This window comes from Mycobacterium sp. NGS41, from assembly GCF_059812725.1.
This window is the reverse complement of the sequence record NZ_JCALDF010000005.1, coordinates 57,142-112,858: the sequence shown is the minus strand read 5'-3', so window position 1 is coordinate 112,858 and position 55,717 is coordinate 57,142. Positions and strand designations below refer to the sequence as shown.

Here is a 55,717-nt window from a genome sequence, read left to right as displayed (position 1 = left end):
CAGCAGCGATCGCTGGGTGAGCCAGCTGGCGGCCGCCGACCGCGCGGACATCGTCATCGAGGCCGTCGGCCACCAGGTGGCTACGCTGAGCCACGCCATCGCCGCGGCCGCGCCCGGCGGCACCGTCTTCTACTTCGGCGTTGCCGACGACGACTCCTACCCGATTAGTATGCGCACCATGCTGCGCAACAACCTGACGCTGAAATCCGGTGTGACGCTTGACAGGCGGCGGGTGCTGGAGCTCGCCGGGAAATTCGCCGCCGAGCATCCCGCGCTTTTGGGTGCATATCTGACGCACACGTTCGCCGTTGACGACGTGCAGGCCGCATTCGATCTGGCCAGTCGGCCGGACCCCGAGCGCGTCAAGATCGCGATCGCGGACTGAGCATGGCTGACAAGTCCGCGCCTTTCCGGAGCAACCTGCAGCGGGCGCTGAGCCAGAAATCCACACTGTGGGGTGGATGGATCACCGGCCCGACGTTGATCGGTCCCGAGGAATTCGCCCGCGCCGGTTACGACTACGTGGGTTTCGACGCCCAACATGGATACCTCGACGACGCCGACATCGCGCGGATACTCCGGCACATCGAACATCTGCCCATCGGCACCATGGTTCGCCTCCCCGACGCCGCCCCGGCTCCGATCGGGCGCGTACTGGACGCCGGTGCCGACGCCGTCGTCATCGCCATGATTGAATCGGCGGAGCAGGCGGCCGCGGCGGTGGCCGCCACCCGCTATCCGCCGCTGGGCAACCGCAGCTTCGGCCTGTTGCGCGCCAGCCTCGGCCACGACGCCGCTGCTCTGGCGTCCCGGGTGAGCGTCTTCGCAATGATCGAAACGGCGGCGGCGCTGTCCGACCTCGATCGAATCTGCGGCGTCGAGGGCCTGGCCGGAATCTATGTCGGACCCGCCGATCTGGCCATCTCGATGGGATTCGACGCCGTCGGGGCGACCACCAAGCCGGAAGTGCTGGACACGATCGTGCGCATCCATCGCACCGCCACAGCGGCCGGTCTGGTCGCCGGTGTCCACGCGGGAGAGGGCAAGGCGGGTAACGCCATGGGGCAGCTGGGATTTCGCATGGTCACGCTTGCCGCCGAATCGCAAGCGCTGCGGCGCGGCGCGGCGGACTATCTGCGCGAGGCGACGGCGCCATGAACGACGACCAGACTGCGATCCGCGAGCTGATCGCCCGCTACGCCCTCGCCCTTGACGCCGGTGACATCGACCAGTGCGTAGAACTGTTCACTGACGACGCCGAATTTCTGGTCTACGGGCGCGCTTTCGCCGGACACGACGGCATCGGCGACATGTTCCGCGCAGCGCCGCGCGGGCTGCATCTGACCGGAGTCTCGCGGATCGACGTGGACGGCGACACCGCGACGGCCCGATCGCAAGTGTTGTTCGTCAGGGCCGGCGACCTGCACCTGCGACCGGCCCTGTACGACGACGAGTTGATGCGCGACGGTGATCAGTGGTGGTTCCGGCGCAGACGATGCCGGTTCATCACCGGCGACGGCCTGTCGGACAGCCCGGAGGGTCCGTGACGATGACCGGTCGACGTGTGGCACTGGTGACCGGAGCAGCCGGCGGCCAGGGCTGGGCCATCACCGAAAGACTACGTGCACAAGGCTATTGCGTGGCAGCCTGCGACCTACAGTCCGACCGGATCGCCGCCGCGGTCGACGAGCTGGGCGACGACGAGGCGATCGGAATTGGACTTGACGTGACCTCGTCCCAACAGTGGGACGCGGCCGTCGAAACGGTTGCGGACCGATTCGGGTCGCTGACCACGCTGGTCAACAATGCGGGCGTGCTGCACCGCGCCTCATTGGCCGACGAAACAGCCGCGGACTTCGAAAACGCCTGGCGCGTCAACTGTCTGGGCGCATTCCTCGGCATGCATGCGGCCCTTGATCGACTGCGCGAGGTGGAAAACGCTGCCATCGTTAACATTTGCAGCACGGGCGCGATTCGCCCCTTTCCGCAGCACTGCGCCTATGGATCGTCGAAATGGGCGCTGCGCGGCCTGACTCAGACCGCGGCAGCCGAACTGGCTCCGTTCGGTATCCGCGTCAACGCGGTGTTCCCCGGGCCGATCGCGACCCCAATGCTCGACGATGCGACCCAGCAGCGGCTGGTGCAGACCTCGACGTTCGGCCGGCTCGGCCGTCCCACCGAAATTGCCGACGCTGTTGCGTTTCTGGTTTCCGAGCAAGCCTCCTTCATCACCGGCTCAGAACTCGTCGTCGACGGCGGACAATGCCTGCAGATCCGCTGAGTGTGGGCGGCATCGGCGCCGGACCGGAAGCCCCATGACCGAATTGGACGCCGTCGATCGGCTCGCTCCGGTGCTGCGCGCGGTCGCCGTCACCCGGACCGTCTTTACCGCCGAAGCGATCCCGCTGATCCGGGAGTCGATGAATGAGCGCCGCCTCGCCGCCGCCCGACAGGACATCGGGGTGACCATCGAAGAACTGCGGGCCGCAGGTTCGGTGCCGGTGCGAATCTATCGAGGCGGAACTGCGCCGTCACCCGTCGTCGTCTATTGCCACGCAGGCGGATTCGCCTTGGGCGATCTCGAGACCGACCACCGGCAGTGCCTGGAGCTCGCGCACCGGGCCCGCTGCTCGGTGGTGTCGGTCGACTATCGGCTGGCACCGGAGCACCCGTACCCGGGCGCACTTGACGACGCTGTCGCGGTGCTGGAATGGACTGCCGCCACGGCGGCGCAACTGGGTTTCGACGCCGCGCGGCTGGCCGTCGCGGGCAGTAGCGCCGGTGCGACCCTGGCCGCATGCCTGGCGCAGCGGGCAGCTGCAGGCTCGTCGCCGCCGCTAATATTCCAGCTGCTGCACCAACCGGTGCTCGATGACCGCCCGACCGCATCCAGGGCGGAATTTCGGGCGACGCCGGCCTTCGATGGCGAGGCGGCCGATCTGATGTGGCGCCATTATCTGGCTGGACAGCGCCCGTCGCCGACTGCGGTACCTGCCAGGGCAGGTGAATTGCGTGGTTTACCACCGGCTTTGATCACCTGTGCCGAGATCGACCCTTTTCGCGACGAAGCGGTCGAATATGCGCTGCGGCTGCTGCGCTGCGGAGTTTCCACCGAACTCCACGTATTTCCCGGCGTCTGCCACGGATTCGATTCGCTGCTGCCCGACTGGTCGGTCTCCCAACAGCTTTTCGCGCTACAGGGAGACGCGCTTGCCAGAGCGTTCCAGCGCGACCTACCCCCGCGCGAGCAGACATAGAATCGCCCAATTTGCAGTCCAATTGGGCGATTCTGCGTCTGCTCGCCGTTAGAAAGTGATCAGCTGGCGTACCGCGGTGCCGTCGGCCAGGTGATCCATCGCCTCGTTGATGTCGTCCAGCCGAATCGTCGACGACACCAGTGCCTCCACCGGCAGCCGGCCCGCCTGCCACAACGCGACGAATCGGGGGATGTCGCGGCTGGGCACCGCCGAGCCCAGGTAGCTACCTATCAGCGATCGGCCCTCGGCGACAAAGCCCAACGGCGACACGCTGATTCGGGCAGCCGGCGGCGGCAGCCCCACGGTGACGGTGCGACCGCCCGGGGCGGTGAGCCCGATCGCGGACTCCAGCGCGGCGGGATGGCCGACAGCCTCGACTACCACGGTGGCCTTGACGCCCGCGTCGGCGGCCTGCTGGGGCGTGTAGGTCTCGTGTGCTCCTAAACGCCTTGCCGCCGAAAGCTTTTCGGGCAATTGGTCGACGGCGACAACGCGAACGTCGTCGTAGGTCAGGGCGGTGAGGACTGCCGCCATTCCGACACCGCCAAGGCCGACGACGGCCACCGTCTGACCGGGGCGGGGATTGCCGACGTTGAGCACGGCGCCACCGCCGGTCAGCACCGCGCAACCGAGCAGGGCCGCGACCTCGGGCGGCACCTCGGGGGGCACCGCGACCGCACTGGCCCGGTTGACCACCGCGTAGGTCGCAAACGCCGAGACGCCCAGATGGTGGTGCACCTGCTGGCCCGCCCGGGCGAGCCGGATCCCGCCCCCCAGCAGTGTTCCGGCGGTATTGGCGGCGCTGCCCGGTTCGCATGGCGTCAGACCCTCGGTCGCACAGGCCGCACAATGGCCGCAACGCGGTAAGAACACCAGCACGACCCGCTCACCGACCGCGATGTCGGTGACGCCGGGACCGACCGCTTCGACGATTCCGGCCGCTTCATGGCCGAGCAGCATCGGCACCGGCCGCACCCGGTTGCCGTCCACCACCGACAGATCGGAGTGGCAAACGCCCGCGGCCTCGATGCGGACCAGCACCTCATCGCTGCCCGGATCGTCGAGCTCGAGATCGGCGATGCTGATCGGCCGGGATTCGGCGTAGGGCCGGGCCGAGCCCACCCGCTCCAGTACCGCGCCCCGAATGTGAAACATGTTGGAATACAACCATGACTACGCAGCCGGGGGTTCCGTCGGTGTCACCCACTCCGGACAAGCTGACCAGCAAAGACTTCCCGGTGCTGTGGCCGGTCGGAACCCGGTGGGCCGACAATGACATGTTCGGTCACCTCAACAATGCCGTCTACTACCAGCTGTTCGACACCGCGATCAACGCGTGGATCAACACGAGTACCGGGCTTGACCCGCTCAGCACGCCCGCGCTGGGCATCGTCGCCGAATCCGGCTGTCGCTACTTCTCCGAGCAGCATTTCCCGGAAGGCCTCGTAATCGGACTCGCGGTGACCCGGCTAGGACGCAGCAGTGTCACCTATCGGCTCGGTGTCTTCCGCAACGCGCGGGTCGAACAGGTCACCGATGAGGCCCAGCCGATCACCGCGCTCGGCCATTGGGTGCACGTTTACGTCGATCGGGTCACCCGCAAAGCGGTCCCGATTCCCGACGTCATTCGATCCCTGTTGGAGCCGGCCTGCGTACCGCAGTAGCGCAAAACGTCGGTGCGGAAGATAGTGTCGCGCACCACGCTTTATGCTTCGCAAATGCCCGTTCTGAGCAAGACCACCGAGGTCGACGCCGACGCCGAGTCGATCATGGCCATCGTGGCCGACTTCGAGGCATACCCGCAGTGGAACGAAGGGGTCAAAGGCGCTTGGGTGCTCGCCCGCTACGACGACGGGCGTCCCAGTCAACTGCGGCTGGATACTGACATTCAAGGCATTGCCGGTACCTATATCCAGGCCGTCTACTACCCCGCGGTCAACCAGATTCAAACCGTGATGCAGCAGGGCGACCTGTTCAGCAAGCAGGAGCAACTGTTTAGCGTCGTCCAGGTCGGGGACAAGTGCTTGCTGACGGTGGACCTGGACGTCGAGCCCAGCATGCCGGTGCCCGCACAGATGGTGAAGATGCTCCTCAACAACGTGCTCGACGCCCTTGCCGAAAACCTCAGGAAGCGCGCCGAGCAGCTAGCGGCCAGTTAGATCTGATGGTGGCGACCCGCTTCGCCCGGCTGCGCCGCGCTCGCGATCGCCACAGGCGGCTAGCGGAAGATTCCCTCGCGTTCCAGGGTTTCCTTCAGCCGGCGCGCACCATCCGTGAATTGCCAAACGGTGTGCTCGATGACCGCGGCGGTGTCGCGCCGCCGCAGGGCCGCGATCAACTGCCGGTGGTTGTCGACCGCCGCCGCACCCCATTGCGGATCGGACGCATATACCAGTACCGGCATGTAGCGCGCGGCATTCAGCAGAAACCAGGCCAACTTGATTCGGCGGCTGGCGTGGTTGAAGACACGATGAAACGAGAACTCCATCGCCGCGATCGTGTCGGCGTCGCCCGAGTCGACCGCCCCTGCCAGCGCATTGTTCATGCGGTCAAGCTCGTCGATCTCGAGGTCGGTGATGTGGTCGGTGGCCGCCGCGGCCAGTTCCCGGGCGATGGTGGACTGCAACCAGAAGATGTCGTCGAGGTCCTGCGGGGTCAACGGCACGACGACGTGACCGCGGTGCGGCTCCAGCTGCACCATGCCCTCGCCGCGCAGTTTCAGCAGCGCTTCGCGCACCGGCGTGATGCTCACTCCGAGTTCGGCCGCGGTCTCATCGAGTCGGATATATGTGCCCGGACGCAGCTTTCCGGACATGATCGCTGCCCTCAAATGGCCCGCCACCTCGTCGGACAACTGTGCGCGACGCAGCGGCCGCCGGTTACGCGGCCGCGCTGATAGGGGTGCGTTCACGTCGGCTGCCAGGACTTTCAGGGTGTAATCGGGTCTTGTCTTCGGGGTACCAACGCCACTAGTGTGACCCAGACAACACCAAGTTTTATCAAATATCAACCCGGCGCAAGCGGTGCTTGAGTGAAGGGGAGGAATCGGGTGACCGCGCAACTGGCCAGCCACCTGACCGACCACCAGCACGCCCAAGAGCAGCCCTACCTGGCCCGTCGGCAGAACTGGGTCAACCAGCTCGAGCGGCACGCCATGATGCAGCCGAACGCAACGGCGCTGAGGTTCCTGGGCCACACGTTGACGTGGGGGCAATTGCGGCAGCGGGTCGCGGCACTGGCCGATGCGCTGAGCCGGCGCGGGGTCGGCTTCGGCGATCGGGTGATGATCCTGATGCTCAACCGCACCGAATTCATGGAAGGCGTGCTGGCCGCCAACATGCTCGGGGCCATCGCGGTCCCGCTGAACTTCCGACTCACCCCGGCCGAAATCGCCTTCCTGGTCGAGGATTGCGAAGCGCGGGTGATGATCACCGAAGCCGTGCTGGCTCCGGTGGCGACCGCGGTTCGAGACATCCAGCCGCTGCTGAACATGATCGTCGTCGCCGGTGCCTCGCCCGACGACGCAGCGTTGGGCTACGAAGACCTGATCAACGAGAAAGACCTGATCAACGAGACCGGTGACGCACACCAACCGGTCGACATCCCGAACGACTCGCCGGCGCTGATCATGTACACCTCGGGCACCACCGGCCGCCCGAAGGGCGCCGTGCTCACCCACACGAACCTGGCCGGGCAGACCACGACCGTGCTTTACACAAGCGGTGTGGACCTCAACAGCGACGTCGGTTTCATCGGTGTCCCGTTGTTCCACATCGCCGGAGTCGGCAACATGCTGACTGGGATGCTGCTCGGCGTTCCCACGGTGATCTATCCGCTCGGCGCGTTCGAGCCGGGGCCGCTGCTCGACGTGCTGGCGGCAGAAAAGGTCACCGGCATCTTCCTGGTTCCCGCGCAGTGGCAGGCGGTCTGCGCCGAGCAGAAGGCACGGCCCCGGGACCTGAAATTGCGGGTGATGTCGTGGGGGGCCGCTCCGGCGCCGGACGCTTTGCTGCGCGAGATGTCGGCGATCTTCCCCGGCACCCAGATTCTGGCCGCGTTCGGTCAGACCGAGATGTCGCCGGTCACCTGCATGCTGCTGGGCGAAGACGCCATCCGTAAGCGGGGATCGGTCGGGAAGGTGATCCCGACGGTCGCTGCCCGTGTGGTCGACGAGAACATGAACGACGTTCCCGTCGGCGAGGTAGGTGAAATCGTCTACCGGGCACCGACAATGATGAGCGGCTACTGGAACAACCCGGAGGCGACGGCCGAAGCGTTCGCAGGTGGTTGGTTCCATTCCGGAGACCTCGTCCGGATGGACGAGGACGGCTACGTCTGGGTGGTGGACCGCAAGAAGGACATGATCATCTCCGGCGGCGAGAACATCTACTGCGCTGAGGTCGAAAACGTCCTTGCGAGCCATCCCGGCATTGTCGAAGTTGCCGTCATCGGCCGCGCTCACGAGAAGTGGGGTGAGGTGCCGATCGCGGTGGCGGCTGTAACGCAGAAGGGCCTTCGGCTCGAAGACCTTGGTGAGTTCCTGACCGAACGGCTCGCGCGCTACAAGCACCCGAAGGCGCTCGAGATCGTTGACGGGCTGCCTCGCAACCCTGCCGGAAAGGTGCTCAAGACTGAACTACGGGTGCGCTACGGAGCCCGGGAGGAGCCTGAAAGTTCTTCTGCACCAAGAGATTCGACGTAAAGAAAGGGTGGCCGAAACATTCTGTAACGTTTGCCTGCTGTTGACGAAGGGTTAATTGTGCGGATCCCATTCACACGTGAAGTGCCATCGGGTACATTCCTGTGGTCTCCGTTACTACCAGCGGGTAGGGAGCCGATGGTCACACACGGAGTGACGATCGCCAGCGCGGCAAGGCCGGGCGCAGCGGGTCGCCACCATCGACGAGGGGTCGGGCAAGGAGGAGGCGTGCGACAGGATCCGCCGCGGCGCCGCGAAACGCGAGGTGCGCCGGCGTGAGGGGGCACCTGTGACGACGACGTCGGGGCGGCCGAGCGCGATCGGGTGGGCCCGTGACCAGCTAGAGACACCGCTGACCCTGATCGGTGGCTTCTTCCGGATGTGCGTCCTGACCGGAAAAGCGCTGTTCCGCCTGCCGTTTCAGTGGCGAGAGCTGCTCGAGCAGTGCTGGTTCATCATGCGGGTGGCTTTCCTGCCGACCATCATGGTCTCGATCCCGTTGACCGTGCTGCTGATCTTCACGCTCAACGTTCTGCTCGCCCAATTCGGTGCCGCCGACCTCTCCGGCGCGGGCGCAGCGATCGGCGCGGTCACCCAGCTGGGCCCCTTGACGACAGTGCTCGTAGTAGCGGGGGCCGGCTCCACCGCCATCTGCGCCGACTTGGGCGCCCGCACCATCCGTGAAGAGATCGACGCCATGGAGGTGCTTGGCATTGACCCCATCCACCGGCTGGTGGTCCCCCGCGTGATCGCCGCGACCCTGGTCGCCACACTGCTCAACGGTCTGGTGATCACGGTCGGTTTGGTGGGCGGCTACCTCTTCGGGGTTTACCTGCAGAACGTGTCGGGCGGCGCCTACCTCGCCACGCTGACCACCATTACCGGCATGCCGGAGGTGGTCATCGCCACGGTCAAGGCCGCGACGTTCGGACTGATCGCCGGCCTGGTGGGCTGCTACCGCGGCCTGACCGTCCGCGGCGGGTCCAAAGGCCTGGGCACCGCCGTCAACGAGACCGTGGTGCTGTGCGTAGTCGCCCTGTACGCGGTCAATGTCATCCTCACCACGATCGGTGTGCGGTTCGGGACGGGGCACTGACATGTCGACAGGCACGGTGGTACGGTCCCGCTTCCCGCGGGCAGTTGAAAACGTCAAGCGCTACGGCGGCGCCTTCAACCGCGGACTGGACGAGGTCGGCCAGATCGCCTGGTTCACTCTGGTCAGCCTGGGGCAGATTCCGCACGCGCTGCACTTCTACCGCAAGGAGACGCTGCGGCTGATCGCGCAGATCGGTATGGGCACCGGCGCGATGGCCGTCGTCGGCGGCACCGCCGCAATCGTCGGTTTCGTGACGTTGTCCGGTAGCTCGCTGGTCGCCATTCAGGGTTTCGCATCGCTGGGCAACATCGGCGTCGAAGCGTTCACCGGGTTCTTCTCCGCGCTGATCAACGTGCGCATCGCCGGTCCGGTGGTCACCGGCATCGCGCTGGCGGCCACGGTCGGCGCCGGCGCCACGGCCGAGTTGGGGGCCATGCGGATCAGCGAGGAGATCGACGCCCTGGAAGTGATGGGCATCAAGTCGATCTCGTTCTTGGCGTCCACCCGGATCGTGGCCGGGCTGGTGGTGATCATTCCGTTGTACGCGCTGGCGATGATCATGTCGTTCCTGTCGCCGCGGATTGTCACGACGGTCCTGTACGGACAGTCCAACGGAACCTACGACCACTACTTCCGGACCTTCCTGCGTCCCGATGACGTGTTCTGGTCGTTCCTGGAAACCATCATCATCGCGGCGGTCGTGATGGTGACCCACTGCTACTACGGGTACAACGCCGGTGGCGGCCCGGTCGGGGTGGGTGAGGCCGTGGGCCGCTCGATGCGTCTTTCGCTGGTGTCCGTGCAAGTGGTAGTCCTGTCCGCCGCGTTGGCGTTATACGGCGTCAACCCCAACTTCGCTCTAACGGTGTAGCGCCATGACGACACCTGGAAAGATCAACAAGCCGCGCAACCCGCCGTATAAGACGGCGGGCATCGGGTTGCTGGTAATCGGGGCCGTGGCCCTCGTCTTGGTGTTCGGGCAATTCCGGGGGAGTTTCACACCCAAGACGAAGGTGACGATGGAGTCGTCACGGGCCGGCCTGGTGATGGACCCGGGCTCGAAAGTCACCTTCAACGGAGTGGAGATCGGACGGGTCGACAAGATCCAGGCGATCAAGATCGGCGACCAGCCGGCGGCCAAATTCACCCTGGATGTCTACCCGCGCTATATCCAGCTGATGCCGCGCAACGTGGTCGCCGACATCAAGGCCACCACGGTCTTCGGCGGCAAGTACGTGTCGTTGACAACGCCCAAGGACGACAACGGAAATGACATCTCGAAGGGCAAGTTTGATCCCAAGAAAGACACGATCAAAGCCAAGTCGGTGACGACCGAGATCAACACGCTGTTCCAGACCATCACCTCGATTGCGGAAAAGCTGGATCCGGTCAAGCTGAACCTGACGCTGAGCGCGGCCGCGCAAGCGCTGACCGGGTTGGGTGACAAGTTCGGCCAGTCGATCGTCAACGCCAGCGCGATCCTCGACGACGTCAATCCCCAGATGCCGCAGGCCCGCCGCGACATTCAAGGGCTGGCGGCGCTGGGCGACGTCTACGCCAACGCCTCGCCGGATTTGTTCGACTTCCTCAACAATGCGGTGATCACGTCGCGCACCATCAACGCCCAGCAGAAGGACCTGGACCAAGCGCTGTTGTCGGCAGCCGGGTTCGGCAACACCGGCGCCGACGTCATCGGGCGGGGTGGACCGTATCTGGCGCGTGGCGCCGCCGATCTGGTGCCCACCGCGCAGCTGCTGGACACCTACAGCCCGGAGCTGTTCTGCGCGGTGCGTAACTACCACGACATTGAACCCAAGGCCGCCCAGTTCCTCGGCGGCAACGGCTACTCCCTGAACGCCCACAGCCAGCTGTTGTCCGGGTTGGGACTCTTCCTGAACCCCGTCGCTGCGGTGGCGACCATCGCCTCGCTGTTCGGGGGGTTGGCCGGAGTGGTCGGCGGCGCGCCCAATCCCTATAGCTATCCGGAGAATCTGCCGCGCGTCAACGCTCGTGGTGGGCCAGGCGGTGCGCCGGGCTGCTGGCAGCACATCACCCACGATCTGTGGCCCGCGCCCACCCTGGTGATGGACGCAGGTAACAGCCTTGCGCCGTACAACCACTTGGACACCGGTTCGCCCTATGCGATCGAGTACGTGTGGGGCCGTCAGGTAGGGGATAACACGATCAACCCATGAAAATCACCGGTACCGTCGTCCGAATCGGCATCTTCTCAGTGGTGCTGCTGCTCTTCACTGTGATGATTTTCATCGTGTTCGGCCAGATCCGTTTCGACCGCACCACGGGTTACTCCGCGGAGTTCAGCAATATCAGCGGGTTGCGGGCAGGCCAATTCGTCCGCGCCTCAGGGGTGGAGATCGGCAAGGTCAAAGAGGTCTCGTTGGTCGACGGCGGTAAGCGCGTGCGGGTGGATTTCGACGTCGACCGCTCGATCCCGCTGTATCAGTCGACGACCGCCCAGATCCGCTACCTCGACCTGATCGGTAACCGCTACCTGGAGCTCAAGCGCAACGACGGCAGTGAAGGCTCGAACACGCGCATGGCGGCGGGCGGCTTGATTCCGCTGTCGCGGACATCGCCGGCGCTGGACCTCGACGCGCTGATCGGTGGTTTCAAGCCGCTGTTCCGCGCGCTGGACCCGGTCAAGGTCAACGAGCTCGCCAAGACCCTCATCACCGTCTTCCAGGGCCAGGGCGGAACCATCAACGACATTCTCGACAACACCGCGCAGCTGACCTCCAAGCTCGCCGAGCGCGACCAGGCAATCGGCGAAGTGATCAAGAACTTGAACACCGTGCTGGACACCACGGTTCGGCACCGCAAGGAATTCGACCAGACGGTCAACAACCTCGAAGTGCTGGTCACCGGTCTGAAGAACCACGCCGACCCGCTGGCCGCCGGGACCGCAGACATCAGCAATGCCGCTGGAACGGTCGCCGACCTGCTGGCCGAGGACCGCGCCCTGTTGCACAAGGCGATCAACTACCTCGACGCGGTTCAGCAGCCGCTGATCGATCAGCGTCAGCAACTCGACGACTACCTCCACAAGGTACCCAGCGCGCTCAACTTGATCGGACGTGGCATCGGCTCGTATGGCGACTTCGTGAACTTCTACGCCTGCGACATCTCACTCAAGATCAACGGGCTGCAGGCCGGCGGACCGGTCCGCACGGTCCGCCTCTTCCACCAGCCGTCGGGTAGGTGCTCGTCGCAATGAGAACTCTCGAACCTCCCAACCGACTTCACATCGGGCTCATGGGCATCGTGGTGACGATCCTGGTCATCGGCGTGGGCCAAAGCTTCACCAGCGTTCCCATGATTTTCGCCAGGCCCAGCTACTACGGGCAGTTCACCGACACCGGCGGCCTCAACAAAGGCGACAAAGTGCGCATCGCCGGCATGGAAGTCGGCAAAGTCGAGGAACTCAAGATCGACGGTGACCACATCGTGATGAAGTTCTCGATGGGCACCAACACCATCGGCACCGAGAGCCGGCTGGCGATCCGCACCGACACCATCCTGGGCAAGAAAGTCCTCGAGGTCGAGGCGCGGGGAAACAAGACGCTGCAGCCGAACGGGATGCTGCCGCTCGGGCAAAGCACTACTCCCTACCAGATCTACGACGCGTTCTTCGATGTCACCAACGCAGCCACCAAATGGGACATCGACTCGGTCAAGGAGTCGCTGCATGTGTTGTCGCAGACCATTGATCAGACCTACCCGCACCTGAGCGCTGCGCTCGACGGGGTAGCCAAATTTTCCGACACGTTCGGCAAGCGTGACGAGCAGATCAAGCACCTCCTTGCCCAGGCCAACCAGGTGGCCAGCGTCCTCGGCGACCGCAGCCAGCAAGTGGACCGGCTATTGGTGAATGCGGAGACGCTGCTGGCCGCGTTCGACGAGCGCGGACGCGCCATCGACGCGTTGCTGGGCAACATCTCGTCGTTCTCGACACAGCTGTCCGGGCTGATCAACGACAACCCGAACATAAACCACGTACTGGAACAGTTGCGCACGGTCAGCGACATCCTGGTGCAACGAAAAGACGACCTGGCCACGGGGCTTACCGAGGTGGGCAAGTTCCTGCCGTCCTTGAACGAATCCATCGGATCGGGACCGTTCTTCAAAGTCATCATCCACAACCTATTCCCTGGTCAGATCGTGCAGCCCTTCATCGATGCCGCGTTCAAGAAGCGCGGCCTCGACCCCGAGAACTTCTGGCGTAGCGCCGGCCTCCCCGAGTTCCGCTGGCCCGACCCCAACGGCACGCGGTTCCCCAACGGTGCGCCGCCGCCGGCACCGCCGTTCCTGGAGGGCACTCCGGATCACCCGGGACCGGCCGTCCCGCCCGGGTCGCCCTGCTCGTACACCCCGGCGAACCCCGGTGGCAACGTCACCGTCGGGGACGAGGGGTTGCCGCGACCGTGGAATCCGCTGCCGTGCGCGGGAGCCGTGCAAGGCCCGTACGGCCCGGTACCGGGCGGATTCCCGGTTCCGCTCGATGTTCAGGCATCGCCGCCGAACCCTGACGGCCTGCCGCCCACTCCCGGCGTAACGGGCAGCGGACGCCCGGGTCAGGCCCCTCCGAACGTTCCCGGCACACCTGTGCCGATACCTGGCGCACCTCCGCTCTCGCGCACCGACCCGCAGGTGGTCGCACCACCGTCGACGTTCGCTCCGGGCCTGCCGCCCGGTCCGGCCGCGCCGCCGGGCCCCGGGCCATCACTACCGGCGCCGTTCATCAACCCGGGTGGATCGGGTGGTAGCGGCTTGACGGGAGGTAACCAGAATTGAGCACCATCTTCGATATCCGCAACATCAAGTTGCCGCAGATGTCGCGGGCATCGGTGATCATCGGGTCACTGGTGGTGATTCTCGGGCTCGTCGCCGCCTACGCCGGCTGGATCGTTTTCCAGAAGCTGACGACCAACACCGTCACCGCCTACTTCCCTGAGACGAACGCGCTCTACAAGGGGGACAAGGTCCAGATCATGGGCCTGCAGGTCGGCGCCATCGACAGCATCGAGCCGGACCGCGACAAGCACCAGATGAAGGTGGTCTTCCACTACGACAACAAGTACAAGGTCCCGGCGGATGCCGAGGCGGTGATCCTCAACCCCACCCTGGTGGCATCGCGGAGCATTCAGCTCGAGCCGGCCTACAAAGGCGGTCCGGTGCTTGCCGACCACGCGGTGATCAGGCGCACCAAGGTGCCGACGGAGTGGGACGAGCTGCGCAACAGCATCACCAACATCATCTCCAAACTGGGTCCGACAAAAGAGCAGCCGACCGGCCCGTTCGGTGAGGTCATCGAATCCTTTGCCGACGGGCTGTCAGGCAAGGGCAAGCAGTTCAACGCGACGCTGAACAACCTTTCGCAGGCCCTGACCGCGTTGAACGAGGGTCGCGGTGACTTCTTCGCGGTGGTGCGCAGCCTGGCGCTGTTCGTCAACGCACTGCATGCCGACGACCAGCAGTTCGTCGCGTTGAACCAGCACCTGGCGTCCTTCACCAGCCGGCTCACGCACTCCGATCAGGACCTCTCCAACGCGATATCGCAGATAGACAGTCTGCTTTCCACGGTGCGGCCGTTCTTCGACAAGAACCGTGAGGTGCTGACCCACGACGTCAACAACCTGGAAACCGTGACGAACACGCTGCTGCAGCCCGACCCGCTGAACGGGCTGGAGACGGCCCTGCACGTGCTGCCCACGGCCGCAGCCAACATCAACCAGATCTATCACCCTTCGCACGGATCGGTTGTTGCCATCCCGTCGATCACCTTCGCGAACCCCATGCAGTTCATCTGCAGCTCGATCCAGGCCGGCAGCCGGCTGGGATATCAGGAGTCGGCCGAACTCTGTGCGGAATACCTCGCGCCGATCCTCGATGCGATCAAGTTCAACTACTTCCCGTTCGGGTTGAACTTGTTCAGCACCGCCGAGACGCTGCCCAAGCAGGTTGCCTACTCCGAGCCGCGGCTGCAGCCACCGAATGGCTACAAGGACACCACCGTTCCGGGGATCTGGGTGCCGGATACGCCGTTGTCTCACCGCAACACGCAACCGGGCTGGATCGTCGCCCCGGGGATGCAGGGAACGATGGTCGGGCCCATCACGGCCGGTCTGATGACTCCGGAATCGCTGGCCGAACTCATGGGCGGTCCCAACATCGCGCCCGTCCAGTCGACGCTGCAGACCCCACCGGGACCGCCGAACGCCTACGACGAGTACCCCGTGCTGCCGCCCATCGGCTTGAACGCACCGGTGCCGATCCAGCCGCCGCCGCCGGGGCCGGACGTGCGACCGGGTCCTGTTGCTCCGACACCTGCCCCGGGTCCGGCACCGGCTCCGGCACCGGTGGGCGCACCGCTGCCCGCTGAGGCAGGAGCGGGCCAGTGAACATCGTGACGAGCGTGACGAGGGTGGTTCGCCACCGGGTGTGGCAGGTGCTGGTACTGCTGGCAGCCGCCCTGATGCTGAGCTCCTGCGGTTGGCGGGGCATCTCCAACGTCACCATTCCAGGAGGTCCGGGCAGCGGCTCGGGGGCCTACACGCTCTATGTACAGGTACCCGACACGCTGGCGATCAACGGCAACAGCAAGGTGATGGTCGCCGACGTCTTCGTCGGCTCGATCAAGGACATCCAGCTGAAGAACTGGATCGCCACCCTGACGCTGGGCGTCAGCAAATCAGCCAAGCTGCCGAAGAACACGCTTGCGAAGATCGGCCAGACCAGCTTGCTGGGTTCTCAGCACATCGAACTGGTCGCACCGCCGAACCCGTCGTCGGAAATGCTCAAGGACGGCGACACCATCCCGCTGAAGAATTCGTCGGCCTATCCGACAACTGAGCAAACGCTGGCGAGCTTCTCGCTGGTCTTGCGCGGTGGCGGCATACCGAACCTGGAAGTGCTGCAGAACGAGGTCTACAACATCCTGCACGGGCGGGGCGATCAAATCCGCGCGTTCCTGGGCAAACTGGACACCTTCACCCGTCAGCTGAACGAGCAGCGCGATGACATCACGCACGCGATCGACTCCACCAACCGATTGCTGGCTTACGTGGGCGGTCGAAACGACGTCTTGGAGCGAGTACTGACCGACATCCCGCCGCTGATCAAGCACTTCGCCGACACCAAGCAACTGCTGATCAACGCTGTCGATTCGGTCGGACAGCTGAGCAACGTCACCGCCCAGTACCTTGGCGAGGCGCGGGGGCCCCTACATACCGACTTGGAAGCGCTGCAATGCCCGCTGCGAGAACTCGGCAAAGCCTCGCCGTATCTGATCGGCGCGCTGAAGTTGGTCCTCACTCAGCCGTTCGACATCGACACCGTTCCGAAGATTTTCCGCGGCGACTACCTGAACATCAACGCCACGATCGACGTGACGTACAGCTCCATCGACAACGCGTTCCTGACCGGTACCGGGTTGTCCGGAGCCCTGCGTGCGCTCGAGCAGTCGTTCGGGCGTGATCCCGAGACGATGATTCCCGACGTCCGCTACACGCCGAACCCGAACGACGCACCGGGCGGACCGCTGGTGGAAAGGGCGGAGAGAGGGCAATGCTAACTCCCTTCATCAGACGCCAGCTGATCCTGTTCGGGATCATGACGGTGGTCGTACTGCTCGTGTTGGGCATCTACTACTTGCAGGTGCCCAGCCTGATGGGTATCGGCCGCTACAACCTGAAGGCCGAGCTGCCGGCGTCGGGCGGCCTGTACCCAACGGCCAACGTGACCTATCGCGGCATCACGATCGGCAAGGTCACCTCGGTGGAGCCCACCGAGAGTGGCGCCGAAGCGACGATGAGCATCGACAGCAACTACCAGATCCCGCGTGACGCGGTGGCCAACGTGCATTCGGTTTCAGCGGTCGGTGAGCAGTATCTGGACCTGGTGTCGAAAGGCAGTGGCCAGGGCAAGTTTTTCGCTGATGGCGACACCATGCACCGCAAAAACCCCATCTGCGGCACCGGCCCGGAATGCGAGAACAGCGTGCCCAGTGAGATCGGGCCGGCGCTGGACACCGCCAACCGCGGTCTAGCCGTCCTGCCCAAGGACAAGATCGCCTCGCTGCTGGACGAGACGGCGCAGTCGGTCGGTGGGTTGGGTCCCGCCCTGCAACGGCTGGTCGACTCGACTCAGGCGGTTGTCGGTGACTTCAAGACCCAGATCACCGACATCAACGACATCATCCAGCACTCCGGACCGGTTATCGACAGCCAGGTCAAGTCCGGGGACGCGATCGAGCGCTGGGCGCGCAACCTGAACAGCCTGGCCGCGCAGTCCGCCCAACGAGACCAGAACCTCAGGAGCATCCTGAGGCAGGCGGCACCGACCGCGGATCAGGTCAGCGCGGTATTCAGCGACGTCAGGGAATCGCTGCCACAGACGCTGGCGAACCTCGAGGTCGTAATCGAGATGCTCAAGCGCTACCACAACGGTCTCGAGCAGGTGCTGGTGTTCCTGCCGCAGGGTGCGTCGATCGCCCAGACCGTGGCCGCGCCGTTCCCCAGCTTCGCGGCACTCGACCTCGCGTTGTCGATCAACCAACCGCCCCCCTGTCTCACCGGCTTCACCCCTGCTTCGGAATGGCGCTCACCAGCCGACACCAACGTCGTGCCCTTGCCGAGCGGTACTTACTGCAAGATTCCGATGGACACTCCGGCCAACAGTGTGCGCGGCTCCCGCAACATTCCGTGTGTCGACGTCCCCGGAAAGCGGGCCGCCACCCCGCGCGAGTGCCGGGACCCCAAGCCCTACGTCCCGCTGGGCACCAACCCCTGGTACGGCGACCCGAACCAGCTGCTGACCTGCCCCGCCCCCTCGGCCCGCTGCGATCAGTCGGTACGGCCGGGCATGGTCATCCCGGCGCCGTCGATTAATAACGGCATGAACCCGGCGCCGGCTGACCGGCTACCACCCGGCGGTCTGACGCCACCCGCGGTCAGTGACCCGCTACAACGGCCCGGGTCGGGTACCGTGCAATGCAACGGACAACAGCCCAACCCGTGTGTCTACACTCCGAGCGGGCCTCCCTCGGCGGTATACAGTCCTCAGAGCGGCGAACTGGTAGGGCCCGACGGTGTGAAGTACTCCGTCGAAAACTCGACCAAAACAGGAGACGACGGATGGAAGGAGATGCTGGCGCCAGCCGGCTGAACCCCACCGACGCGGACGATTCACCAGAATCCGAGGCTGATCAGATCACCACCGTGATCGAGACTAAGGATTCCCCGGAATCCGAGGCTGACCAGGCCACGGCCGACGAACCGTTGGCGGCTGTCGGGCGGGGACCGTCGCGGCTGAGGCGCGGGTGGCTGGCCGTCATCACTGCGGCGCTTCTGCTGGCCTCCGGCGGCATCGGCTTCGGGGGGTACCTCGCGCTGCGTTCGCACCACCAGAGCCAGGTCGTTGCGCGCAACAGCGCCAAGGCACTCGAGGCCGCGAAGGTATGCATCGCCGCGACGCAGGCTCCGGACACCAACGCGATGACCCAGGCCGAACAGAAGATCATCGATTGCGGCACCGACGAGTACCGCTCCCAGGCCCTGCTCTACACCAGCATGCTCGTGCAGGCCTATCAGGCGGCGAACGTGCACGTTCAGGTGACCGATGAGCGGGCAGCGATCGAGCGCCACAACGACGACGGTTCGGTGGAGATCCTCGTCGCGCTGCGCGTCAAGGTGTCCAACAGTGCGGCGCAGAACCAGGAGACCGGCTACCGCCTGCGAGTGACAATGTCACCGGTCGAGGGCCAGTACAAGATCTCCAGGCTCAACCAGGTGACGAAGTGACATTGCTGGTCGAGGAGACTCAGACCACGGCTGTCATCCAGAAGGCATCAGAGAAGGCCTTGGCGCCCTGGCATATTCGCGCGGGCGCGCTCGCGATCGACGTCCTGCCGGCGATGGCTGTGGTGACCACGATGCTGCTGGTCTTTTTCACAGTGCCGCTGCGGGGGGCGTGGTGGTTTTTGTGTATTTCCGTCGCCGGCATCGTCTTTCTGCTGATGTTGGTCAACCGGCTGTTGCTGCCTGCGGTCACCGGTTGGAGTTTGGGACGTGGTTTCTGCGGCATCGCGGTGCTCCGTCGCGACGGCAGGCCCCCCGGCGCATGGACGCTGCTGCTGCGGGACTTGGCTCATCTGCTGGACACCGCATCATTGCTGGTGGGATGGCTGTGGCCAGTGTGGGATTCAAGCCGGCGGACATTCGCCGACATGCTCGTCGGCACCGAAGTGCGGTACAAGGACCGGGACTACCGGCTGCAGAACATCCGCCGGTGGACCACGAGGACGGTGCTGACCGCCGCGGCGGTGTGTCTGGCAGGCGCCGCCACCAGCTATGGGGTGGTGTACACCGAGCAGCAGGCGACCGACCGTACGCGCGCAGAGATCGCGGTTCAGGGACCCAAGATCGTCGCGCAGATGCTGACCTACGACCCGAAATCGTTACACGACGACTTCGAGCGTGCCCTGTCGCTGGCGACCCCCAAATATCGGCCGCAGCTCGCCGACCAGCAGGACGTGGTGCGAAAGGGTCAGCCGGTCATCAACGAGTACTGGCCGGCCGCCAGCGCGATCCAATCGGCCGGCCCTGATCGGGCGACGATGCTGGTGTTCCTGCATGGTCGGCGAGGCGACGGCAAGGAGCAGCGCTACATCACCGCGGGCGTTCGGGTTGGCTTCGTCAAAAGCGGCGGTTTCCTCGCCCAGCTCGCGCCGATCCGTTCTGCGTTCTCGGAGGGCCGCTGGCGTGTCGACGACCTCACCGTCCTGACCAAACCGAAACCGCCGGGGGAGCGACGATGAGTCCCCGCCGCAAGTTTCGGCCCGACGAGACACCGCTGCTCGTCGCGCAGACTACGACGTCGGAGCCGCGGCGGCTGCGGGAGTTCCCGCTCGTTGCCGCGGTCGCCGCGCTGCTGACCGTCGCGGCGATCACGGTATCCACGCTGATGCTGATCTCTCACGAATCTCATCGGCGCGCCGAGCTGAGGGAACGCGAGGCGCTCGGCTACGTGACATGGTTCATGACAGGCTTCACGAGCATCGATCCCTATCACGCGAACGACTACGTCGATCGGGTATTGGCCCAAGCGACAGGCGATTTCGCCAAGCACTACCAGGAGACGGCCAACGAAACCCTCCTGCAGATCGCCCGAGCCGAACCGTCCACCGGCACCGTTTTGGGTGCCGGCGTGGAACGGTGGAACGACGATGGCAGCGTCAGCGTGTTGGTGGCAACCGACGTCACCTCCAAGTCCGTTGATGAAAAACAGGTATTCCATAACACCAATCGCTGGACGGCGACCGCTAAGCAGGAAGGAAATCAGTGGAAGATCAGCAACCTGCTGCAGGTGATCTGACCGTCGACGCGGCGTTGGGAACTGACGTGACCGAGGATCCCGAAGCGTTCCTCGCCGAATCCGACGGCGGGGATTCTGGGGACTCTGCAGAACCCGACGAAAGCGCCGATGCCACTACAGAATCCGCCGAGGCCGTCACCGAGGAGAGCGAGGCTGACGCAGCAGAACAGGCAGACGGCGAAGAGGAAGCCGACGGCAAGGGCAACAAGACGCCGGCAAAGTCCAAGTACGGGAAGTCCAAGAACCGCAGGCCCAAAAAAGCCAAAGACAAAAAAGCCAAAGACAAAAAAGACAAGCCGAAGAAAGAACGTCGTACCCGAACCAAACCACTGATCGGTAAGCGCGTGGCCATCGCCATCGTCGTTGCGGCCAGTCTGCTGTTCGTCGGTTCCGCCGCGTTCGCGGGCGCGACCCTGGAGCCATACCTGGCCCAACGTGCCGTCGCCGCAACCAAACTCAACGTGGCACGCACCGCGGCCAACGCCATCACGACGTTGTGGTCCTACACGCCGGAAAACATGGACACCCTCGCCGATCGGGCGGCGAACTACCTCAGCGGCGACTTCGCCGCCCAGTACCGCAAATTCGTCGACGCGATCGTGGCGCCCAACAAGCAGGCCAAGATCAGCAACCGCACTCAAGTCACCGGCGCGGCCGTCGAATCGCTCGATGGCCCGAACGCCATCGCAATTGTGTACACCAACACCACTTCCACCAGCCCGCTGACCAAGAACATTCCCACGCTGAAGTACCTCTCCTACCGGCTGATCATGAAGCGTGATGGCAGCCGCTGGCTGGTGACCCGGATGACGACCGTTACCTCACTGGACCTGACGCCTCACCTGTAGCGCAGCCAGGCTCGGCCGGTCAACGCTAGTTCACGATCGCTCAACCCCGCGATGGGCGATCTGGAATACGTTTCCGCACGGGTCGCGCACCATGGCTCGCCTGTCGCCGTAAGGGGTGTCGAGGGGTGGTTCGATGCTCGTGGCGCCCGCTGCGATAGCCCGCTGATAGGCGCGGTCGGCGTCGTCGACGTAAACGTAGAGGAATGCCGGGAATAGCTCGCGCTCGCCGGCCGATGTGACCATGACCAGGGAGTCACCTATGTGTACTTCGGCTGGGCGATCGGCATGGACCTCGGCGGCAGCGTCGAAGACAGTGCGAAGGAACTCCACGGCTGCCGCACTGTCGCGGACGACCATGCGAGGCGTTAGCGTGTGGAACCCCTCGGGCGCATCGATGCTCACCCCGCGTTCTCCTTTAGTTGAATGCGAGCCAGCTGGGCAAGCCCCGCTCATGCGAATCGCAGAGCACCTGCCGGGTGTCGCAAGAGCCCCTCGGCGACCCCGCGCCGGCCCACATGCCCCCGGTGTCGCGGCGCAGCACGATGGCCGATGACCCACCACCGTCGAGCAGGATCGCCGTATCGCTGCCCAGACCGCGGAAGAGGTCCTGGATGTTGTCGGGCGTGTAGTTGCCGCCCTCGAATATGTACATCTCGTCGCGTTGCTTCACGTAGGCGAGCGCCGTCCGCGCCGCGCTGGGACCCCCGTCGTGAAGTTGCCCCGTTTTGCCGGGGGACAGTAGCCCGATCCCGGCGACCGCCACGAACCGCTCGTTCTTGTTGAGCAGGTCCTGGATCACCGGAGTTGCTACGTCATAGTCTTGGGTGCCGTTGGGCCGCAACACATATGGCGCGCCGCCCGCGGGCAGGATCATCGTCGTCAGCGAGGTCCAGCTCTCACCCCCGCCGGAAAGCCCCTGCTTGCCGGGGTAGGCGACGGTTCCGGTCACCGCCTGGTTGGCCCGGCCCTGGCCGTGGGTGTTATCCACGAAGGCGCCCAGCGGTGAGCTGCAGCCGGTCGACCGCCAGGTGCCGCCCTTCTGCGAACGCACGTCGAAGAAGTTTGCGTTGATCGCGATGGTCGGTTGCCCCATCCGCTGCCACGCCTGCAGCGGCGGGTAGATCTCCGATGCCTGCCACAACCCCTCGCCGGTCCGCGCTCCCGGGTTGTTCTCGCAGCGCGCCTGGTCCCCCTGGTGGGTGTCTACCAACAGATGCGGCTGCAGCCGTTGCGACGCGCTCTTGATGACCATCAGATGGCCGCCGTTGTTGCCCTCGTACCAGCCACCACCGCCGTTGAGCATCGGCATGGGGTGACCGGCCCCGAAGTTGTAGACCAGATACGAACCCTTGGTGGTGGCGATGGCGCTCTCGAGCATCTCCCGCCCGTCAGCGGCACGTGCCACGGGGCGGCCGTTGGTGACGGCCAGCGTCGCGCACACAGCCACAGCGGCGCAGCAAGCAGCCAGCCGGCGCAAGCTGGCGGATGGGGTCGGCACGGTAGCCCTTTCGGCCCGAGACGGTCTCGACACCCCAGCATCAGTCACATGCGTCACACTGTCAACTTTAGTAACAGCCCAGTGACGCTTCGGTAGCGCTGCAGCTTCAGCATGATTTCGGTGGGCGTTGACAGCTTTCAGCGTGCAGCCACGGCGTTGAGCGTGAAGCCACGGCGTTGAGCGTGAAGCCACGGCGTTGAGCGTGAAGCCACGGCGTTGAGTGTGAGCACAGGGCGCCGATGTGGCTGATTCTTCCGCCCAGGCTTCACCGCCAAAGCCCTGAGCTCACAGTCAAAGCCCAGGATTCACGCGGGAGCCCGCCGGCACCTGGCAAGAAGCATGTGCGGGAATTACGTTTCGGGGCTTGGGCTTGGGCTTGGGCTTGGGCTTGGGCTTGGGCTTGGGCTTGGGCTTGGGCTTTCGGCGTCGGCTTCGAGCGTGCTCCCGGGCACGGCTTCCGGCTCAGTCTCGGGCAAGCTTTCGCTCTTGCTTTTCCGCGCCTGGTGTTGCGTCTGGTGTGTTTCGGCGATCGCTATTCCGACCGCCCCGGGAATGCGGTGGAAGCCGCTCCGGTCGTATATCCGCGTGACGATGCCACCCAGCAACAGGCCGATCACCAGGCCGATAGACGTCATCAGCAGCGCCTGGGACAGCCCGGCATTGGCGTGGCCGTTGAGGTACAGCAGCGACCGCACCCCCAGGAACACCTGATGCATCGGCTCGAATTCGGCCAGCCATCGGAAGAACGGCGGCACGGCTTCCAGCGGGACGGTGGCGCCCGCCGACGGCAGCCCGAGGATCACGAAGACCAGCATGCTGAAGAGCAACCCCATCGACCCCAGCACCGCGATCAGCGAGCTCGACGTGATGCCCACCGCACTGATCGCGAACACGCCGTAGACCCACAGCTGCCAGCCGCGGTCAATGGGCATGCCGAGCCCGTGGGCAATTGCCATATAGACCGCCGAGGTGATCAACCCCAGCACCACCATCAATCCCCATTTGACCAACAGCGTGCGGAAGCGCGAGATGTTGATCTGCTCGGCGAAGCGATAAACCGGCCCGTATTCGGCTGGCACATAGCCGAGCATCGAGTCCACCAGGGTGCTGACCACGATGCTGCCGGTAAAGCCCGCCAGCAGCAGCAACAGCGCGTAGTAGAACGCCGACAGGCCGTTGCCGGTGCCGTTCGGCAGCGGGTTGTACACCGCGGACTTGATCTCGATCGGATTGGCGAGTCCCAACGCCGACGCGCCGGTCAGCGGGGCGCCTCCGGTCTGCGCCGCGACCTCTCCCGAAAGATACTGGCCCACTTGGCTGTTGGCTTTGGCCATGGCCATGGCCAGCGTCTGCCCGGCGATACTCGAGCCCAGGGTGCCGGCTCGCTGGTTCGTCGAGATCGTGACCGACGGCCGGGCCGGGTGGGTGGGCATTACCGAGCTTTCCCCGAACTCGCGAAGGTTGGTCGAGAAGTTCACCGGAATGAACAGTTCGCCGTACACCTTGGCGGTGTCCATCAGCTGTTTGGCCTCGTCGGGGTGCACCACCCGCAGATCGAAGTTCTTGTCCAACGCGGCGGTCAGGCCCTCGACGATCTTCGCGCCTGTGGGACCCGCGTCCTCGTTCACTACGGCAATGGGGAAATGTCGCAGGTTCGTCGTCGGATTCAAAATGCCGCCGAGGTACAGCGCGCACAGGGCCGACATGAGGGCCAACGTGATGACGATCGGCGCCCCCCAGAACCGCACGGTCCGTATCGCTTTAAGCGGGTTGGGCGCCGCGTGCCGCGGCTGTTGTTGAGGCATGCGGGCTCCTGTCTGTCGAAAGCCCACTCTATGTGGTGTTAACCGCCCAACCGGGCGTGCATCTCCCAGACCAGCAGATCCGCCGGCTCGTTCGCGGTGACCCGACGGCCGTCGTCGTCGGTGAACCGGACCGCATCGCCCTCGGCGATGTCGCCGGCCCCTTCCACGGTGAGCCGACCGCGCGGGACGAACAGGTGCAGGTAGGGGGCCGCGGGCAGGGTGACGGCATCGTCTTGCCGTAGCCGGCCAGCGTGCAGCGCGGCGCCACGGTTGTGCAGGGTGATGCCGGCATCGTGCGTCGGTATGCCCGACGCGATCGTCGCCAAGCCGCCGGCCAGCACGTCCTCGTCGATCTCCTGCTGCTGATAGCCGGGGGAGATGCCCATCTCGTCGGGAATCACCCACATCTGGACGAAATGCACTGGCTCCGTTGTCGAATCGTTCTTCTCCGAGTGCAGGATCCCGCTGCCTGCTGACATGCGTTGCGCCAAGCCGGGGTAGACCACGCCGCGATTGCCGGCCGAATCCTGGTGTGTCAGTTCACCCTGCAACACCCAGGTCACGATCTCCATGTCCCGGTGGGGGTGGGTATCAAATCCGCTTGCGGGCTCGACGATGTCATCGTTGTTCACCAGCAGCAGCCCGTGATGGGTGTTGTCCGGGTCGTAGTGGTCGCCGAAGGAGAACGAATGCCTGGACTTCAGCCAGGACGTCGTGGTGACTGCCCTATCGGCCGCGCGCCGAATCTGGAAGTTGGCAGGCATGGCCTCAGGGTATCCCGATCGATAGCAGCTGCCGTGCCTGTTGTAGCGCGTCGTCAAGGTCGGCGAGCGTGAGGCCCGCTGGGCGGCCCAGGTGGATCTCGATTTGGTACTCCGGCTGGCCGTCGCGCCCGAAGATCGGCAGCACGATGAATTCGGTTGCCGCAAGCTCTGTTTCGAGGACGTCGGTCACGGATTGCAGGGTCACCATCGTCATCAGCGTGGTTAGCCGACGGGTGACCTGTGCGGTCGGCTCGAGCGAGGCCAGCACACTGGCCAGCCGGTGATGCAGCGATTGGTGAGAGTCGTCGAATCGCCACGCGCCATAGCCGCGGACTCTGATATCGGCGAGCACAGCCTGATGCTGGGCGATCTCGGCGGGCGTCAGAATCGGCGTGACCCGGCGCAGCCACGACTGGACGAAATCGCCGTCGCGCCAGGCCATCGCGACCAACCCGAACGGCGGGTCGATGGGGAAGCGTTGACCGACGGCGTGTTCGCCGTCGGTGCCGTGGCCGAACGCGTCGATCGTGATCAGGTGCTTGTCGCCGATTTTCGACATGGAACAGCCCGCGCCGAGGGTCTCGTGCAGGAAGCGCAACGCATCACGCCCGCGGTCCAGCAGCGGGAACTGCATCCGCAGACCGTGCACCAGGCCGAACAAACCGCTGCCCAGCGCGTAACGACGGTCCTCCCGCCGAGTCACCCACGCTGCCCGTTCCAGCTCCGCGAGCACCAGGGCGCAGGTGGAGGTGCTGATCCCGCAGATCTTGGCGAGCTCGGCCGACGTCCGTCCCTGGTGTGACTCGGCGAGTGCGGCAAGCACGTCCATCACCCGAGCAGTGGGCGGTGACTTAGCGGTTGACGGACTCACCGGCGGCTCCCTAGCATTTGGCCAAAATGTAACCACAGCGATCCTATTATTAGGACAGCGAGGAGACTCAATGATCAAGGTCGGAGTGTGGGGTCCCGGGTCCATGGGGCTGATCGCCTTGCGCGGCGTCATCGATCACCCTCAGCTGCAACTCGTCGACCTTGTTGTTCACAGTGACACCAAGGCGGGTCGCGACGCGGGGGAGCTGTGCGGAATTGCGCCGGTGGGTGTGGTGGCGACGCAGAATCCGGCACCGATGCTCGCCGGTGACGCCGACATGGTGGTGTACGCCGCGGGGGCCAACCTGCGTCCGCTCGAAGCCGTCGAGGACATGGTGTCGATTCTGCGAGCCGGCAAGAACGTGGTGTCGTGTTCGGTGGTGCCGCTCGTGTTCCCCGACGCTGTCGACGCGGCGTTCACCGATCCGCTGCGACAGGCGGCGCTGGACGGCGGCGTGTCCTTCTTCACCACCGGCATCGACTCGGGATTTGCCAATGACGTGCTGCCGCTGGTGCTTTCGGGCGTCTCCAGGGTGATCGAATCGGTCCGGGTGACGGAGATGTTCAACTACGCCACCTACCCCGACAAGTCGGCCGTGTATGAGATCCTCGGCTTCGGCAAGCCGCCGGAGTTCACGGCGTTCGCAGCCACACCCGGGGTTTTCACCTTCGGCTGGGGCCCGGTGCTGCACCAGCTCGCCGCCGGACTGGGCTATAAGATCGACCACATCGACGAAAGCGTCGAACGCGTGCCGGCCCCGGAGTCCTTCGACACGCCTACCGGTCGCATCGAGGCCGGAACTATTGCGGCTATGCGCTCGACGCTGACCGGATACGTCGGCGACACAGCCACTTTCGTGCTGGACCACGTCACGCGGATGCGCGACGATATCGCTCCGCACTGGCCGCAGCCGCATATCTCCATCGAGCCGAAGGACCTCGGCTACGGATTGGCCAGTGGCCGGGGCCTCTACCGCGTCGAGATCGAGGGCTCGCCGAGCATGCGGTGCGAATTCGAGATGGCCGACGACCACGACCACGATCTGGGAGCACGCATGGCGGGTGCGTCGCGGATGGTCAACGCCATACCTGCGGTGTGCGAGGCTCCGCCCGGATTGCTGTGCGCACTGGACCTGCCGCTGATCACCGGCGCCGGCCTGGTGCGTCCGATAGCAGGGCCGACGCCGGACAGCCGGCTGTTCCAGTGACTTTGATATGCGTTTGGCGCAATACACTTTGCTGACGATGACCGATCCACTACCGATCCAGCGATTTTCCCATCTGTGCGTGGGTGTCTCCGATATGGACACCTCGCTGGCCTTCTATACGAGGGTGTTGGGCATGGATGTGGTGTTCGATGTCCGACTCGACGGCGCGGCTTTGGACACAGTGACCGGAACGACCGGCGCCGCAGGACGAATGGTCGGCGGGCTCATCAGCGGAACCATGATCGAACTGCTCGACCTGGGAGACGTGCCAGCGGTTCCAGCAGGTCCCCATCGTGGCTACACCAATATGTCGTTCACCGTCGCCGACGCCGATGCCGTCTACGAACAGCTTGTCGGGATCGGCGACGTAACCTGCGCGCCGCCGGTGGATATCGCCGGTGTGCGGATGTTGTTCATCGCCGACCCCGACGGGACCCCGATCGAATTCATCGAGCTGCCCGGCGGCGCCGAGACCACTGAACAACTGTGGAGACCCGTCAGATAGCTGCGGCCGCCGGTGGGGCCCAGCATTTACGACGAGCGTTCCCAGGTCCGCGCCAGGTGCTCTTCACGGGCGCCCCGGCCGCGCGCCGTCGTATCAATGTCGCGCAGAGCCCCAAAGGAACTCTCGATCGCGTGAAGGTCCGAGGCGAGGCTGTCGTCGGAACTCGCCAGAAAACGATTCAAAAGTTGGCGAATTACTTCCGCGCCGACACGCCCTCTTGTGCTGCCAGCCGGTCGAGTGCTTCCGTCTGTTGCTCGTCGAGGTAGATAATCGTCCGCTCCATACACCACATCATCCACCGGCGGACGGGTGAACAGCTGCATGTCCAACGACAGCCGGCCCGCTGGCAATCAGAGCGAACTGGGCAAGCCGAACTTCGCGAACAACCTGTCGTCCAGGAACGCCACCACGTGCGACACCCCGGCGGGGGTCATGTCCAGCACGTGCAACTGGAAAGGCACGTGCCGATCACCCTGACGCATGTACATCGCGGCGGCGGGCTGACCGTTGGCGACCAACGGGAGCATCCGCATGTCGCCCGCAATCTCGGCGGGGCATTGCCGATGAATGAGCGTGATGATGTCCCGCACGCCCCGGTACCAGCCGACAAACGGCGGCATTTCCCAGATCGCCTCGCTGGTGAACAGCTCCACCAGCCGGTCGATGTCGTAGCTCTCGAACGCCGCGATGTAGCGGCCCAGCCGATCCTGCGCCTCCGCGGAATCCGGTGCCACCAGCCGGTCGTCCGTGCTGGGCCCGACGGTCTCCAGTTGAGAGCGGGCCCGCTGCAACAGGCTGTTGACGGCGACCGTGGTGGTGCCGATCGCGTCGGCCACCTCGGCGGACTTCCACTGCAGCACGTCGCGCAGCAGCAGCACCGCGCGCTGGCGGGGTGAAAGATGTTGCAGCGCTGCGACGAACGCCAGCCGCACCGACTCACGCGACCCGACAATCACAGAAGGGTCCGCCGGGTCATCCGCTATGTCCGGCAGCGGCTCCAGCCACGGCACCTCAGCGCGTTCCACCAGCTCCGCCGTCGGCTCTGAGCTGGACGTGCCCAGCCCGGTCGGCAACGGCCGGCGCTGGCGGCCCTCCAGCGCCGTCAGGCAGGTATTGGTGGCGATGCGATGCAGCCACGTCCGTATCGACGACTTGCCTTCGAAACGGTCGTAAGCTCTCCAGGCGCGCAGAAATGTCTCTTGCACCAGGTCCTCTGCGTCGTGCAGCGACCCGGTCATCCGATAGCAGTGCGCGAGCAGTTCACGGCGATACGGCTCGGCGTTGCTGGAGAAGTCCTTCTCAAAGTTTTCTGCGAGCACGCTCACCCGAATGAGCCTACGCAGAGTTTCTGACATACCCGCGCGGGGAGCCACTACGCTGCCCGTAATGACTATCAACCGCACAGAACGCAATTTCGACGGCGTCGGCGGCGTACGCATCGTCTACGACGTCTGGATGCCGGAGACTCCGCCGAAAGCGGTGCTCGTGCTGGCGCACGGTTTCGGCGAGCACGCTCGTCGCTACGACCACGTCGCGCAGCGGTTCGGCGAAGCCGGCCTGGTCACCTATGCGCTGGACCACCGTGGGCACGGGCGCTCCGGCGGCAAGCGGGTGATGGTGCGCGACGTCTCGGAGTACACCGCCGACTTCGACACCCTGGTCGGTATCGCCACCCGGGAACACCCCGGCCTCAAGCGCATCGTGCTCGGGCACAGCATGGGCGGTGCGATCGTCTTCGCCTACGGCGTCGAACGCCCGGACAACTACGACCTGATGGTGCTGTCGGGGCCGGCGGTGGCGGCCCAGGAGATGGTGAGCCCGTTGGTGATTTTCGCGGCCAAGGGGCTCGGGATCCTGGCTCCCGGTTTGCCGGTGCAGCAGCTCGACGTCACCGCGATTTCCCGCGACCCGGAGGTGGTGGAGGCCTACAACACCGATCCGCTGGTTTACCACGGACGGGTTCCCGCCGGTCTCGGGCGTGCCCTATTGCAGGTCGGCGAGACCATGCCGCAGCGGGCTCCGGCGTTGACGGCGCCGTTGCTGGTGGTGCACGGCGCCGACGACCGGCTGATCCCGGTAGAGGGAAGCCGCCGACTGGTGGAATGTGTGGGATCCACCGACGTCGAGTTGAAGGTGTACCCCGGGCTCTTCCACGAGGTTTTCAATGAGCCGGAGCGCAACCAGGTGCTCGACGACGTGGTTACCTGGATCAACAAGCGGCTGTGAATACGCAACACGAGATGTCGTACCGCTCGCGTAGTTTGGCGCCATGGCGGACTACTACACGATGACGACCGACGACAAAATGCTGGCGCGCATCGCCGCACTGCTACGTCAGGCCGAAGGCACCGACAACTCCCATGAGGCCGATGCGTTCATGGGTGCCGCGCAGCGATTGGCGACGGCGGCCTCCATCGACTTGGCGGTGGCCCGATCCCATCAGTCCAACCGGTCGCCCGCGCAAGCGCCCATTCAGCGCACCATCACCATCGGGACCGCGGGGACCCGCGGCCTGCGCACGTATGTGCAGCTTTTCGTGCTGATCGCCGCCGCGAACGACGTGCGCTGCGACATTGCGTCGAACTCGACGTTCGTCTACGCCTACGGGTTCGTCGAGGACATCGATGCCACGCATGCCTTGTATGCCAGCCTGGTCGTGCAGATGGTGCGGGCGTCGGACAACTATCTGGCCACGGGTGCGCACCGGCCTACGCCGACGATCACGGCTCGCCTGAACTTTCAGCTGGCGTTCGGGGTCCGGGTCGGGCAGCGCCTGGCCGAGGCGCGCGAGCAGGCCCGGCGAGAGGTCACCGAGGACCGCGGCCGTTCGCCCGGTACCGCTATCGCGTTGCGGGACAAGGAGCTCGAGCTGCACGAGTACTACCGCAGCGCGTCCAAGGCGCGTGGCACCTGGCAGGCCACCAGGGCCACAGCCGGATACTCGTCGGCGGCGCGGCGCGCCGGTGACCGGGCGGGCAGACGAGCGCGACTGGAGAACAGCTCCGAGCTGCCCGGGGCTCGGACCGCGCTGGGCCGGTGACACGAGCGGACTCGTCCCGAGATTCCCAGCGCTCCAAGGTTTATGCGGCTGAGGAGTTCATCCGGACGTTGTTCGACCGCGCTGCCGAGCACGGCTCGCCCGCGATCGACTTCTTCGGCACCCAGTTGACGCTGCCGCCCGAAGCGCGGTTCGGGTCGGTGGCATCCGTGCAGCGCTACGTCGACGACGTGCTGGCGCTACCCGCGGTGCAGGAGCGCTGGCCGGCGGCATCACCGCTGCGAGTGCGGGCGCGGCGGGCGGCCACCGCGGCGCACTACGAAAACGTGGACGGCGCAGGCGTTATCGCGGTTCCCGACCGTGACACCGCCGACTGGGCGATGCGCGAGCTGGTGGTACTGCATGAACTGGCGCATCACCTGTGCCAAGCGCAGCCGCCGCACGGTGCCGAGTTCGTCGCGACGATCTGCACGCTGACGGAGCTGGTGATGGGACCCGAACTCGGGCATGTGCTGCGTGTCGTCTACGCCAAAGAGGGTGTGCGGTGACGGCGACGATGCCGGCCGCCGCGCGGCCGGAGGAGGAGCCGGACAATTGAGCCGGACAGGTCCAGACCTCCGTGCCGCCGAGATCGAAAGCCAGATGACCGACGACGAGCGATTCTCGCTGCTGGTCGGCGTGATGGGAGCCGGCGACATGTGGCCGCTGCGCGACAAGCGCATCCCGGACGGGGTGCCGATGAGCGCTGCCTATGTCCCCGGGATACCCCGTCTGGGTGTTCCGGCGCTGTCGATGAGTGACGCCGGTCTGGGCGTCACCAATCCCGGCTACCGCCCCGGCGACACCGCCACCGCGCTGCCGGCCGGCCTGTCGCTGGCGGCCAGCTTCAACCCGCAGCTCGCCCGTGCCGCGGGCGAGGTGATCGGCCGCGAGGCGCGCAGCCGCGGATTCAACGTGCAACTGGCCGGGGCAATAAACCTGGCGCGCGACCCGCGGAACGGCCGCAACTTCGAATACCTCTCCGAAGACCCGCTTTTGAGCGCCACCATCGCGGCGGGCTCGGTCAACGGGATACAGCAGCAGGGCGTCATCTCGACGGTCAAGCACTACTCGCTGAACTGCAACGAAACCAACCGGCATTCGCTGGACGCCGTCATTGATCCGGACGCGCACCGCGAGTCGGACCTGCTGGCGTTCCAGATCGCCATTGAGCGGTCGCAGCCTGGCGCCGTCATGACCGCGTACAACAAGGTCAACGGTGACTACGCCGCGGCAAACGAGGTCTTGATCAACCAGGTGCTGAAAGGGTCCTGGGGATACTGCGGCTGGGTCATGTCCGACTGGGGCGCGACACCGAGCTGGGAGTGTGCGCTGTGCGGCCTCGACCAAGAGTGCGGCGCGCAGATCGACGCTGTGTTCTGGCAGTCGGAGGCGTTCACCGAACCCCTGCGCGCCGCCTACGCCGACGGCCGGCTGCCCAAAGAGCGCCTTTCGGACATGGTGCGGCGGATCCTGCGGTCGATGTTCGCGATCGGAATCGACCGGTGGGAAGCGACTGAGCTTGTCGTACCGGATATGTTCGCACACAACGAGATTGCGTTGGAGATCGCACGGCAGGGAATCGTTTTGCTGACCAACCGTGGTGTACTGCCGCTGGCACCTGAGACCTCCGCACGCATAGCCGTCATCGGTGGCTATGCGCAGTCCGGCGTGCCGACGGGCGGTGGATCCAGCGCCGTCGTTCCCCTGGGCGGCTACGCAGCCGTGATTCCGATCGGCGGGCCGGGTCTTGAGGCCGGTTTGCGCAACTTGTATCTGCTGCCGTCGAGTCCCCTTGACGAGCTGAGAAAACAATTCTCCAACGCGCAGATCGAATTCGATCCCGGTATCAGCCCAGCCGAGGCGGTGCTGGCGGCGCAGCGCGCAGATGTGGCGATCGTGTTCGCGGTCCGCGTCGAAACGGAGGGCTTCGACAGCGCCGATTTATCGCTGCCGTGGGGCCAGGACGCGGTGATCGCCGCTGTCTCGGCCGTCAACCCGAACACGGTTGTGGTGCTGGAGACGGGCAATCCGGTGGTCATGCCGTGGCGCGACTCGGTGAACGCCGTTGTGCAGGCGTGGTATCCGGGTCAGGCCGGTGGTCAGGCAATCGCGGAAGTCCTTGCCGGACAGGTGAATCCGTCGGGCCGGCTGCCGATCACCTTTCCCGTCGACCTCGGCCAGACGCCACGGCCCGAGCTGCCGGGGCTCGGCAGTCCGTACGGGACGCCGACCACCATCAACTACTTCGAGGGCGCCGACGTCGGTTACCGCTGGTTCGCCGCACAAGGTCAGACCCCGATGTTCGCGTTCGGTTACGGCTTGTCCTACACCAGGTTTGAATACCGCGACCTGACGGTGGCCGGCGGCAAGACCGTCACGGCCGCCTTTACCGTCCACAACACCGGCGATCGCGGCGGGGCCGACGTCCCACAGCTGTATCTGACCGCCGCGCCCGACGGACAACGGTTGCGGTTGCTCGGATTCGAGCGCCTGACGCTCGAGCCTGGCGAAAGCCGCCGGGTGACCATCGAGGCCGATCCGCGTCTGCTCGCCCGCTATGACGGCAGCAGCTCGAGTTGGCGCATCGCATCGGGCGGCTACGCGGTGGCGGTGGGCGCTTCGGCGGTGACCCTGAAGTTGGCGGCCGAGGTCGAGCTAGCCGGCCGTGCGTTCGGGCAGTGATACGCACGACCGGCTCGCCGGAACTACTCGACCGGGACCAATGCTTCGCCGCAGGTGCAGCGGTAGTCCTGGCCTGAGTTTGAGCAGTGGCACTCGTGTTCAATCCGGACGCGGCACCCGCAGCCCTCGTGGCCGCACGTCAGCAGGGTTCCTGCCTCGTAGTTGGTCATTTCGTCATCCCTTCTCTACGGCTGTACTCCGTGGTCCCAACCCTATACCCCGTAGGGGTATCTAGCAAGTGGTCGGCCTCCCGTGTTGCCCGGTCTGGCCGCACGGTTAGCGTGGGCGCATGGCCGAAAGCCCGACGCCGCAAGATGTGGACGCCTTCTTGGACCGCACCGTGGTCGACGACGATCCGGTGCTGTCTGATGCCCTGACGGCCAGCAACGACGCCGGATTGCCCCCTATCGCCGTGTCGGTGCAGCAGGGCAGGTTTCTGTGCCTGCTGGCCGGGGCGATGCAGGCACGCCGCATCCTCGAACTCGGCACGCTGGGTGGCTTCAGCACCATCTGGCTGGCCCGCGGCGCGGGCCCGCAGGGGCGGGTGGTGACGCTGGAATACGACCCCAAGCACGCCGAGGTCGCACGCGCCAACCTGCAGCGGGCCGGTGTGGCCGAGCGGGTGGAGGTGGTAGTCGGTGCCGCATTGGACACGTTGCCGACGGTGACCGGCGGCCCGTTCGATCTGGTGTTCATCGACGCCGACAAAGAGAACAATCTCGCCTACCTCGACTGGGCGATCCGGCTGGCCCGCCCAGGCTCGGTCATTGTGGTGGACAACGTCATTCGCGACGGCCAGATCCTGGCGGAGTCAGCCGACCCCAGGGTCACGGCGACCCGCCAGACTTTGCAGGTAATGGGTGAGCACCCGCGGCTGGACACCGCGGTGCTGCAGACGGTCGGGGTGAAGGGCTGGGACGGTTTCGCCATCGCGGCGGTGCGCTAGCTGCTCGTCAGGTCAACGTGGGCTCAGGTCGTTGACGGCCTGTTCGGCCGACGTGACCTGGGTGATCCGTAACGCCGTTTCGCCGGCGTACAAGGCGGCGCGGTCGACCCAGGAATCGGGCATCCGGCGAACGGGAGCCACGGGTGAGAACAGTGGGCGGCGCGGCGACTGCAGCCGCAGCACCCCGCCCAGGTCGCGGTAGAGCGGCGCGGACAGTGGCCGGCTGGCCGCATTGAGCCTCGCCGGGATCGTCTTGGCCCACCCGTCGCTGCGGCACCAGCGCCCGGTGGCGGCGTTGGGCACCACGCGATGCCGCAGCGGCCAGGTCAGACCGAATAAGTTGGTTTCGATCGTCTTGTCCGCGTTGATGATCCGTCGCTGGTACTCGCGGTTGGCGTCGGCCTCGTGCGTCAGCAGGAATCGTGTGCCGGCGATGACGCCGCTGGCTCCCGCCGCCAGGGCCGCGCGGGTGTCGGTGCCGTCGGCGATCCCGCCGGCGAGAAACACCGGGCGATCGCCGGCCGCGGCCAGAGCCTGCGGCAGGAACTCCATGGCCGGCGCGGTTCCCACGAGGTGACCTCCGGCTTCTCGCCCCTGCGCGATCAAACCATCGGCACCCCACGCGACGGCGCGGCGCGCCTGCGCCGAAGTGCCGACCATCACAAAGACGAAGATGCCGGCGTCACGCAGCTGCTCGACTACGCCGGGCGTCTCGCCGAACGCCAGCACGGCGACGTCGACGCGACGATCGACACATACCGCGACGTGGCGTCGACCCACGAAGTGCATCAACAGATTTACCGCCACTGCGCGACCCGGCGCCTGCGCCCGCACCCGATCGATGGAGTTGCGCAGTTGCCACGGCGTGGTCAAACCCAGCGTTCCGAGGCCGCCGGCTTTGGCGACCGCGGCGGCCAGCGCCGTGCCGGCCAGTCCGCCGCCCATGCCCGCCTGGCCTACCGGGACGTCCAGACGCAGCCGGTCAAGGATGTCCACGGAAGTCCTCGGCCCGAGGGTGCACAGATTGCCAACTCCGCCCGGCGTGTCGCGTACAAACGTGCACGCTCGCGACGGTGTAGATGTCCACTAGCCGCAGACCGCGCCGATCGCAGCCGAGCCGACCAGCTTGACGTACTTGGCCAACACGCCGGTGGTGTAGCGCGGCGGCGGGGGATTGAAATCCTTTCGGCGAGAATCGAATTCAGCCGGATCGGTGAGCACGTCGAGAGTCTGGTTGGCGACGTCGAGACGGATCCGATCGCCGTCGCGCAAGAAGGCGATGGGCCCGGCGTCGACGGCTTCGGGTGCGATGTGGCCGACGCACAGACCGGTCGTTCCGCCGGAGAACCGGCCGTCGGTGAGCAGCAGCACGTCCTTGCCCAGTCCGGCGCCCTTGATAGCGCCGGTGATGGCAAGCATCTCGCGCATCCCCGGACCACCCTTGGGGCCCTCGTAACGGATGACCACCGCGTCGCCCGTGGTGATGGTGCCGTCCTCGAGGGCATCGAGCGCGGCCCGCTCGCCGTCGAAAACCCTTGCGGTGCCTTCGAACACGTCGGATTCGAAGCCCGCTGTCTTGACCACCGCGCCCTCCGGCGCCAGCGACCCGTGCAGGATCGTGATGCCCCCGGTCGGGTGGATCGGGTTGTTCAGCGCGCGGAGCACCTTGCCGTCCGGGTCGGGCGGGGCGATGTCGGCCAGGTTCTCGGCCACCGTCTTGCCGGTCACCGTCAGGCATTCGCCGTGTAAGAGGCCGGCGTCCAACAGCGTTTTCATCACCACCGGCACACCGCCGATGTGATCGACGTCGACCATCACGTGCTGACCGAAAGGCTTGACGTTGGCCAGGTGCGGCACCTTTGCCCCGATCCTGCTGAAGTCGTCGAGCGACAGCGCGACACCGGCCTCTTGCGCGATGGCCAGCAGATGCAGCACCGCGTTGGTCGAGCCGCCGAACGCCATCACCACCGCGATCGCGTTCTCGAATGCTTCCTTGGTGAGGATGTCGCGGGCGGTGATGCCGCGACGCAGCAATTCGATGACGGCCTGGCCGCTGCGGCGGGCGAACCCGTCGCGGCGGCGGTCGGTCGCCGGCGGTGCCGCGCTGCCCGGCAATGACATGCCTAGCGCTTCGGCGGCGCTGGCCATGGTGTTGGCGGTGTACATGCCACCGCACGCCCCCTCGCCGGGGCAGATCGCCCGCTCGATGGCGTCGACGTCCGCGCGGCTCATCAATCCCCGCGAGCACGCGCCGACGGCTTCGAACGCGTCGATGATGGTGACCTCTCGCTCGCTGCCGTCGGAGAGCTTGGCTACTCCCGGCAGAATCGAGCCCGCGTAAAGGAACACCGCGGCCAGGTCGAGCCGCGCGGCGGCCATCAGCATGCCGGGCAGGGATTTGTCGCAGCCGGCCAGCAGCACCGACCCGTCGAGCCGCTCGGCCTGCATCACGGTTTCGACGCTGTCGGCGATCACCTCGCGGGACACCAGCGAGAAGTGCATCCCCTCGTGGCCCATCGAGATTCCGTCGGAAACCGAGATCGTCCCGAACTCGAGCGGATAACCGCCCGCCGCGAACACCCCTTCTTTGACCGCCTTGGCCAGCCGGTCGAGGGAGAGATTGCACGGCGTGATTTCGTTCCAGGACGACGCGACCCCGATCTGGGCCTTGGCAAAGTCTTCGTCCCCCATGCCTACCGCCCGCAGCATGCCACGGGCGGCGGCCTTCTCCAGGCCGTCGGTGACGTCGCGACTGCGGGGCTTGATGTCAGGGGTCATCGTCCAAGTATGCGGGGTTGTCACCAGCGCAAATCCGTGGGGTATACCCCGCTAGGGTATCTCCGGTATGGTGGGACAGGTGACCCCTGCACTCCCTGCACACGGATATTCGCAGCAGAAGGACGACTACGCCAAGCGGCTGCGGCGCATCGAGGGCCAGGTGCGTGGCATCGCGCGAATGATCGAGGACGACAAGTACTGCATCGATGTCCTCACCCAGATCAGCGCCGTCAACAGCGCGTTGCGTTCGGTCGCCCTCAATCTGCTCGACGAACACCTGAGTCACTGCGTGACCCGGGCGGTGGCCGAGGAGGGGCCGGAGGCGCCGGAAAAGGCCCGAGACAAGATCGCCGAGGCCTCGGCTGCCATCGCGCGCCTCGTTCGTTCCTAAACGCCCAGGCGTGTTGAAACGCACAGGTGGTCAAACCCGAAGTCGCAATGCGTACGGTTAGGGTCAGCGTGATCGAGCCGGGCACAACAGCGCTGTCCGGCCGATACCGCACCCTAAGACGCCTAAGCCATGATAGAAGCCGGACCCGACGCCGCCCCCGCACGAACGTGGACGCCACGGATCGCCGTACAACTGTCGGTGCTGGCCGCCGCGGCGTTCATCTATGTCACCGCAGAACTGCTGCCGGTGGGCGCGATGCCGGCGATCGCGAGGGATCTCGGCGTCAGCTCCGGAGTGGTCGGCACCTTGATTTCCTTGTATGCGCTGGTGGCGTTCCTGACGACCGTCCCGCTGGTGCGCTGGACTGCCCACTGGCCGCGGCGCCGGGCGCTCGTGCTCAGCCTGGCCTGCTTGACCGTTTCGCAGCTGCTCTCCGCGCTGGCGCCCACCTTCGCGGTGCTGGCCGGGGCGCGCGTGCTGGGTGCGATCACCCACGGCCTGCTGTTGTCGGTCATCGCGCCGATCGCGACCCGGCTGGTGCCGCCAAGCCATTCCGGGCGCGCCACCACATCGACCTTCGTCGGGACCAGCCTGGTGCCGGTGGTCGGTATCCCCCTCACGGCTGCCATCAGCCAGATGTGGGATTGGCGGGTGGCGGTGGTGTGCATCACCGTTGCCGCCGCCATCATCACCGTCGCCGCACTGTTGATGCTGCCCCAGATGGTGCTTACCGCGGGTCAGCTGGCGCATGTGGGCCCGCGCTCGCGACACCACCGCAACGGGCGGTTGATCACGGTCAGCCTGCTCACCATGATCGCGGTCAGCGGCCACTTCGTCTCCTACACGTTCATCGTGGTGATCATCCGCGACGTCGTCGGGGTGCGCGGGCCGAACCAGGCCTGGTTGCTGGCCGCCTACGGGATCGCAGGCCTGGTGGCGGTACCCCTGGTGGCGCGGCCGCTGGACCACCGGCCCAAGGCGGCCCTGCTGTTGTGCATGACCGGGCTGACGATCCCGTTCCTCGTGCTGGCTCCGCTGGCCTTCAGCGGTCGGTCCGGCCTGCTCACGGTGGTGATCGGGACCGGCGCGATCGTGCTGTGGGGTGCGATGGCCATCGCGGTCTCGGCGATGATGCAGTCGGCGGCGATGCGCAACGGCGCCAAGGACCCCGACGGGGCATCCGGGCTGTACGTCACCGCGTTTCAGGTGGGCATGATGGCCGGCTCACTGGCCGGGGCCGGGGGGCTGTTGTACGAGCGCAACGTGGCGGTGGTGCTGACCGCGTCTGCGGCTCTGATGGGTATCGCGTTGATCGGCATAGCCGCCAACCGGCAGTTGTTCGACCACGCCGTGCCAACTTCACATCACTCTTAAACGCCGCAGTTCAGCGGCGTTTATCGAGTCAATCACCGGCTTTCTGGCGGCCGCGCAAGAGGTGATTGGCCTTGCTGCTGTGCGACACTGGGCCAAACCTGACGGGAGGGATGTGTATGTCGCGCTGGACGAGGGGAGGCCTCCTCGCCGCTCTGAGCGTGCTGGTGTTGGTGCTCAATCCGGGCACGGCACTGGCAGACCCGGAACCCGATCCGCCCGGCCCGGGGCCGGTCGCCGCACCCGCTGACGGGGGCGCGCCACCAGCCATGCCGTGGTTGGCGCCAGCGCCGGCGGTACCTGCCGAAGGGGTTGCGCCGCCGCCCGGCGAGCCGGCGCCACAGCCGGCGGCCGCTGTGCCGGCTGGGGGTCCGGTCGCCGGACAAGATCCGACGCCGTTCACCGGTACGGCCCCCTTCCGGCCGCCTACCTTCAACCCGGTGAACGGGTCGATGGTCGGTGTCGGCAAGCCGATCATCATCAACTTCGCGGTGCCGATCGCCGACCGGGCGATGGCCGAAAGCGCCATCCACGTCTCGTCAGAACCGCCAGTGCCGGGCAAGTTCTACTGGCTGACGCCGACTCAGGTGCGCTGGCGCCCGCTTGCGTTCTGGCCGGCGCACACCAATGTGACCGTCGATGCGGCCGGAACCGTGTCGAGCTTCCGGACCGGTGACTCGCTGATTGCGACGGCCGACGACGCGACGCACCAGATGACGATCACCCGCAATGGCACGGTGGTGCAGACCTTCCCGATGTCGATGGGTATGGCCGCCGGCGGGCACCAGACTGCCAACGGCACGTATTACGTGCTGGAGAAGATGGCCTCGGTGGTGATGGACTCATCGACGTACGGGGTCCCGGTCAACTCGGCCAATGGCTACAAGGTGACGGTCGCCGACGCGGTCCGCTTCGACAACAGCGGCAACTTCGTGCACAGCGCGCCGTGGTCGGTGGGCGATCAGGGAAAGCGCGATGTCAGCCACGGCTGCATCAACCTGAGCCCCAGCAACGCGAAATGGTTCTTCGACAACTTCGGTAGCGGTGATCCCATCGTGGTGAAGAACTCCGTCGGTACGCCCAAGAACGACGGCTCCAACGACTGGCAGATTTAGTTCCGCCGAGCAGACGCAGAAGCCCCCATTTCGTGCCGGAAATGGGGGCTTTTGCGTCTGCTCGCCGTAGTGGGTGCCCGCCGTGCCAAACTATTTCGAGAACGCGACTGGAGGGATGCATATGTCGGGCTGGACCTGGAGAAGTATCTTCCGCGCACTGAAGACAGTGGGACTGGCTTCGGTACTCGCCTTTGCGCTGGTGCTGAGTGCGAGTCCCGCGCTGGCAGATCCAGATCCCGAACCCGGTGATCCAGGGGTTGGTGCGCCACCCGTAGTCGCCGGGCCGCCGGCACCCTTCACCGGCACGGCGCCATTCGGGCCGCCGAAGATCAACCCCGCCAATGGCGCGACGGTCGGTGTGGCCCAGCCGATCATCATCGATTTCCCGGCGCGGGTTGACGACGCGGGCGCCACAGAAAGCGCCATCCACATTTCGTCGACCCCGCCGGTCGAGGGCAAGTTCTACTGGCAGACCCCGACCCAGCTGCGCTGGCGTCCGTTGAGCTTCTGGCCCGCCCACACCGCCGTTACCGTCGACGCGGGCGGCACCGTGTCGAGCTTCCAGACCGGCGATACGCTGCTGGCCACCGCCGACGACGCCACGCACCAGATGACCATCACCCGCAACGGAGCGGTGGTGCAGACCTTCCCGATGTCGATGGGAATGGCAGCCGGCGGCCACCAAACCGCAAACGGCACCTACTACGTGCAGGAGAAGATGGCGTCGGTGGTGATGGATTCATCGACGTACGGGGTGCCGTCCACCTCCGCGAATGGCTACCGGGTGACGGTGACGGACGCCGTCCGGTTCGACAACAGCGGCAACTTCGTGCACAGCGCACCGTGGTCGGTCGACGACCAGGGCAGGCGCGACGTCAGCCACGGCTGCATCAACCTCAGTCCCGCCAACGCCAAGTGGTTCTTCACCAACTTCGGCGCAGGTGATCCCATCATCGTGAAGAACTCCGTCGGCACCTACACCAGGAACGACGGCTCGAACGATTGGATGACTTAACCCGCCGAGCAGACGCAAAAGACCCTGCTTGAGGCCGAAATAGGGTGCTTTTGCGTCTGCTCGCCGAAGAAAGGTGCTCGCCGAAGAAAGGTGCCCTAGTTCCAGATGTGGACGCGGCGCTGGGGATCCAGGAACAGCGCGTCGTCCTCGCCTACGTCGAACGCCTCGTAGAACGCGTCGACGTTGCGGATCACGCCATTGCACCGGAACTCCGGCGGCGAGTGCGGATCGGTTGCCAACCGCACGACGGCCTCGGCGTCACGCGATTTGGCCCGCCACACCTGTGCCCAGCCGAAGAACACCCGCTGCATGCCGGTGAGCCCGTCGATGACCGGAGCAGGCTCGCCGTTCAGCGACAGCTGGTAGGCCAGCAGCGCAATCGACAGCCCACCCAGGTCACCGATGTTCTCCCCGACGGTGAACGCACCGTTGACGTGATGGTCGCCGTTCAGCGCCCGCGGCGTGTACACGTCGTACTGCTCGATCAGCGCCTTCGTGCGCGCCCCGAACTCCGTCCGGTCGTCGTCGGTCCACCAGTCGACCAGGTTGCCGTCGCCGTCGTATTTGGCGCCCTGGTCGTCGAATCCGTGCCCGATCTCGTGTCCGATCACCGCGCCGATCCCGCCGTAGTTGGCGGCGTCGTCGGCCTCGGCGTCGAAGAACGGTGGTTGCAAAATGGCTGCGGGGAAGACGATTTCGTTCATGCCCGGGTTGTAGTAGGCGTTGACGGTCTGCGGCGTCATGAACCACTCGTCCCGGTCGACGGGGCCGCCCAGCTTGACGAACTCGCGGTCGCTGTTGACGGCGCACCCGCGCCGGTAGTTGCCGTATAGGTCGTCGCGGCTAATCACCAGCTTGGAGTAGTCCCGCCACTTCTTCGGATAGCCCACCTTGGCGGTGAACTTGTCCAGCTTGGTCAGCGCCCGCTCACGTGTCTCCGGCGTCATCCAGTCCAGGTCGCTGATGCTGATGCGGTACGCCTCTTGCAAGTTGTTCACCAGGGCGTCGATGCGGGCCTTAGCGTCCGGCGGGAAATGGCGCTGCACGTAGAGCTTTCCGACGGCATCGCCGAGCATGCCCTGCACCAGCGAAACCGCCCGCTTCCAGCGGTCGCGGATCTGCTCGGCACCGGTCAGCAGGCGGCCATAGAAGTCGAAGTTGGCGGTGACGAGTTCGTCGGTCAACAAACTGGCGCGCGAGCTGATCAATTGCCAACGCGCCCAGCACTTCCAGTCCTCGAGGTCTTCGCTGGCCCACAGGGCGGCGAACGCGGTGAGGTAATCAGGTTGGCGCACAACGAGTTCCGTCACGACGTCCGGTGTGCTGCCCAGCGCGGTCACCCAGCCGGCCCAGTCGAAACCCACCGCTTCGCTCTGCAGCTCGGCAAAGGTACGCAGGTTGTAGCCGAGCTCGGCGTCGCGGCGCTTGACCACGTCCCAGTGGGCAGCGGCCAGTTTGGTCTCCAGCGCCACGATGCGGGCCGCGGTATCGGCGTGGTCCTCGGGGCCTTCAGGGCCTTCAGGGCCTGAGCCCGGATACACCAGGCTGAACATCCGCGCGATGTGACCCGGGTAGGCCGCCAGCACCTCAGCGTGCTGCGGGTCGCGGAAGTAGGACTCGTCGGGAAGTCCGATGCCGGACTGCGCGAAGTGCAGCAGGTACCGCGTCGAGTCTTTGGAATCGGTATCCACATACACACCGACACCGCCACCCATACCGGTGCGTTCCAACGTGCCGAGAACAACGGCCAGCGTGTCGCGGTCGGCGGCGTCGTCGATCGTGGCCAACTCCTCAAGCAGGGGTTGCACGCCCCGGCGTTCGACGGTTTCCTCGTCGAGGAAGCTGGCGTAGAGATCGCCGATGCGCTGCGCATCACCTTCCGAGGGCTCCGGCCCCCGGGTGGACTCGCTGGCTTCGATGATCAGGTCGCGCACCTGCTCCTCGGCACGGTCGTGCAAGGCGCGAAACGCGCCGTCGCTTCCCCGGTCGGGCGGCATTTCGTATTCGGCCAGCCAGCGGCCGTTGACATGGCCGAATAGGTCGTCCTGAGGTCGGGCACCGGGATCCACGTAGCTCAGGTCGATGCCCGAGCGAATGGCGTCTACAGTCACCCCGCCATCCTTCCACCTCTTTTTAGATGCAACGATCTTGGCCATGCCTGACGGCGAAGAGACCGAGAAGCCCGGCGACGAGGATTCCGTCGAGGACGACGACCCAGACGTCGAGGACGACGAGTACGAAGAGCCGACCTTATCTGGTTACGGCATCGGGTCGATCTTTCTCGCCGTGCTGTCGGTCGCCGCAGTCGTGCTCGGCGTGCTCATCTGGCGCGAACACCGCGCGGACACCCATGAGCGCAGTTATCTGAACCGCGTCATGCAGACCGCCGGCGACTGGACGGGTGTGCTGATCAACATGAACACCGGCAACCTCGACCCCAGCCTGCAGAAGCTGCACGACGGGACGGTCGGCGAGCTCAACACCGACTTCGACGCCGTCGTACAGCCCTACCGCCAGGTGGTGCAGAAGTTACAGTCGCACAGCATCGGCCGGATCGAATCGGTGGCGATCGAGACGGTGCACCATGACCTCGATACCCAGCCCGGTAGGGCGCGGCCGGTGATCACCACCAAGCTGCCGGCGTTCGCCACCCGAACCGACTCGGTGATGGTGGTCGCGACGTCGGTCAGCGAGAACGTCGGCGTCAAGCCGTTGACGGTGCATTGGAGCTTGCGGCTCGACGTCTCCAATGTCGACGGCAAGCTGATGATTTCGCGGTTGGAGTCGATCCGATGAGAAACCGATGGCGGCTGCTGGCGTTCGACATTCTGGCGCCGCTGGGCGTGATCGTCGCGTTGCTGGCGATCGGCGTGGTGCTGGCCTGGCCGCGGTGGTGGGTCTCGGTGTGCTCGGTGTTGTTGCTGCTGGTCGTCCAGGGCATGGCTGTCAACTTCTGGCTGCTGCGCCGCGACTCGGTCAGCGTGGGTACCGACGACGACACCCCGCGGCTGCGATTGGGCGTCGTCTTCTTGTGTACCGCGGCGCTGTGCGCGGCGGTGACGACCGGTTACGCGCACTGGACGACGTCGGACCGCCAGTTCAAGGAGGATTCGCGAACGGTCGTCCAGATTGCCACCGGGATGGCTGAGGCGGAGGCGTCGTTCACCCCGAGCGCCCCGGATGCCTCCGCGGACCGCGCGGCGGCGATGATGCTGCCGGAGCGGGCGCGCCCGTTCAAAGAGCAGTACAAAAAGTTCGCGGTCGATCTGACCAGGCAAAGCGTGACAGCTCAGGCCACCACGCTGGCGGCCGGAGTTGAGGCGATCGGCCCGACAGCGGCCAGTGTGGCAGTCATCCTGCGGGTAACGCAGAACGTGCCCGGTCAGCCGTCCAGTCGGCTGGCGCGCCCAGTACGCGTGACAATGACCAAGCGAGGCAGCGACTGGCTGGTATTCGACGTGACGCCGATCAGCCCGGACTAGTTCGTCTCGGCCGTCGGGCCGGACTTCACCTTCACGAACCGGTCGGACAGCCGGCGCATCCGCACCATCAGCGAGGCCGACGGGCTGATGCTGCCGTCGAGGTAGGCGGCCAGATCCTCAGGCTGCACCCCGAGGCGGGAAGCGAATTCCGGTTCTGCCAGCCCGGAGCGATCCATCAGTAGGCGCACGTGGCGGGCCACCTCGGCGCGTTCGTTGGCGTCCAGGTGCATACGCGCGCGTTCGAGCACCTCCGCCAATGCCTTGGAGATGCCATACGGCCTGGTGCCGTCGAGGATTTCCTCGACCTGGCGGGCCGTCCGGCCGTAGGGGTCACGTTTCAGTGCGGCGGCGATTCGCTTCCAGGTGCCGATATCGCCGCCCTGCATCGCCGAGCGGATGGCGACGGTGGGCCAGAACTCGACCGGCTGGTCCAGGTCGGCGTCACGAGGGGTCTGGTTCGTGGTGGGCCGCGGAGGGCGCCCTGTTGAAGGCCCGGGGCGTCGGTCGGCTGCCAACGTCACCTCGCCTCCTCCAGCATCGCGACGGCCACCGATAGGCAGCGTTGCCGGACCTCTTCCCAGTCCGCCACGGCGTCTGGTTCGGACAACTCATCGTCATCGAGGTCGGACGGACGGGGATCCGCGAGCCGACGAGCCAGCTGGCTGGCCATCCATTGCCGCCTCGAGAACGAGCCGGGTGGTTGACAACAGTAATACCTGTCCATCCCGGCAAGCACCACGGCGGCGGTCTCGGGTTCCATCGTTTCCACCATGTTGGCAAATTCGGCGTAGTCGCGGCGACTGTTACGGCACATGATCAGGTAGCCCTTGAGACGCAGCGCCTCGGCGCCGGTCGGAACCAGCAGCCGATCGCCGGTGGGCAGCTGGACGTGAGTGGTCTCCACCGGGCTGCGCCGTTCGTACCTGGGCCGTTGCGTGGCCCCACGCTCCGTGCTGTCGGTCTCGAGAGCGTCGATGGCGACCGAGAGCCGGCCACGCCACAGGGTGACCGGATGTACCGGTCGCGCGCCCCAGGGAATCGCCCAGGTGATGCCGTTGCGGGAGGCCAGGCCGCCGACGAGCTTCCTGGCCGTCGATTGGCCGCTAACCCTCGCATCGACCGCACCTACCCCCACCGCTACGGCGTCCCCGGTGTCCCGGTCGAGGTCCGACGGGTCTGGCCCCGGCGGCGGGCCTTGTTGCAGCCCCTCGACGGACTCCTTGCCGTTTCGTTTGCAACCGGTGAACGCGAGGGGATCGGCAACGCAGATGGCATCGGGCGCCAGCATCTTGAGCTTGGCCGCCGATTTGAGCACCATGCGCAGGTCCGCGTGGGGCGCTACCAGTGCCGAGATGTCGTCCGGGATCACGATGACGTCGGCGAGATCGACGTCGGGCAGCGGCCGGTCGAAGTCAACCGACGGCAAAACGCGCAACATCCAGCGGGGCATCCACCAGTTCCACTGGGCGAACATCGCCATCAGCGCGGGGACCAGCACCAGCCGCACCACGGTGGCGTCTACCGCGATCGCCACGGCGCACGCGACGCCGATCTCGGCGACCAGCGGCATGCCGGCGAATGCGAAGCCGATGAACACCGCGATCATGATCAGGGCGGCGCTGGTGATGGTGCGGGCGCTGGTGCTCACCCCGTATGCGACCGCGTCACGCGTGTTTCCGGACAGCAGGAAGCGCTCCCGGATCCGGGCCAGCAGGAAGATCTCGTAGTCCATCGACAACCCGAAGGTCATCGCCAGCACCAGCGGCGGCACGGTGCTGTCGATCGTGTTCATCCGGGTGAAGCCCAGGTCCTCGAGCCAGCCCCACTGGAACACCATCACCAGGCTGCCGTAGGCGGCGGCCACAGACAGCAACGTCATCAGCACGCCCTTGAGCGCCAAGAACACCGAGTGGATGGAGAGCAGCAGCATCACGAACGCGATCAGTGCGACGAAGAGCAGCACCAGGGGCTCGGTCTTTGACACCCGGTCGTCGAAATCTTTGATCAGTGCGGTCTGGCCGCCGACGTTCACGTGCGCCGCATTGGTACCGGGAACCTCGGGCAGCTCTGATCGCATCCAGTTGACGGTTTGTCGGGCACCGAGGTCCTCGGGATCGACCGACAGCACCGCGCTGAGCAAGGCGGTGCCGCTGTCGTCGGCGAAGACCGGCGGTGCCACCGAGATCACGTTGGGCGCCTGCGTCATCCGCTCCCGGACGGCGCCGATCGTCGCGCGGTGTTCGGGCGAGGACGCACCCCCGTCGGGGAAGCTGACCAGCACCTGAACCGGGCCCAACGCGCCAGGTCCGAGCGCTTGGGACGCCGCGGCCACCCCGGAACGAATCTCGTGCGAAGAGTCGAACTGACGCAGCAGGCTGTTGCCCAGCACCATCGACGACGCCGGTGCCGCGATCACCAACAGGACCAGCGACGCCGCCAGCGCCGATATCCATGGCCGGCGCATCACCCATCCCACCCAACGGGTCCAGAATCGGGACTGGCTGCTCTCCGGCCGGCGTGACCAGTGCAGGAGCGCCGCCCGCTTGGCCGCTGCCCGCCCGAACGTCGCCAGCACCGCCGGTGTCAAGGTGGCCGAGGTCAACATCGCGACCGCGACGGCCAGAATCGCTCCGGTTGCCATCGACTTCAGCGCAGGGGTGTTGATCAGGTAAATCGCGGTGAGCGAGGCAACGACGGTCATGCCGGACAACACCACCGCAAGCCCGGACGTCGCCATTGCGGCGTCGACAGCTTCATTCGGCCGACGTCCTACCCGCAGCTCCTCGCGGAAGCGCATCAGGATGAACAGCGAATAGTCCACGGCGAGCGCGATGCCGAACATGGACACCGTCGACGTCACGAACACCGACATGGTGGTGTACATCGACAACAGGTAGACCAGGCCCATGGTGACCACGACGGTGCAGACACCGAGGGCCAGCGGGATTGCCGCGGCAGCCAGCGAGCCGAAGACCGCAAGCAGGACGATCAGAATGATCGGCAGGTTCCAGCGTTCCGCTTCAGCGATGTCGTGCTTGGTGTTGGCCGCCGCAGCTGCGCTGAGCGCGCCCTGCCCGATGACATAGAGCCTTACGTGGCCGTTGGGTGTCTGTCCGGACTGGTCGCCGTTGATGCCCACCCGGGTGCGCAGCTTCTTGGCAACGTCGCTGGTGTTGCGGGAGTCCAGTCGCAGTGACACCACATACGGCCGGTCGGGCTGCGGCGGCCGTTGAGTGGGGTTGGGCACCTCGGTTACGCCGGGAAACTCCCCGGCAATCTGTCTCAGCAACGCGACCGCGTCGTTGATGTCCTGGTAGCTGGCATCGGCCCGGGGGGCCGCGACCAGCGCCAGCGAGGACGCACCCTGCTCGTGGTAACGATCTTGAAGTTGATCGTGGACCATCAGCGACTGCGACCCGGCCACCTCGAAACCACCGCCGGTGAGATGCCCGGACTGAGTCAGCGCCAGATAAACCGACGGCACCAATGCAAGTAACCAGCCTGCGAATACCAACCAGCGGAATCTGCGCAGGCTGCGGCTTAGGCGCATCATGAACTGCTGGATTTCGGTCTCCCCGTAATTCTCGCTTATCGCGTGCAGGCGAGCCTACCGCAGCGTCCTGTGGAATAAACCGGGTTCTCGCTATCTGAGCTGCGACGACGCGGAATCTGTGAAGAAGTTGCGCAACTGTTGTGAAATCGATAGCGGCCCGGAATTGTCGGTCATCGCTAAAAGTGCGCGGAATTGATGGCCGCCGCCGCAAGCGACCCATTTGTCCATTGAGTCCTGGGCAGCGGGTTGCCCGGCTCGCGACAACTCCGAGACGCCCAGGGTTCGGTCCCCCGGTCGCTAGTGTGCGCTGAATCGGTGTCGTCGTCCTGTGTGTAGTGAGGGCTTTGGCCGTGTATTCAGGGCGGCCAAATCGCCTTGATCTCGACCTGTGTTCACACCCAACGCCGTGGGCTCACACCCAACGCCGTGGGCTCACATTCGACGCTGCAGAGGGCTTCGGTGTTGCGGCTCACAACCGCGAACTCGCGGCTTCACAGCCCGGGATGGCAGGATGTCGGAGGCCGCGCGGGCGTCGGGGGACTCAAGCCGTAACCGCTTGTCAGGCGCTGATTCGGCGGCCATTCGCAGACCGTTAGGAGTTATCCATGAAGGCAGCGACGGCTACCAGGCGACGCAAGCTGTACGCAGGACTAATCGCCACCGTGGTGCCCGGTATAGCCGCCGCGGGGGCGGTTCTTTCTGGGCCGGCGGCCACCGGAGCGGCCGACCCGTGCGCGGCCAGTGAAGTTGCCAAGACCGTGGGTTCTGTCGCCAAGTCGCTGGGTGACTACCTGGATGCGCATCCGGACACCAACACTGCGATGACCACGGTGCTGCAGCAGCAGGCGGGTCCGCAATCGTTCAACACGCTGAAGTCGTATTTCGCGGCCAACCCGAAGGCCGCCGGTGACCTGCAGACGATCGCACAACCGCTGACTGGACTGTCGACCCAGTGCAAGCTGCCGATCAGCCTTCCGCAGGTCATGGGTCTGGTGCAGCAGGCGCAGGGCGGGGGCGGCCTTCCGAACCTGACGGGCGGAGCGCCGGGCGCTTCACCGGCCGGTGCGCCGGGTGTGCAGGGTCCGCCGGCCGGCCCGTCGCAGCCGAAAAGAGTGGGCTAGCCCCGCTGTGCCGAGTCTGCGGTCAGGGCTTGCGAATTCGCGCAACCATGACCCTGGGTTCAGGCTGGGCGCCGTGAGCGCAGGTTCGACGGACTGAGGATTAGCCGCCGCTATCCGGCCCATCGGGCGGCGGCACCGGGCCCTGCAAGGCGGCCTCGGTCGGGTCGGCGAACGGTTCACCCTGGTGCTGCACGACGGGCAGCGGACCGGTGATCGGATCGTCATCGGGGTCGCCGACGTTCTCGGTGCGGAACATGAAGAAGAACAACACCCACCCAACGGCGGCGATCAGCAACCAACTGATCAGCCGGTAGATCAGCATCGCCGAGATGGCGCTCGGCAACGACATGCCACTCGACACCAGGCCGGGCACCAGCACCGCTTCCACGACCAACAGCCCGCCCGGCATCAGCGGTATCGTGCCGACCGCGCGGGCGGCCGCATAGGCAACCGTCAACCCCGCGACCGACGCGTGGTCGCCGGCGGCGTAGGCGGCGAAGGCCAGGCAGGCTACGTCGGCGACCCAGTTGAACAGTGACCAGCTGAACGCCACCGCCAAGTCGCGCCGGCCCAGGCTGACCGATTCCAGCTGCATGAGCGTCTCGCGCCACTTCGCCAAGCCGGTGTCGGCCGGCTTGCCGCGAATTGAGTTGGCCCAGGCCAAGACCCGGCTGCCGATACCCTCGATCAGCTCCGGCCGCGACGCCACCGCCTGGGCCAGCAACAGCAGTGCGACGAAACCGCCCAGCGTGAACAGCAACGAGAAGGGGTTGTTTTTCGCGCCCAGGAAGAAGGCGCCGCCCAGCCCGAGCAGTGCCAGTCCCACCGCCTGCAGCACGCCGGACATCACCAGCTGCCAGGACGCCACCACGGTCGACGCGCCCCAGATGCGTTGCTGGCGGAACAGAAACGTCGCCGACAGCACCGGCCCGCCCGGCAGCGTGGTGCTTAGCGAGTTGGCGGCATAGAAGGCGGCTTCCGACCGCCATTGCTTGACGTGCACCCCCGCGGACCTGAGCAGGGTGCGCTGGATCTGCGCAAAGCTGTGCATCGACGCGGCCGCGGCGAGCACCGCGGCGATCAGCCACAACCAGTTCGCTTCGTACAAGCTCATCCAGGCTTTGGCCAACTGGTCCCACCCCAGGGCCACCTCGACGGCGAGCACGATCGCGACGATGCCGAGCACTACCCACCGCACCCACCAGTACTTGCTGCGCGGTGCGTCTTCGCGCTGGGGCCGCAGGCTGCGGGCCGGGGCGTCGTGCGACACGTCAATTAGGGTAACCGCGCAGGTGGCGGCGTGATCGGTGCGCACTTCCGACCGTGTCGGGGTCGTGACCGGATCGTGCCAGCCTTAACGCCGAAAAGCGCTCGACACGGCCAAGCGCGGCCTCAGCAAAAGATACGCTTGCCCGATGTCGGCACATCTCGACGACGAATCAGTCCACTCTCTCGTCCGCAAGACCGCAGCCTGGGCCTGGCGTCTGCTGGTCATCGTGGCCGCGGTGGTCGTCCTGTTGCAGGTTGTGGGAAAGCTGGAAGTCATCGTCGTGCCGGTGTTGCTGGCGTTGATGATCAGCGCGTTGCTGGTGCCGGCGGTCGACTGGATGGACCGCAAAGGGCTGCCGCGCGGCCTCGCGGTGGCGCTGGTTTTGCTGGCCGGATTTGCGATTCTGGGCGGCATTCTGACGTTCGTCGTCACGCAGTTCATCGTCGGTCTGCCGGATCTGACCGAGCAGATCAGCCGCAGCATCGACTCGACCCGCAAATGGCTGATCGAAGGCCCGCTTCACTTGAAGGGCGAGCAGATCGACAATGCGGGCAACGCCGCGATCCAGGCGCTGCACAACAACCAGGCCAAGCTGACCAGCGGCGCACTGTCCACTGCGGCCACCATCACCGAGCTCGTCACCGCCGCCTTTTTGGTGCTGTTCACGCTGATCTTCTTCCTGTACGGCGGGCGCAACATCTGGCAGTACGTCGTCAAGGTCATCCCGGCCGACGTCCGCGAGCGGGTGCTCGAGGCGGGCCGGGCCGGGTACGGGGCATTGACGGGATATGTGCGGGCGACGTTCTTTGTCGCGCTGACCGATGCGGCCGGCGTCGGCGCCGGGTTGGCGATCATGGGTGTGCCGCTTGCGCTGCCGTTGGCTTCGTTGGTTTTTCTCGGCGCCTTCATCCCGCTGATCGGAGCCTTGGTCTCCGGCTTGCTGGCCGTGGTGGTCGCGCTGCTGGCCAAGGGGGTCGTCTACGCGTTGCTGACCCTGGGTTTGCTCATCCTGGTAAACCAACTCGAGGCGCATGTGCTGCAACCGCTGGTGATGGGACGCGCAGTCGCAATCCACCCGTTGGCGGTGGTCCTGGCCATTTCCACCGGCGGTGTCCTGGCGGGCATCGTCGGTGCCTTGCTTGCTGTCCCGACGGTCGCGTTCCTCAACAACGCGATGCAGGTGTTGATGGCCAAGGATCCCGAAGCCGCGGCGGATAAGACGGAGGACGAAGAAGAGGTCGGGGCGATCATGCAGGCCAAACCGGACAGCCCCGAAGATGACGCCGACGACGGCGCGGAAGAGTCAGAGTGACGTTCGCCGAGGACCTAAAGCCGTCCCTCGCGGCGCAGCAGATCCTGCGCTGACAGGCCCCCGCCGACCCGGCGACGTGGCCGCGCCTTGTCGTCCTCGCCGCGGGCATTCAGCTTCTCCGTGGCCGCTTCGGAGTCGTTACCCTCGGACCGCATGACCGGTAGAGCGGCGGTGGGCTCGGCCGGATCGCCGTTGTTGTCGCCGGAATGACTCGACGGCACGTGTAGACGCTCAGTTTGATCCGTGGACGGCGTCGGTGCGGGCGGCCGTGGCGGGCCCGGCTGCGTGGTGCTGCCGGGAGACATCGTCGGCATCCGTGCCGTCGCCGTGCCGGACGGCACCTCCTTGGCAGTGGACGCCGGTAACTCCTGAGCCGGCCTGGTCTCCGGCTGGGTGCCCGAGCCGGAGCGCGTCAGCCGTCGCGGCTCCGGCGCACCGGGATGGGTCGGGTCGTGCTGCGTGGGCTGCGCGCGGGCGGCCACGGTGGACGCCGTGACCGGAGGGCGCACGACGCGCCCGTCGAGGGTAGGCCTCTTCTGCTCGTCGGGCAGGTCGATTTCGCCCAGCCCGATGCGGTTCTGCAGACGCCTGGCCCAGCGCGGAGCCCACCAGGAGTCGTCGCCAAGCAACTTCATCACCGAGGGCACCAGGAACATCCGGACCACGGTGGCATCCAGCAGCAGCGCCGCCATCAGGCCGAAGGCCAGGTACTTCATCAGCACCAGTTCAGAGAACACGAACGACCCGGCGACCACGGCAAGAACCAGGGCGGCAGCCGTGATGAGGCGACCGGTGGTCGCGGTACCGATCCGGATGGCCTCGGCGGTGGACATGCCGCGCTCGCGGGCCTCGACCATTCGGGACACCAGGAACACCTCGTAGTCGGTGGCCAGGCCGAAGCCTACGCACACGATCAGTGCGATGAGCACGACCATCAGCGGCGTCGGAGTGAAATTCAGCCACGACGAGAAGTGCCCGTCGACGAAGATCCAGGTCAGGATGCCCATCGTGGAGCCCAGCGTGAGAGCGCTCATAAGCACCGCCTTGATCGGCAACACCACCGAGCCGAACGCCAGGAACATCAGCAGCAGAGTCGCGCTGAGCAGAAGCACCGCCATCAACGGGGCCTTGTCAGCCAGGCTGTGGATCGAATCTTGTTCGAGGGCGGGTGTACCGCCGACGAAGACGGACACACCTTTGGGTGGCGTGATCGCCCGCAGTTCGGTGATCTTCTTTTCCGCGTCATTGGGGTTGACCAGGCCGTTCTGAATCACCCGGACCGATTTGTCTTTGGGTTGAATCGTCCCGTTTTGTCCCGCGACACACGGGTTGCCGGCAATCGCCGGGCAAGGCCGCTCGTCCCACTGTTGATTCGTGAACCCACTGATGCCTGCGAGCTTGCTGCGGATGTCGGCGACTTGAGAGTCAGTGACCGCGCTGTGGTTGTCGTTCTGGATCACCACGGTCAACTGAGCGGTGCGGTATTGCGGAAAAAGTTTGTCGAAGTGCTCCTGTGACTGGCGCACCGCATTGTCCGGCGGCAGGTACTTCTCGCTCATCCCGCCGAACGAGAGGTTGCCCAGCGGGATGACCAGCAGGATCATGCCGACGGCGATCGGTATGGCGAATGCCAGCGGCCGTCTCATCACCCAGTTGACCAGCTTGCCCCAGAACCCGGCCTCGACCTCTTCGCGCGTCTTGGTCTTCTGCAGCCGCTCGGCGAGCCAGTTGAGGTAGGCGCGGGACACCTTCCAGTTGCGCAGGAAGGGCACCCGGAAAGCGGTGCGTACGCCGAGCGCGTCGACGTGGCGACCCAGGATCGCTAGACACGCGGGCAGGAACGTAATCGACAGCACGGCCGCCAGCCCGACCGCGGCAAAGATCGCGTAGGTCAGCGAATGCACGAACCCCTGCGGCAGCACAAGCAGGCAGGCGCTGGAGGCGATGATCAGCACCGCCGAGAACAGTATGGTGCGACCGGCCGTCATTACGGTGCGTCGGACGGCGGACTCAGTGTCGTAGCCTTCGGCGATCTCTTCCCGGAACCGGCTCACAATGAAAAGCCCGTAGTCGATCGCGATACCGAGACCGATCAACGAGACGACGGGCTGGGCGAAGAACGACACGGGCCCGAAGATGGTGACGAACCGCAGGATGCCCGTGGCACCCGCGATACTCAATCCGCCCACGATGACCGGCAAGCCGGCGGCGACCGCGCCGCCGAACACCAGGAACAGCACCACCGCTACCAGCGGTAGCGCCAGAACCTCCATCCGGCGTTGGTCGGCGGCGATGGTGCCGGTCAGTGCGTTGGCTATCGGTTCGAGACCGGCGAGTTGAACCGTGCCGCCGTCGAGCTTCTGTAAGGCCGGCTCGATAGCCTTGTAATTATTGAGGATGGTGTCGTCGTCATTGCCCTTCAGCGGGATGCTGACGAAGGTGTGCTTCTTGTCCTCTGTCGCCATTCCCTTAATGAGCGGCGGCGCGTCGGCGGGGTTGGACAAAGCCAACCAGCCGGCCCAGCCGAGGACCTGGTCGGGGTGGTCGTTCTTGAACTTGTTCAGCTCGTCGACGACCTTCTGGTGCCATTGCGGGTCATCGACGGTCTTGCCGTCCGGAGCGGTGAAGGTGGCGACGATGTGGCTGGTGCGGTCGCGGCCATACGTCTGGTCCCCCAGCACCGAGGCTTTAACGGACTGACTACCCTCGTCGTAGAAGCCGCTCTGCGTGACGTGCTTACCCAGGCTCATCCCGAAGATGCCGCCGCCGAGGCACAGAACGACCATGACCCCGATTACTATGAACCGGTAGCGGTACACAGTTCGACCCCACCAGGCGAACACGTGAACTCCTTACTGGATCCTTAGCGACCCGCGCCTTGCCGTCAGGCTTTTTCGGTTTTCCACCACACGTTGTTTTTCATGCTTCTCACACACGCGAGGTCAGCAGCGACGACAGCGGCCGGAACGGCTGCAGCCAAGCGCCCTGGTCAGGCAGCGAATCCAGGCCGATTCGCGGCAACGGTTCCCGGAAAACACCTGCGATATCTTCCAGGTCAACGAACTCCAAGGTATCCGACGCTAACGCCCAACTAGCATGTTCGCGAAATCCGAGCACCTGTACGGATACCCCGCCGCGGGCGATTTCTTCCAGCGGCTGACGAAACGCCTGACCGTCGGCGGACGCCACCACCAGCGCCGCAAGACCCTCCTGGTGACGCTGGGCAATGTGTTGCAACATATCGCGGTCGACGTCGCTGTCTTCGTCGATCTTCGGTTTGGCAAAGACCGCGAATCCCACGTTACGTAACGCGTCCACCCAGGGCCGAACGACGTCGGCGCTGCCCGGCGCGATGTTGGTGAAGACGGTGGCCTCGGGTTCGACGACTTCGCCGGGCCGGGCCGCAGCGATCTCGGCGGTACGGGCCAGCAGCCAGCGCCCCAGTGCGTCGAAACGCGGGCGCTCCACGCCGGTCGGACGACGACCCAGAATGGAGCCCAGCCCCATGTCCAAGTTGGGCGCGTCCCACACCAGCAGCACGCGTCCAACCGGTGCGGCATAGCCGGTCAGCGTGGTCTCAGAGGATGTCGACGGTGCGAGCTCCGGTGCTGACTCTTGCGGCGCCGGTGCGGCTGCTTCTTCGGTCACGCTCATGGTCATCTAGTTCTCGGGTTTCTTCCAGATCAACTCGGTGACGGCA

General features: G+C 65.7%; 53 protein-coding genes and 1 pseudogene (2 of these 54 running past the window's edge). 35 read left to right on the top strand and 19 right to left on the bottom strand.

The features are described 5' to 3' along the window. The 5 genes in view from AC5Y21_RS07235 to AC5Y21_RS07215 are tightly spaced (at most 34 nt apart) and all read left to right on the top strand, a layout consistent with a single transcriptional unit that may run on beyond the window. Window positions 1-385, top strand: partial view of a zinc-binding dehydrogenase gene (locus tag AC5Y21_RS07235; protein WP_499910778.1) — the final stretch only. It extends 584 nt beyond the left edge of the window; 385 of the gene's 969 nt are visible here — the last part of the coding sequence; its start codon lies off the left edge, out of view; it ends in the stop codon at window positions 383-385. Between the two features lie 2 nt (window positions 386-387). Beyond that, on the top strand, window positions 388-1,158 hold the full coding sequence (locus AC5Y21_RS07230; protein ID WP_499910777.1) for an HpcH/HpaI aldolase family protein: 771 nt from the start codon (window positions 388-390) through the stop codon (window positions 1,156-1,158). After that, window positions 1,155-1,547 carry a nuclear transport factor 2 family protein gene (locus AC5Y21_RS07225; RefSeq protein WP_499910775.1) on the top strand — a complete coding sequence of 131 codons (393 nt, stop codon included), beginning with the start codon at window positions 1,155-1,157 and terminating at the stop codon, window positions 1,545-1,547. Before AC5Y21_RS07230 ends, AC5Y21_RS07225 begins: the two co-directional genes overlap by 4 nt. A gap of 2 nt (window positions 1,548-1,549) precedes the next feature. Next, window positions 1,550-2,281: an SDR family NAD(P)-dependent oxidoreductase gene (locus AC5Y21_RS07220; protein ID WP_499910774.1), complete on the top strand. Its 732-nt coding sequence runs from the start codon at window positions 1,550-1,552 to the stop codon at window positions 2,279-2,281. Window positions 2,282-2,315: 34 nt separating this feature from the next. Continuing rightward, the gene (locus tag AC5Y21_RS07215) at window positions 2,316-3,257 is read left to right on the top strand and encodes an alpha/beta hydrolase (protein ID WP_499910772.1); all 942 of its coding nucleotides are present in this window, start codon (window positions 2,316-2,318) and stop codon (window positions 3,255-3,257) included. A 48-nt stretch (window positions 3,258-3,305) separates the two neighbouring features. On the opposite strand, the gene AC5Y21_RS07210 is transcribed toward AC5Y21_RS07215, so the two are convergent. Further along, entirely contained in the window at window positions 3,306-4,412 is a 1,107-nt protein-coding gene (locus tag AC5Y21_RS07210) for an alcohol dehydrogenase catalytic domain-containing protein (RefSeq protein ID WP_499910770.1), read from the bottom strand. A 14-nt stretch (window positions 4,413-4,426) separates the two neighbouring features. Here AC5Y21_RS07210 and AC5Y21_RS07205 point away from each other — a divergent pair, with 14 nt between their 5' ends. After that, a complete protein-coding gene (locus tag AC5Y21_RS07205) occupies window positions 4,427-4,921 on the top strand; it encodes an acyl-CoA thioesterase (protein ID WP_499910768.1) in 495 nt (164 codons plus the stop codon). A 54-nt stretch (window positions 4,922-4,975) separates the two neighbouring features. Continuing rightward, entirely contained in the window at window positions 4,976-5,416 is a 441-nt protein-coding gene (locus tag AC5Y21_RS07200) for an SRPBCC family protein (protein ID WP_499910766.1), read from the top strand. Window positions 5,417-5,475: 59 nt separating this feature from the next. Here AC5Y21_RS07200 and AC5Y21_RS07195 read toward each other — a convergent pair whose 3' ends face one another. Beyond that, window positions 5,476-6,168 (bottom strand): GntR family transcriptional regulator, encoded by a 693-nt coding sequence (locus AC5Y21_RS07195; protein ID WP_499910764.1) that lies wholly within the window; start codon window positions 6,166-6,168, stop codon window positions 5,476-5,478. A 138-nt stretch (window positions 6,169-6,306) separates the two neighbouring features. Here AC5Y21_RS07195 and fadD5 point away from each other — a divergent pair, with 138 nt between their 5' ends. From fadD5 to AC5Y21_RS07130, 13 genes are all read left to right on the top strand, one after another. Further along, window positions 6,307-7,959 (top strand): fatty-acid--CoA ligase FadD5, encoded by a 1,653-nt coding sequence (fadD5, locus tag AC5Y21_RS07190; RefSeq protein ID WP_499910763.1) that lies wholly within the window; start codon window positions 6,307-6,309, stop codon window positions 7,957-7,959. 376 nt (window positions 7,960-8,335) lie between these two features. Then, the gene (locus AC5Y21_RS07185; protein WP_499910947.1) at window positions 8,336-9,052 is read left to right on the top strand and encodes an MlaE family ABC transporter permease; all 717 of its coding nucleotides are present in this window, start codon (window positions 8,336-8,338) and stop codon (window positions 9,050-9,052) included. Window position 9,053: 1 nt separating this feature from the next. Continuing rightward, on the top strand, window positions 9,054-9,923 hold the full coding sequence (locus AC5Y21_RS07180) for an MlaE family ABC transporter permease (protein ID WP_499910761.1): 870 nt from the start codon (window positions 9,054-9,056) through the stop codon (window positions 9,921-9,923). 4 nt (window positions 9,924-9,927) lie between these two features. After that, entirely contained in the window at window positions 9,928-11,247 is a 1,320-nt protein-coding gene (locus tag AC5Y21_RS07175; protein WP_499910760.1) for an MCE family protein, read from the top strand. Continuing rightward, window positions 11,244-12,287 (top strand): virulence factor Mce family protein, encoded by a 1,044-nt coding sequence (locus AC5Y21_RS07170; protein WP_499910758.1) that lies wholly within the window; start codon window positions 11,244-11,246, stop codon window positions 12,285-12,287. The genes AC5Y21_RS07175 and AC5Y21_RS07170 overlap by 4 nt, the downstream gene beginning before the upstream one ends. Then, entirely contained in the window at window positions 12,284-13,864 is a 1,581-nt protein-coding gene (locus tag AC5Y21_RS07165; protein WP_499910757.1) for a virulence factor Mce family protein, read from the top strand. Before AC5Y21_RS07170 ends, AC5Y21_RS07165 begins: the two co-directional genes overlap by 4 nt. Continuing rightward, a complete protein-coding gene (locus AC5Y21_RS07160) occupies window positions 13,861-15,471 on the top strand; it encodes a virulence factor Mce family protein (RefSeq protein WP_499910755.1) in 1,611 nt (536 codons plus the stop codon). Before AC5Y21_RS07165 ends, AC5Y21_RS07160 begins: the two co-directional genes overlap by 4 nt. After that, window positions 15,468-16,643 carry a virulence factor Mce family protein gene (locus tag AC5Y21_RS07155; RefSeq protein WP_499910754.1) on the top strand — a complete coding sequence of 392 codons (1,176 nt, stop codon included), beginning with the start codon at window positions 15,468-15,470 and terminating at the stop codon, window positions 16,641-16,643. Before AC5Y21_RS07160 ends, AC5Y21_RS07155 begins: the two co-directional genes overlap by 4 nt. Further along, on the top strand, window positions 16,637-18,235 hold the full coding sequence (locus tag AC5Y21_RS07150) for a virulence factor Mce family protein (protein WP_499910752.1): 1,599 nt from the start codon (window positions 16,637-16,639) through the stop codon (window positions 18,233-18,235). Before AC5Y21_RS07155 ends, AC5Y21_RS07150 begins: the two co-directional genes overlap by 7 nt. After that, the gene (locus AC5Y21_RS07145; protein ID WP_499910751.1) at window positions 18,205-18,870 is read left to right on the top strand and encodes an Rv1363c family protein; all 666 of its coding nucleotides are present in this window, start codon (window positions 18,205-18,207) and stop codon (window positions 18,868-18,870) included. Before AC5Y21_RS07150 ends, AC5Y21_RS07145 begins: the two co-directional genes overlap by 31 nt. Beyond that, window positions 18,867-19,886 (top strand): RDD family protein, encoded by a 1,020-nt coding sequence (locus AC5Y21_RS07140; protein ID WP_499910750.1) that lies wholly within the window; start codon window positions 18,867-18,869, stop codon window positions 19,884-19,886. The genes AC5Y21_RS07145 and AC5Y21_RS07140 overlap by 4 nt, the downstream gene beginning before the upstream one ends. Beyond that, window positions 19,883-20,443: an Rv1363c family protein gene (locus AC5Y21_RS07135; RefSeq protein WP_499910748.1), complete on the top strand. Its 561-nt coding sequence runs from the start codon at window positions 19,883-19,885 to the stop codon at window positions 20,441-20,443. Before AC5Y21_RS07140 ends, AC5Y21_RS07135 begins: the two co-directional genes overlap by 4 nt. Further along, window positions 20,410-21,291: a mammalian cell entry protein gene (locus AC5Y21_RS07130; protein WP_499910747.1), complete on the top strand. Its 882-nt coding sequence runs from the start codon at window positions 20,410-20,412 to the stop codon at window positions 21,289-21,291. The genes AC5Y21_RS07135 and AC5Y21_RS07130 overlap by 34 nt, the downstream gene beginning before the upstream one ends. A gap of 30 nt (window positions 21,292-21,321) precedes the next feature. On the opposite strand, the gene AC5Y21_RS07125 is transcribed toward AC5Y21_RS07130, so the two are convergent. The 5 genes from AC5Y21_RS07125 to AC5Y21_RS07105 all read right to left on the bottom strand — a co-directional run bounded on the left by AC5Y21_RS07125 (window position 21,322) and on the right by AC5Y21_RS07105 (window position 26,187). Then, window positions 21,322-21,693, bottom strand: a complete 372-nt coding sequence (locus AC5Y21_RS07125; RefSeq protein ID WP_499910746.1) for a VOC family protein — start codon at window positions 21,691-21,693, stop codon at window positions 21,322-21,324. 13 nt (window positions 21,694-21,706) lie between these two features. After that, window positions 21,707-22,822 (bottom strand): phosphodiester glycosidase family protein, encoded by a 1,116-nt coding sequence (locus AC5Y21_RS07120; protein ID WP_499910945.1) that lies wholly within the window; start codon window positions 22,820-22,822, stop codon window positions 21,707-21,709. Between the two features lie 317 nt (window positions 22,823-23,139). Beyond that, window positions 23,140-24,594 (bottom strand): YhgE/Pip domain-containing protein, encoded by a 1,455-nt coding sequence (locus AC5Y21_RS07115; protein ID WP_499910744.1) that lies wholly within the window; start codon window positions 24,592-24,594, stop codon window positions 23,140-23,142. A 38-nt stretch (window positions 24,595-24,632) separates the two neighbouring features. Further along, the gene (locus AC5Y21_RS07110) at window positions 24,633-25,358 is read right to left on the bottom strand and encodes a pirin family protein (RefSeq protein WP_499910743.1); all 726 of its coding nucleotides are present in this window, start codon (window positions 25,356-25,358) and stop codon (window positions 24,633-24,635) included. A gap of 4 nt (window positions 25,359-25,362) precedes the next feature. Next, the gene (locus AC5Y21_RS07105; protein WP_499910943.1) at window positions 25,363-26,187 is read right to left on the bottom strand and encodes a MarR family transcriptional regulator; all 825 of its coding nucleotides are present in this window, start codon (window positions 26,185-26,187) and stop codon (window positions 25,363-25,365) included. Between the two features lie 112 nt (window positions 26,188-26,299). On the opposite strand from AC5Y21_RS07105, the gene AC5Y21_RS07100 reads away from it, so the two are divergent. Together AC5Y21_RS07100 and AC5Y21_RS07095 are read left to right on the top strand one after the other, a co-directional pair. Next, on the top strand, window positions 26,300-27,436 hold the full coding sequence (locus tag AC5Y21_RS07100) for an NAD(P)H-dependent amine dehydrogenase family protein (protein ID WP_499910741.1): 1,137 nt from the start codon (window positions 26,300-26,302) through the stop codon (window positions 27,434-27,436). Between the two features lie 37 nt (window positions 27,437-27,473). After that, window positions 27,474-27,941: a VOC family protein gene (locus tag AC5Y21_RS07095; protein ID WP_499910739.1), complete on the top strand. Its 468-nt coding sequence runs from the start codon at window positions 27,474-27,476 to the stop codon at window positions 27,939-27,941. Window positions 27,942-27,967: 26 nt separating this feature from the next. Here AC5Y21_RS07095 and AC5Y21_RS07090 read toward each other — a convergent pair. Both AC5Y21_RS07090 and AC5Y21_RS07085 read right to left on the bottom strand, forming a co-directional pair. Beyond that, window positions 27,968-28,224: pseudogene (locus tag AC5Y21_RS07090) on the bottom strand (ribbon-helix-helix domain-containing protein). 67 nt (window positions 28,225-28,291) lie between these two features. Continuing rightward, window positions 28,292-29,380, bottom strand: coding sequence for a sigma-70 family RNA polymerase sigma factor (locus tag AC5Y21_RS07085; RefSeq protein ID WP_499910737.1), 1,089 nt, complete (start codon window positions 29,378-29,380; stop codon window positions 28,292-28,294). On the opposite strand from AC5Y21_RS07085, the gene AC5Y21_RS07080 reads away from it, so the two are divergent. The 4 genes from AC5Y21_RS07080 (at window position 29,328) to AC5Y21_RS07065 (ending at window position 33,663) form a co-directional block, all read left to right on the top strand. Beyond that, on the top strand, window positions 29,328-30,167 hold the full coding sequence (locus AC5Y21_RS07080; RefSeq protein ID WP_499910735.1) for an alpha/beta hydrolase: 840 nt from the start codon (window positions 29,328-29,330) through the stop codon (window positions 30,165-30,167). The two genes, AC5Y21_RS07085 and AC5Y21_RS07080, sit on opposite strands and share 53 nt — an antisense overlap. 61 nt (window positions 30,168-30,228) lie before the next feature. Next, entirely contained in the window at window positions 30,229-30,981 is a 753-nt protein-coding gene (locus AC5Y21_RS07075; RefSeq protein ID WP_499910942.1) for a DUF2786 domain-containing protein, read from the top strand. Beyond that, window positions 30,978-31,487, top strand: a complete 510-nt coding sequence (locus tag AC5Y21_RS07070) for a TIGR04338 family metallohydrolase (protein ID WP_499910733.1) — start codon at window positions 30,978-30,980, stop codon at window positions 31,485-31,487. Before AC5Y21_RS07075 ends, AC5Y21_RS07070 begins: the two co-directional genes overlap by 4 nt. Window positions 31,488-31,581: 94 nt before the next feature. Next, the gene (locus AC5Y21_RS07065) at window positions 31,582-33,663 is read left to right on the top strand and encodes a glycoside hydrolase family 3 protein (RefSeq protein WP_499910940.1); all 2,082 of its coding nucleotides are present in this window, start codon (window positions 31,582-31,584) and stop codon (window positions 33,661-33,663) included. Between the two features lie 23 nt (window positions 33,664-33,686). Here AC5Y21_RS07065 and mymT read toward each other — a convergent pair whose 3' ends face one another. Further along, window positions 33,687-33,833: a copper-binding metallothionein MymT gene (mymT, locus tag AC5Y21_RS07060; protein ID WP_499910731.1), complete on the bottom strand. Its 147-nt coding sequence runs from the start codon at window positions 33,831-33,833 to the stop codon at window positions 33,687-33,689. A gap of 119 nt (window positions 33,834-33,952) precedes the next feature. Between mymT and AC5Y21_RS07055 the strand changes: the two genes are divergently transcribed. Further along, complete coding sequence (locus AC5Y21_RS07055) at window positions 33,953-34,609, top strand: O-methyltransferase (protein WP_499910728.1); 657 nt, start codon at window positions 33,953-33,955, stop codon at window positions 34,607-34,609. A gap of 12 nt (window positions 34,610-34,621) precedes the next feature. Here AC5Y21_RS07055 and AC5Y21_RS07050 read toward each other — a convergent pair whose 3' ends face one another. Both AC5Y21_RS07050 and ilvD read right to left on the bottom strand, forming a co-directional pair. Then, complete coding sequence (locus AC5Y21_RS07050) at window positions 34,622-35,605, bottom strand: nitronate monooxygenase (protein ID WP_499910726.1); 984 nt, start codon at window positions 35,603-35,605, stop codon at window positions 34,622-34,624. Between the two features lie 90 nt (window positions 35,606-35,695). Then, on the bottom strand, window positions 35,696-37,387 hold the full coding sequence (gene ilvD / locus AC5Y21_RS07045) for a dihydroxy-acid dehydratase (RefSeq protein ID WP_499910725.1): 1,692 nt from the start codon (window positions 37,385-37,387) through the stop codon (window positions 35,696-35,698). Window positions 37,388-37,466: 79 nt separating this feature from the next. Between ilvD and ricR the strand changes: the two genes are divergently transcribed. The 4 genes from ricR to AC5Y21_RS07025 all read left to right on the top strand — a co-directional run bounded on the left by ricR (window position 37,467) and on the right by AC5Y21_RS07025 (window position 41,279). After that, a complete protein-coding gene (ricR, locus tag AC5Y21_RS07040) occupies window positions 37,467-37,778 on the top strand; it encodes a copper-sensing transcriptional repressor RicR (RefSeq protein WP_499910723.1) in 312 nt (103 codons plus the stop codon). A gap of 129 nt (window positions 37,779-37,907) precedes the next feature. Continuing rightward, on the top strand, window positions 37,908-39,152 hold the full coding sequence (locus AC5Y21_RS07035; protein ID WP_499910721.1) for an MFS transporter: 1,245 nt from the start codon (window positions 37,908-37,910) through the stop codon (window positions 39,150-39,152). Between the two features lie 116 nt (window positions 39,153-39,268). Next, the gene (locus tag AC5Y21_RS07030; protein WP_499910719.1) at window positions 39,269-40,264 is read left to right on the top strand and encodes a L,D-transpeptidase; all 996 of its coding nucleotides are present in this window, start codon (window positions 39,269-39,271) and stop codon (window positions 40,262-40,264) included. Between the two features lie 121 nt (window positions 40,265-40,385). Then, the gene (locus AC5Y21_RS07025; RefSeq protein ID WP_499910938.1) at window positions 40,386-41,279 is read left to right on the top strand and encodes a L,D-transpeptidase; all 894 of its coding nucleotides are present in this window, start codon (window positions 40,386-40,388) and stop codon (window positions 41,277-41,279) included. A 95-nt stretch (window positions 41,280-41,374) separates the two neighbouring features. Here the strand turns inward: AC5Y21_RS07025 and AC5Y21_RS07020 are convergent, their stop codons facing one another. Continuing rightward, a complete protein-coding gene (locus tag AC5Y21_RS07020; protein ID WP_499910717.1) occupies window positions 41,375-43,435 on the bottom strand; it encodes a M13 family metallopeptidase in 2,061 nt (686 codons plus the stop codon). Here AC5Y21_RS07020 and AC5Y21_RS07015 point away from each other — a divergent pair. Next, entirely contained in the window at window positions 43,434-44,075 is a 642-nt protein-coding gene (locus tag AC5Y21_RS07015) for a hypothetical protein (protein ID WP_499910715.1), read from the top strand. The genes AC5Y21_RS07020 and AC5Y21_RS07015 overlap by 2 nt on opposite strands. Next, the gene (locus AC5Y21_RS07010; protein WP_499910714.1) at window positions 44,072-44,761 is read left to right on the top strand and encodes a hypothetical protein; all 690 of its coding nucleotides are present in this window, start codon (window positions 44,072-44,074) and stop codon (window positions 44,759-44,761) included. Before AC5Y21_RS07015 ends, AC5Y21_RS07010 begins: the two co-directional genes overlap by 4 nt. On the opposite strand, the gene AC5Y21_RS07005 is transcribed toward AC5Y21_RS07010, so the two are convergent. Continuing rightward, window positions 44,758-45,282, bottom strand: a complete 525-nt coding sequence (locus AC5Y21_RS07005) for an XRE family transcriptional regulator (protein ID WP_499910712.1) — start codon at window positions 45,280-45,282, stop codon at window positions 44,758-44,760. The genes AC5Y21_RS07010 and AC5Y21_RS07005 overlap by 4 nt on opposite strands. Further along, a complete protein-coding gene (locus AC5Y21_RS07000; RefSeq protein WP_499910711.1) occupies window positions 45,279-48,314 on the bottom strand; it encodes an MMPL family transporter in 3,036 nt (1,011 codons plus the stop codon). Before AC5Y21_RS07000 ends, AC5Y21_RS07005 begins: the two co-directional genes overlap by 4 nt. A 605-nt stretch (window positions 48,315-48,919) precedes the next feature. Between AC5Y21_RS07000 and AC5Y21_RS06995 the strand changes: the two genes are divergently transcribed. Then, window positions 48,920-49,435, top strand: a complete 516-nt coding sequence (locus AC5Y21_RS06995; RefSeq protein ID WP_499910709.1) for a hemophore — start codon at window positions 48,920-48,922, stop codon at window positions 49,433-49,435. Between the two features lie 100 nt (window positions 49,436-49,535). Here the strand turns inward: AC5Y21_RS06995 and AC5Y21_RS06990 are convergent, their stop codons facing one another. Beyond that, window positions 49,536-50,705 carry a lysylphosphatidylglycerol synthase transmembrane domain-containing protein gene (locus tag AC5Y21_RS06990; protein WP_499910708.1) on the bottom strand — a complete coding sequence of 390 codons (1,170 nt, stop codon included), beginning with the start codon at window positions 50,703-50,705 and terminating at the stop codon, window positions 49,536-49,538. 145 nt (window positions 50,706-50,850) lie between these two features. Here AC5Y21_RS06990 and AC5Y21_RS06985 point away from each other — a divergent pair, with 145 nt between their 5' ends. After that, on the top strand, window positions 50,851-52,017 hold the full coding sequence (locus tag AC5Y21_RS06985; RefSeq protein WP_499910707.1) for an AI-2E family transporter: 1,167 nt from the start codon (window positions 50,851-50,853) through the stop codon (window positions 52,015-52,017). A 14-nt stretch (window positions 52,018-52,031) separates the two neighbouring features. Here the strand turns inward: AC5Y21_RS06985 and mmpL3 are convergent, their stop codons facing one another. The 3 genes from mmpL3 to trmB all read right to left on the bottom strand — a co-directional run. Next, window positions 52,032-54,860, bottom strand: a complete 2,829-nt coding sequence (gene mmpL3, locus AC5Y21_RS06980) for a trehalose monomycolate exporter MmpL3 (protein ID WP_499910705.1) — start codon at window positions 54,858-54,860, stop codon at window positions 52,032-52,034. A gap of 85 nt (window positions 54,861-54,945) precedes the next feature. Next, window positions 54,946-55,671, bottom strand: coding sequence for an NYN domain-containing protein (locus AC5Y21_RS06975; protein ID WP_499910703.1), 726 nt, complete (start codon window positions 55,669-55,671; stop codon window positions 54,946-54,948). A 6-nt stretch (window positions 55,672-55,677) separates the two neighbouring features. Further along, window positions 55,678-55,717 carry the final stretch of a tRNA (guanosine(46)-N7)-methyltransferase TrmB gene (trmB, locus tag AC5Y21_RS06970; RefSeq protein ID WP_499910936.1) on the bottom strand. 752 nt of this gene lie beyond the right edge of the window, so only the last 40 of its 792 coding nucleotides appear in the window; the start codon falls outside the window, past its right edge; the stop codon is at window positions 55,678-55,680.

What these genes read in the sequence shown, in the direction of transcription:
- AC5Y21_RS07230 (WP_499910777.1), top strand. Translation starts at nt 388, where the DNA reads ATGGCTGACAAGTCCGCGCCTTTCCGGAGCAACCTGCAGCGGGCGCTG.
- AC5Y21_RS07225 (WP_499910775.1), top strand. Translation starts at nt 1,155, where the DNA reads ATGAACGACGACCAGACTGCGATCCGCGAGCTGATCGCCCGCTACGCC.
- AC5Y21_RS07220 (WP_499910774.1), top strand. Translation starts at nt 1,550, where the DNA reads ATGACCGGTCGACGTGTGGCACTGGTGACCGGAGCAGCCGGCGGCCAG.
- AC5Y21_RS07215 (WP_499910772.1), top strand. Translation starts at nt 2,316, where the DNA reads ATGACCGAATTGGACGCCGTCGATCGGCTCGCTCCGGTGCTGCGCGCG.
- AC5Y21_RS07210 (WP_499910770.1), bottom strand. Translation starts at nt 4,412, where the DNA reads ATGTTTCACATTCGGGGCGCGGTACTGGAGCGGGTGGGCTCGGCCCGG.
- AC5Y21_RS07205 (WP_499910768.1), top strand. Translation starts at nt 4,427, where the DNA reads ATGACTACGCAGCCGGGGGTTCCGTCGGTGTCACCCACTCCGGACAAG.
- AC5Y21_RS07200 (WP_499910766.1), top strand. Translation starts at nt 4,976, where the DNA reads ATGCCCGTTCTGAGCAAGACCACCGAGGTCGACGCCGACGCCGAGTCG.
- AC5Y21_RS07185 (WP_499910947.1), top strand. Translation starts at nt 8,336, where the DNA reads ATGTGCGTCCTGACCGGAAAAGCGCTGTTCCGCCTGCCGTTTCAGTGG.
- AC5Y21_RS07180 (WP_499910761.1), top strand. Translation starts at nt 9,054, where the DNA reads ATGTCGACAGGCACGGTGGTACGGTCCCGCTTCCCGCGGGCAGTTGAA.
- AC5Y21_RS07175 (WP_499910760.1), top strand. Translation starts at nt 9,928, where the DNA reads ATGACGACACCTGGAAAGATCAACAAGCCGCGCAACCCGCCGTATAAG.
- AC5Y21_RS07170 (WP_499910758.1), top strand. Translation starts at nt 11,244, where the DNA reads ATGAAAATCACCGGTACCGTCGTCCGAATCGGCATCTTCTCAGTGGTG.
- AC5Y21_RS07165 (WP_499910757.1), top strand. Translation starts at nt 12,284, where the DNA reads ATGAGAACTCTCGAACCTCCCAACCGACTTCACATCGGGCTCATGGGC.
- AC5Y21_RS07150 (WP_499910752.1), top strand. Translation starts at nt 16,637, where the DNA reads ATGCTAACTCCCTTCATCAGACGCCAGCTGATCCTGTTCGGGATCATG.
- AC5Y21_RS07145 (WP_499910751.1), top strand. Translation starts at nt 18,205, where the DNA reads ATGGAAGGAGATGCTGGCGCCAGCCGGCTGAACCCCACCGACGCGGAC.
- AC5Y21_RS07135 (WP_499910748.1), top strand. Translation starts at nt 19,883, where the DNA reads ATGAGTCCCCGCCGCAAGTTTCGGCCCGACGAGACACCGCTGCTCGTC.
- AC5Y21_RS07115 (WP_499910744.1), bottom strand. Translation starts at nt 24,594, where the DNA reads ATGCCTCAACAACAGCCGCGGCACGCGGCGCCCAACCCGCTTAAAGCG.
- AC5Y21_RS07110 (WP_499910743.1), bottom strand. Translation starts at nt 25,358, where the DNA reads ATGCCTGCCAACTTCCAGATTCGGCGCGCGGCCGATAGGGCAGTCACC.
- AC5Y21_RS07105 (WP_499910943.1), bottom strand. Translation starts at nt 26,187, where the DNA reads ATGGACGTGCTTGCCGCACTCGCCGAGTCACACCAGGGACGGACGTCG.
- AC5Y21_RS07100 (WP_499910741.1), top strand. Translation starts at nt 26,300, where the DNA reads ATGATCAAGGTCGGAGTGTGGGGTCCCGGGTCCATGGGGCTGATCGCC.
- AC5Y21_RS07095 (WP_499910739.1), top strand. Translation starts at nt 27,474, where the DNA reads ATGACCGATCCACTACCGATCCAGCGATTTTCCCATCTGTGCGTGGGT.
- AC5Y21_RS07080 (WP_499910735.1), top strand. Translation starts at nt 29,328, where the DNA reads ATGACTATCAACCGCACAGAACGCAATTTCGACGGCGTCGGCGGCGTA.
- AC5Y21_RS07085 (WP_499910737.1), bottom strand. Translation starts at nt 29,380, where the DNA reads ATGCGTACGCCGCCGACGCCGTCGAAATTGCGTTCTGTGCGGTTGATA.
- AC5Y21_RS07075 (WP_499910942.1), top strand. Translation starts at nt 30,229, where the DNA reads ATGACGACCGACGACAAAATGCTGGCGCGCATCGCCGCACTGCTACGT.
- AC5Y21_RS07065 (WP_499910940.1), top strand. Translation starts at nt 31,582, where the DNA reads ATGACCGACGACGAGCGATTCTCGCTGCTGGTCGGCGTGATGGGAGCC.
- mymT (WP_499910731.1), bottom strand. Translation starts at nt 33,833, where the DNA reads ATGACCAACTACGAGGCAGGAACCCTGCTGACGTGCGGCCACGAGGGC.
- AC5Y21_RS07055 (WP_499910728.1), top strand. Translation starts at nt 33,953, where the DNA reads ATGGCCGAAAGCCCGACGCCGCAAGATGTGGACGCCTTCTTGGACCGC.
- ilvD (WP_499910725.1), bottom strand. Translation starts at nt 37,387, where the DNA reads ATGACCCCTGACATCAAGCCCCGCAGTCGCGACGTCACCGACGGCCTG.
- AC5Y21_RS07035 (WP_499910721.1), top strand. Translation starts at nt 37,908, where the DNA reads ATGATAGAAGCCGGACCCGACGCCGCCCCCGCACGAACGTGGACGCCA.
- AC5Y21_RS07030 (WP_499910719.1), top strand. Translation starts at nt 39,269, where the DNA reads ATGTCGCGCTGGACGAGGGGAGGCCTCCTCGCCGCTCTGAGCGTGCTG.
- AC5Y21_RS07025 (WP_499910938.1), top strand. Translation starts at nt 40,386, where the DNA reads ATGTCGGGCTGGACCTGGAGAAGTATCTTCCGCGCACTGAAGACAGTG.
- AC5Y21_RS07015 (WP_499910715.1), top strand. Translation starts at nt 43,434, where the DNA reads ATGCCTGACGGCGAAGAGACCGAGAAGCCCGGCGACGAGGATTCCGTC.
- AC5Y21_RS07020 (WP_499910717.1), bottom strand. Translation starts at nt 43,435, where the DNA reads ATGGCCAAGATCGTTGCATCTAAAAAGAGGTGGAAGGATGGCGGGGTG.
- AC5Y21_RS07010 (WP_499910714.1), top strand. Translation starts at nt 44,072, where the DNA reads ATGAGAAACCGATGGCGGCTGCTGGCGTTCGACATTCTGGCGCCGCTG.
- AC5Y21_RS07000 (WP_499910711.1), bottom strand. Translation starts at nt 48,314, where the DNA reads ATGATGCGCCTAAGCCGCAGCCTGCGCAGATTCCGCTGGTTGGTATTC.
- AC5Y21_RS06995 (WP_499910709.1), top strand. Translation starts at nt 48,920, where the DNA reads ATGAAGGCAGCGACGGCTACCAGGCGACGCAAGCTGTACGCAGGACTA.
- AC5Y21_RS06985 (WP_499910707.1), top strand. Translation starts at nt 50,851, where the DNA reads ATGTCGGCACATCTCGACGACGAATCAGTCCACTCTCTCGTCCGCAAG.
- AC5Y21_RS06975 (WP_499910703.1), bottom strand. Translation starts at nt 55,671, where the DNA reads ATGAGCGTGACCGAAGAAGCAGCCGCACCGGCGCCGCAAGAGTCAGCA.